We start from the raw sequence: 57,671 nt of genomic DNA, 5'->3' as shown, positions 1-57,671 counted from the left end.
CCTCGCCGGCGTTTGAGGCGCGGGGTCCGGGGCGGAGCCCCGGTGCGGGATGGGGGTACCTCCCAGGCGAAGCTCTGGGGGAGGGCGGGGTGGGGGAAAGTCCCCTCTCCGACGACGCCGCCGCCGGGATCGTCGCCGCGCTCGCGTTTCCCGAGCGGGTGGCCAAAGCCCGTGGCGAAGGCGCGTTCCTGATGGTCTCCGGGACCGGCGGCGAGCTCGCCGCCGGATCGGGGCTGCGCAGCGCGCCCTGGCTGGCCGTCGCCGTCGCGGACCGGCCCGCGCACGCCGCCTCCGCGCGGGTGCGGCTGGCCGCCGTCGTCGACGAGGAGACTGCCCGTACGGCCGCCGCGCATCTGCTCGTCACCGGCAAGGAGGTCCACTGGGAGAACGGCGACGTCGTCGCACGGGAGGTGGAGCGGCTGGGGGCCGTGGAGCTCTCCGTACGCGCCCTCAAGAACCCGGATCCCGCTCTCGTACGCGAGGCTCTGCTGGACGGGCTGCGGCGCGAGGGGCTCGGGCTGCTGCGCTGGACGCGCGAGTCGGAGGACCTGCGCGAGCGGCTCGCCTTTCTGCACCGGGAACTGGGCGCGCCCTGGCCCGATGTGTCGGACGCCGCGCTGCTGGAGCGTACCGACGAGTGGCTGGAGCCGGAGCTGTCCCGGGCCCGGCGGCGGGCCGATCTCGGGCGCGTCCAGGCCGGGCAGGCGCTCCAGCGGCTGCTGCCCTGGGCGAGCGGCGACGCGGCCCGGCTCGACGAACTGGCGCCGGAGCGGATCGAGGTGCCGAGCGGCTCGCGGATCCGGGTCGAGTACGGCGGGGCGCAGCCCGTCCTGGCGGTGAAGCTCCAGGAGTTGTTCGGACTGCGCGAGACGCCCACGGTCGCGGGCGTGCCGGTGCTGGTGCATCTGCTCTCGCCCGCCGGACGGCCCGCCGCCGTCACCGCGGACCTGGCGTCCTTCTGGAAGGACGGATACCGCTCCGTACGAGCGGAATTGCGCGGCCGTTATCCCAAGCACCCCTGGCCCGAGGATCCTTCGACGGCGGAGCCGACCCGGCACACCAAGGCGCGCCTCAGCAGGGAGAGCGGCAGCTGATCCGACGGGTCAGACAGGGACGGGCTGGGGCTCCGGCTCCGCCGCGGGCGTCCGCGGCCTGCGGCTGCGCGCCTCCAGGACCAGCGCGAGCGCCAGCAGCGCGCCGCCCAGAACGAGGAAGCCCCAGGGCAGATACGAGGTCATCAGCAGCACCAACTGCCGTTGGGACTTGACCAGTTCGACGGTCGAGTCGACGTAGTCGGGGCGCATCTTCACATGCCCGGCGAACGCGGTGACCTTGTCGCGGCCACCCAGCAGCGTGCCGCCGCGCAGCTCTTCCTTGTGGATCTCCTCGCCGTTGACGGGCGCGCCGGTGACCGGGTCTACCCAGAACATCCGCTTGGTGCTGTACCAGCGGGTGGTTCCGGTCTGCTTCTCCAGCGTGGTCGCGTCGATCCCCGGGATGGGCATCTTCTTCGGGTACGGCACTTTGGTCCACGGGATGGTCTGCTCGAAGTAGTAGACGTCGAGCCCGCGGAACTTCTGCGTCCCCTTGTAGTGGATGGGCGCGGACGTACGGGCCTGGGCGTCGAAGTACTCGTAGGCCCGCTTCTCGGTGAGGAACGGCCACTTGAACTCGATGCCCTCGCGCCGTACCGCGTCGCCGTCGACGGTCTCGCCGGTTGCGTGCACGGGCGCCTGGCTGTGGGCGTCGAAAATGTAGCGCTCGGGGATCTGGGAGACCATCTTGCCGTCGGGGCCCTGGACGTACGAGAGGGAGTCCCAGACGACGACGTCGCGGCCGGCGCTGCGCTCGATTTTCTCGGACTCCTCCACATTGCCCTTGAGCGTCTGCACGATGGTGACCTTCTCCACCTCCTTCGCCGTGAGCGAGCCGTAGTCGAGGAGGGTGGCGGGCTTCGCCTCCAGCACCATCTCCTGGTACTGGCCGGCCGGGATCTTCGCGAGCCGCGGGAAGGCGTACCACCGCAGCAGCGGGGCGAGCGCGGCGAAGAAGACGGCGAATGCGAGGAGTACGAGGCTCGCTCTGCGGCGCATGGTCCGGCCCTCCTACTTCTTGGGGCCGGGGACGGTGGTCAGCAGCGGCTTGGGGGAGGTCTCGCCGGGCGGCGCACCGATCGCCGAGATGGTCAGAACGAGGGCGAGGGCGGCGGCCAGCCCGATGGCGGCGGCGACGAGGGCGCGCATGCTCGGCCTCCCGGTGGCTCGGATCCGATGCGGATCTGATACGGCGTCAGGGCGGAGGCACCGTAGCAATGGAGCCGCAAGATGAGAACACGTTGCACCGCCCCTGTGCCGGCCGGCGACACAGGGGCGGGTGCGGGAGTGCTGCGCTGCGGGTCAGGCCGCAGGTGTGGCGACCTTGAGCTGGATGGTCACGATTCCGCCGCCCGGCGTGGTGAGGCGGAGAAGGAAGGTGCCCGTCTGATCGTCCGCGAAGATCTTCGGGAGCTTCAGGACGCCATTGGCGTCGGTCTTCAGGTCCGTGAGGGTGCGGATGGGCTTGCCCTCGGCGTCCTTGAAGTAGGGGCCCTTGTCGTTCACGGCCGGGTCGTCCGCCGAGGTGATCATGGTGGCGGTGACCGCGACACCCGACGCGATGGCGCCCTTGTAGGTGGCCTTGACCTCGACGGAGTCCGCAAACTCCGTGCCGGGGGCGGCCGTCAGGACCTTCTCGTCGGTCCTGACGATCACGTCCGCCGCCCGGACGGTGACGGTCGCGGCGAAGTCGACGGCGGGCAGGACACGGCCCACCACTGTGGCCCGGACCCGGAAGCCGCCGGTCTTCTCGCCCGCCTGGAGCGCGGGTGAGGCGACTGTGCCGTCGGCGCCGGTGCTGAGGGTGACGCTCGCCTTCCCGTCGGTGAAGCGGGTGTCGGTGTCGCCGACGACGTCGAAGCGGACGGCCTGGTTCGGGACGGTCCGGCCTTCGGTGTTCTTCACCCGCACGATGGCCCGCCCGGTGAACGTGTGGCCCGCCATGGCGGTCAGCTCGCCGGTGCCCGCGTCCTCGATACGGGAGACGGACGGCGGCGTCGGAGTGGGGGGCGGCGTCGGAGTGGGGGGCGTGGGCGTCGGCGTGGTGGTGCCGCCGCCGGGCTTCGGCGCGTTGGGCGTCGGCTTGGGGCTGGGGGTGGAGGGGGGCGTCGGAGTCGGCGTGGGCGTGCCGCTCTCCGCGGAGTCGGAGCTGTCGGGCCCGTTGGAGACCGGCAGCACACCGGTGCCGTCCGGGACCTCGTGGGTGCCGCGCTTGTAGTACTCGAACCAGGACAGAACCGTACGCAAGTACTCCCGCGAGTGGTTGTAGCCGAGGATCGCCCGGTCGAGGTCGGACTTGACCGCCAGGTCGCGGCCGTCGGCGCAGAGATAACGTCCGGCGGCGAGTGCGGCGTCGTAGATGTTGTTGGGGTCCCGGCGGCCGTCGGCGTTGGCGTCCTGACCCCACGTCTCCCAGGTGGAAGGGATGAACTGCATCGGGCCGACCGCGCGGTCGTGCGTCGAGTCGCCGTCGTACGCACCGTTGTCGGTGTCCGAAATGTTCGCGAAGCCGACGCCGTTGAGGACCGGGCCGAGGATCGGCGAGAGCGTGGTGCCCTCGGCGTCGACACGGCCCCCGCGCGCCTGGCCGGACTCCACCTTGCCGATCGCGGCGAGCAGTTGCCACGGCACATGGCAGCCGGGGTCCGAGCCCGCGATGGTCTGCTCGGCCTGCTTGTACGCCGCGAGGACGGTGGCGGGTATGCCCGCTGCCGTCGTGCCCGTCGCGGGCAGATCGATTGAAGTGCCCGGTTTGTCCGGGCTGTTCAGCGGCGGAAGGTCCGTGTAGTACGGGGAGTTGCCGGTGACCGGGGTGCCGGACGGCGGGGTGGCGTCGGAGGCCCCCTGGCTGTCGCCCGTGGTGGCATGCGTGATGCCGGGCGCCTGTGAGGCGGAGAGTGCGGCCACAGCGGCCGCCGCCACAGCGGTCGTGGTCGCTCCCCTGCGCAGTCGGCGGCCGAATTGCGCTGCCATACGTCTGTTCCCTCCCCGTAAGCGGCTGCCCGCGCTCCCCAGCGCAAGGACTCAGGTGACCCTACGGCAACTCCGCGCCCTGGAACACCGGCCCCTGACCGCTTTTCACCAGTCCGCCACCTCTCGGTCGCCCGGAATCCGGAGTCGGAGAATCACGCATACTGGGCGCCATTGATCAACAGCGGTCACCAGGGGGCACGACCATGCCGTTCACACTGAGCCATGCCGCGGCGGTGCTGCCGGGCATCCGCAGGGACGGGGTGGCGCGCGGTCCGCTGCTCACCTCGGCGCTCGTGATGGGCTCGTTCGCCCCCGACATGACGTACTTCGCGGCCACCGCCGTTCCGGGCGCGATGGAGTTCGGCAATGTCACCCACGCCCCGCTCGGGGTGCTGACGGTCGATGTGGCGATCACGGGGGCGCTGGCAGCGGTGTGGCTGATGGTGCGTGAACCGCTGCTGGCTCTGCTGCCCGCCGCCTGGCAGGGGCGTGTTCACGCCTTCGTACGAGGGCGTGGGTCGCGCGCGGACCGGCCTCCGGCGCTCGCGCTCCGGTTCTATGCGTCTGCCGTCATCGGCGCGAGCACGCATGTCGTGTGGGACGCCTTCACCCACCACGACCGGTGGGGCACGGAGTTGCTGCCGGTGCTCAACGAGACGGCGGCGGGGCTGCCGGTGTATTCGTACGCGCAGTACGGCACTTCGGCGCTGGCCATGGTGGCGCTGGTGTGGTTCACGGTGTCGGCGCTGCGGCGGCAGCCCGCGGTCGCCGCGCCCGCGTCGGTGCCGGTGCTGGACGGGCGGGGGCGGTGGCTCGCCGGATCGCTGCTGGCGGTGTGCGTGCTGCTCGGCGTCGTACAGCGGTGTGCGCGCTGGTACGCGTACTACGGGTGGGGGGACTCGCCCCTCGACATCATCCCGACGGCCTGCTTCGGGGCGGGCGCGGGGCTCGCGGTGGGCCTTGTGGTGTACGGGGCGGGGATGCGGCTGCGGGGGAACGCGGTGCGGGTCTGAGGCGTGAGCCGTGTGCGGCGGATCTTTCCCCCGCCCGCCCGTTCCCGAACTGGGGCAAGCCCCCAGACCTCGTACCCCGCCCACGCCCTCCGGGCGTAGGGGAAGTGTCCTCAAACGCCGGACGGGCTGAACCTTCAGCCCTCCGGCGTTTGAGGTGGGGGTCCCCCAACCCGCCAGGGCGTAGGGGTGGGGGCACCTCATGCCCGAAGGGCTATGGGGGAGGGTCCGGGGCGGAGCCCCGGTGGAGGGCCCGTGCTCCGGGGCGGAGCCCGGTGGGCCCGCGCGGGTGCCACGGTCAGTGCGCCGCCGACTCCCAGTCCGTGCCCACGCCCACCGAGACGTCCAGCGGCGCGCGCAAGGACACGGCCGCGGACATCTCCTTGCGGACCAGCGACTCGACCCGGTCGCGCTCACCCGGAGCGATCTCCAGGACGATTTCGTCGTGGACCTGGAGCAGCAGCCGGGAGGAGAGCTTCGCCTTCACCAGCGCACGGTCGACATGGAGCATGGCGACCTTGACGATGTCCGCGGCGGTGCCCTGGATCGGGGCGTTGAGCGCCATTCGCTCGGCCGTCTCGCGGCGCTGGCGGTTGTCGCTGCTGAGGTCGGGCAGATAGCGGCGGCGGCCGAGCATCGTCTCGGTGTAGCCGGTGGCCCTGGCCTCGTCGACGACGCGCCGGAGATAGTCCCGGACGCCGCCGAACCGCTCGAAGTAGGTGTCCATCAGCCCGCGCGCCTCGGCCGCCTCGATGTTCAGCTGCTGGGAGAGGCCGAACGCCGAAAGGCCGTAAGCCAGTCCGTACGACATGGCCTTGATCTTGCGGCGCATCTCCGCGTCGACGGCGGACTTCGCCACGCCGAACACCTGGGAGGCGACGGTGGTGTGCAGGTCCTCGCCGGAGGTGAAGGCCTCGATCAGGCCCTCGTCCTCGGAGAGATGCGCCATCACACGCAGCTCGATCTGGCTGTAGTCGGCGGTCATCAGCGACTCGAAGCCCTCGCCGACGACGAAGCCGCGGCGGATCGCCCGGCCTTCGTCGGTGCGCACCGGCACATTCTGAAGGTTCGGGTCGGTGGAGGAGAGCCGGCCGGTCGCCGCCACGATCTGGCTGAAGCTGGTGTGGACCCGGCCGTCGGCCGCGACCGTCTTGATCAGGCCCTCGACCGTGGACCGCAGACGGGCCTGCTCGCGGTGGCGCAGCATGATCACCGGCAGCTCGTGCTCGGTCTGGGCTGCCAGCCAGGCCAGCGCGTCCGCGTCCGTGGTGTAACCGGTCTTGGTCTTCTTGGTCTTCGGGAGGTTCAGCTCGCCGAAGAAGACTTCCTGGAGCTGCTTGGGCGAGCCGAGGTTGAACTCGTGCCCGACGGCGGCGTGCGCCTCCTTCACGGCCTGCTGCACTGCGCCCGCGAACTGCTGCTCCATGGCCTCCAGATGGGGGCGGTCGGCGGCGATGCCGTGCCGCTCCATGCGGGCCAGCAGGGCGGAGGTGGGCAGTTCGACGTCGTGCAGCAGCTCTGCCGCGCCGACCTCGCGCAGCCGCTCGGTGAAGGCCTCGCCGAGGTCGAGGACCGCGCGGGCCTGCGCCATCAGGGCTTCCGCCTCGGCCTGTTCGTCCGTGCCGAAGGCAAGCTGGCCGTCGGCCGGGGCCGGGGCGAGCTCACGGCCCAGGTACTCGATGGCGAGCGCGTCCAGCGCGAAGGAACGGCGTCCCGGCTTGACGAGGTAGGCGGCGAGGGCGGTGTCCATGGTGACGCCGTCCACGCTCCACCCGTGCTCGGGGAAGACCCGCATCGCACCCTTGGCGTTGTGCATGACCTTGGGCCGGCCGGCGTCCGCGATCCAGGCGGCGAAGGCCCTCTCGTCGGACTCGTCGAGCTGGGTGGTGTCGAACCAGGCGGCCGCTCCGGAGGCCGCGGCGAGCGCGATCTCGGTGACGTTGCCGGTGCCCAGTGCCCAGGTGTCGACGGTGGCCACGCCGAGCGGCTGTGTGCCGTGCTCCTCCAGCCACGGCGCGAGCTCGCCGGAGCCCAGGACCGCGCCGTCCAGCTCGATGCCGGCGGCCGGGGCGACGGGCTCCTCGGCCTCGGCGCCCGGGTCGACGGCGAGGAGGCGCTCGCGCAGGCTCGGGTTGCGGATCTCCAGCACGTCCAGCACGCCCTTGACGGCGGCCCGGTCGTACGGAACGCGCTCCAGGTCCTGCGGAGCCTTGGGCAGCTCCACGTCGCGCACCAGCTGTGTGAGGTGGCGGTTGAGCTTGACCGCCTCCAGATGGTCGCGGAGGTTCTGCCCGGCCTTGCCCTTGACCTCCTCCACACGCTCGACCAGATCGGCGAAGGAACCGAATTGGTTGATCCACTTCGCGGCCGTCTTCTCGCCGACGCCGGGAATGCCCGGAAGGTTGTCGGACGGGTCGCCGCGCAGCGCCGCGAAGTCGGGGTACTGCTGCGGCGAGAGTCCGTACTTCTCGAAGACCTTCTCCGGGGTGAAGCGGGTGAGCTCCGAGACGCCCTTGGTCGGGTACAGCACGGTCACATGGTCGGAGACCAGCTGGAAGGAGTCGCGGTCGCCGGTGACGATCAGCACTTCGAAACCTGCCGCCTCTGCCTGCGTGGCGAGGGTGGCGATCACGTCGTCCGCCTCGAAGCCGTCGAGCGCGAAACGGTCGGCGTGCATCGCGTCGAGCAGCTCCCCGATCAGCTCGACCTGGCCCTTGAACTCGTCAGGGGTCTTGGAGCGGTTCGCCTTGTACTCCGGGAACTCCTGCGAGCGCCACGTCTTGCGGGACACGTCGAAGGCCACCGCGAAATGCGTGGGCGACTCGTCGCGCAGCGTGTTCGCCAGCATCGACGCGAAGCCGTAGATGGCATTGGTCGGCTGGCCGGTCGCGGTCGTGAAATTCTCCGCGGGAAGCGCGAAGAACGCGCGGTACGCCAGGGAGTGCCCGTCCATGAGGAGCAGGCGCGGTCGGTTGTCTGCGGTCTTCTTCGATGCCGTCTCAGCCACGTCCACGATCCTGCCACGTACCACTGACAATCCCGACCCTCGGGCATTCCCGACCGTGACCGGAACCGTGGCAGGATCGAAGACGTACCGCAGATGCATGCTCGAGGGAGAGCGCGATGTCCAGAAAGCCGCCCGCAGGTGACCCGGTCCAGGACGCGCCGCAGGTCTCGGACCCGCAGCACGCGGCTGCCGGCCTCGCCGCCATCGGGCACACGCTGCGCGTCGCCCAGCAGCAGATGGGCGTGCGCCGCTCCGCGCAGACGCTCCTCAAGGTCAACCAGAAGGACGGCTTCGACTGTCCGGGCTGCGCCTGGCCGGAGGGCGACAAGCGGCACACGGCGGAGTTCTGTGAGAACGGCGCGAAGGCCGTCGCCGAGGAGGCGACGCTGCGCCGCGTCACACCCGACTTCTTCGCCGCGCACCCCCTCGCGGATCTCGCCTCACGCAGTGGCTACTGGCTGGGGCAGCAGGGCCGTATCACGCAGCCGATGTATCTGCCTCAGGGTGCTGACCGGTACGAGGCGGTGACCTGGGAGCGCGCCTTCGCGATCATCGCGGAGGAGCTCACGGCGCTGGCCTCCCCCGACGAGGCGCTCTTCTACACCTCGGGCCGCACCAGCAACGAAGCCGCCTTCCTGTTCCAGCTCTTCGCCCGCGAATTCGGCACCAACAATCTCCCCGACTGCTCCAACATGTGCCATGAGTCCTCCGGATCGGCGCTGAACGAGACGATCGGCATCGGCAAGGGCAGCGTCTCGCTGGAGGATCTCCACCAGGCGGACCTGATCATCGTCGCCGGGCAGAACCCTGGCACCAATCACCCCCGGATGCTCAGCGCTCTGGAGAAGGCCAAGAACGCGGGCGCGAAGATCATTTCGGTGAATCCGCTGCCCGAGGCGGGTCTGGAGCGGTTCAAGAATCCGCAGACGCCGCGCGGCATGATCAAGGGTGTCGCCCTGAACGACCTGTTCCTGCAGATCCGCATCGGCGGCGACCAGGCCCTGTTCCGGCTGCTGAACAAACTGATCCTTGAGACCGCGGGCGCGGTCGACGAGGAGTTCGTACGCGAACACACGCATGGGTACGAGGAGTTCGCGGCCGCGGCCCGCGCGGCCGACTGGGACGAGACGCTCGCCGCGACCGGGCTCGACCGTGCCGCCATCGAGCGGGCACTGGAGATGATCCTCGCCTCGAAGCGCACCATCGTCTGCTGGGCGATGGGCCTGACCCAGCACAAGCACGCCGTGCCGACCATCCGCGAGGTGGTCAACTTCCTGCTGCTGCGCGGCAACATCGGCCGCCCCGGCGCCGGCGTGTGTCCGGTGCGCGGGCACTCCAACGTCCAGGGCGACCGCACCATGGGCATCTTCGAGCGGCCGGCCCCCGCCTTCCTGGACGCGTTGGAGAAGGAGTTCGGCTTCGCGCCGCCGCGCCACCACGGTTTCGACGTCGTACGGTCCATCCAGGCGCTGCGCGACGGTGAGGCGAAGGTCTTCTTCGCCATGGGCGGCAACTTCGTGAGCGCCAGCCCCGACACCGAGGTCACAGAGGCCGCGATGCGCCGGGCCCGCCTCACCGTCCATGTGTCGACCAAGCTGAACCGCTCGCACGCCGTGACCGGCGCCCGGGCGCTGATCCTGCCCACCCTCGGCCGCAGTGACAAGGACATACAGGCGGGCCGCAGGCAGGTGGTGACCGTCGAGGACTCAATGGGAATGGTGCACGCCTCCCGCGGCAATCTGACACCGGCGAGCCCTCATCTGCTGTCAGAGCCGGCGATCGTGGCCCGGCTGGCGCGCGCGGTGCTCGGCCCCGGCTCACTGACGCCATGGGAGGACTTCGAGAAGGACTACGGGACGATCCGCGACCGCATCGCGCGCGTGGTGCCCGGTTTCGAGGACTTCAACGCGAAGATCGCCCACCCCGGCGGCTTCACGCTCCCGCATGCCCCGCGCGACGAGCGCCGCTTCCCCACCGCCACCGGCAAGGCCAATTTCACCGCGGCGCCGGTCGAGTTCCCGAAGGTTCCGGCGGGCCGGCTGCTGTTGCAGACGCTGCGCTCGCACGACCAGTACAACACCACGATCTACGGCCTCGACGACCGCTACCGCGGCATCAAGGGCGGCCGCCGGGTGGTCCTGGTGAACCCCGACGACGCGCGTGAACTGGGCCTGGCGGACGGCTCGTACACCGATCTGGTCAGCGAGTGGAAGGACGGCGTGGAGCGCCGGGCCGCCGGTTTCCGCGTGGTGCACTACCCCACCGCCCGGGGCTGCGCCGCCGCGTACTACCCGGAGACCAACGTGCTGGTCCCGCTGGACTCCACCGCCGACATCAGCAACACCCCGGTGAGTAAGTCCGTGATCGTCCGGTTCGAGAACAGGGAATGAGACCACCGGGCTAAGCGTTCGCTCAGGCATCTGATAAGACGGTGCACACCGCACGCAACGTACTGAGATCGGAGCCGGGCCGCATGGGCGAGCAGAGAACCGTGAAGTTCCCGCAAGAGGTCATCGACGAATACGCCGCGCTCGGGGTTGATCTGCCCGCGCTCTTCTCCGCCGGGCATCTCGGCAACCGCATGGGCGTGCAGATCGTCGAGGCGGCAGCGGAGCGGGTCGTCGGCACGATGCCGGTCGAGGGCAACACCCAGCCGTACGGACTGCTGCACGGTGGCGCGTCCGCCGTGCTCGCCGAGACGCTCGGCTCGGTCGGCTCGATGCTGCACGGCGGGGTCACCAAGATCGCCGTCGGCGTGGATCTCAACTGCACGCACCACCGGGGCGTCCGCTCCGGCCTGGTCACCGGCGTCGCGACGCCGGTACACCGTGGTCGCACCACGGCGACGTACGAGATCGTCATCACCGACGAGCGGGACAAGCGGGTCTGCACGGCGCGGCTGACCTGTCTGCTGCGGGATGCGAACCCGGACGGCACGACGGGCTGACGCCCGCGGCCGCGGCCGGCACAGCGGTCCGGCGTCCCACACCGGCACCGGACCGCAAATCCTTGCCAACTCCGCCTCGGCCACAGGAATCAGTCAAGCAACAGCCAAGTAATCCCGTCACTCTTGCCGCAGGGCCCACACGCGCGCTTCACTGTCGACCACCCCACAGGAGAACCCCCGCCCCACGACATCGAAGGGTCTCCCCTTGACTGCCGTTCCCGTACGCCTGAGTGCCGCCACCGCCGCGGCCTGCGCCCTCGTCCTCAGTGCGGCACTCCCGTCCTCAGCGATCAACTCGTACAACGCCACGCCCGCGCCGGAGCGCACCGAGGTCGGCGCCCTCGTCGCCACTTGGGACAACGACGACAACCCCGCCACCCCCGACCGGGTCGACTGGGTCTGCTCCGGCACCATGATCGACGCGGACACCTTTCTGACCGCCGCGCACTGCACCACCGACTGGCCGGCGAACGTGAAGTTCTACGTCTCCCTCGATCAGGACGTGCAAGCCGGCCTCGACAAGGCCGCCGCCGAACACCCCGGCGACCCGGCGACCGTGGCGAGGGCCGTCGCCGTCCAGGGCACCGCCCACAGCCACCCCGACTACCCGGGCCCCGCCTCGGACAATCACGACATATCGGTCATTGAACTGACCGCCGCCCAGGTCAAGGCTCGCTGGACCTTCACCCCGGCCACTCTCCCCAAGGCCGGAGCGCTCGACGCACTGGGCCCGCAAGGACTGCAGGACACCTCGTTCTTCGTCGCGGGGTACGGAACCCAGGAGGCCGCCCGCGGCCCCGGCGGCCACACCCACCCCGGCGGCGGCGTCCGAATGAAGGCCCCCGTCACCTTCGACGCCCTCAACCAAGCCTGGGTGCGCCTGGCCATGACCGCACCCCAGGGCAACGGCGGGGCCTGCTACGGCGACTCCGGCGGCCCCAATTTCGCCACCGTGGACGGCAAGCGCACCCTGGTGGCCACCACCATCACGGGCGACGGCCCGTGCTACGCCACGAACGTCTCCTACCGCCTGGACACCCCCGGCGCCCGCGCGTTCCTCTCCCCCTTCACCAAGCTGCCGTAGCCCGCCCTTCGCCAAGCTGCCGTAGCCCGCGCCACCTCCCCACGGCGGGTGCCGCCGGACCGCACGTCCGGCGGCACCAGGCGCACCATTGCCCTCTCCCGCCACCCCCGCTAGCGTCGCGGCATGGGGCCAGGACCGCCACGCCGAGCAAGGCACCTTGCGGTGTGCGCCGTCGCGCTGCTGGTCGTCCTCACCGGCTGCGGGGACGGCGGTCCCACCAGCTCCGCCTCACCGGCTCCGCGCAGTACCCCACCGCAGGAACTGTGCGAACGGCTGATCTCCCACTGGGCGCGGGTCGTCCTCGACGGCGGCGAGCAGGCCAACCTCGACTACCAGGCCATGGGCCTGTCCGGCGGGCAGAACGAGATTCTGCTGGACGTGGTGACTGCCGCCCGCGCCGAGCAGAAGCGCCAAGGGACCGACGCCGCACGGAAGTTGATCGACCGTCAGGCCGCGGACCGCTGCACCGAGCGCCATCGCGGCGGGACCCCGACCGGGGGACCCTGGCAATGAGCGGAGTCGGCCCGGTCGAGCCGGGCGAGGGCACGTACGCGCCGGACGACGCCCACGCTCACCTCCCGGCCGGGCCCCGGCTCAGCCGGCCGGGCGCGTTCGCCGGGCGGCATCGCCCCATGGTCATCGCCGCCGCATCCGCGGCCATCCTCGCCGCAGGCGGGTCGTATCTCTATCTGACCCGGCCGACGCCGCCCCCGGCGCCATGGCCGGCGCAGGCGGTCGCCTTGGCCTACGAGGCACCCGCCCGGCCGGTCGCCGGACACGACTCGTTCGATTTCACCGTCCTGGTCACCACCGTCTCCGGACCGCCGGTCACGGTCGAGCGGATCACCCAGAACTCCGCAGGTCTGAGGGTCTCCACCACCCCCGCGGCGCCCTTCACTGTGAGTGCTGGAAAACCACGCAAAGTACTCATCGTGGTCCATGTGTCGGAATGCGGAAAAGTGGCACGGAATGCCGCGCTCCCTTTCCTCGACGTAACACTGCGTAATGCGCGCGCAATGCAAGAACATAGTTACATTCTGGGCGACCGGTACGCCCGAGACCTGGCCGAAGCAGTTGGCACTGCGTGCCACCAAGATCGAACGTCAGGACTCAAACCGCCGAACGGTCCTGCACGTTCTCAGCATGCGGACAAGACGAACCGGCCGGAATTCCCCCGTTCCCCCCACGAAAATCCGCTATGCATTACGCCGCGGCATAACAAGAGCGTCACATCCTTGGCCAGACCACTCCACCTCCCCCAATACCGCGCTTAGAGTCACGCCCAGTCACCGCGCCGCCGGATTACCTTCAGTTCGGTTCCAGCGCTCGACTCGGTACGCCCCGTGGGGGGCGGCCGTGCCAGGTGAAAGGACTGATCGTGCGTCAACGTTCGCTCGTAGCCATGACGGCTGCACTCACTGCGGGAGCCCTTGCGCTCACCGCCTGTGGCTCTCGCGACGACAGCAGTGGTGGGGCCGAGGGCGGCGGTACCACGGTCGTCATCGGCGTCGATGCCCCGCTGACCGGTGAGCTCTCCGCGCTGGGTCTCGGCATCAAGAACTCTGTCGACCTCGCGGCCAAGCAGGCCAACGCGAAGAAGTACGTCGAGGGCATCACCTTCAAGGTCGAGGCATTCGACGACCAGGCCCAGCCGTCCTCCGGACAGCAGAACGCCACCAAGTTCGTCGCCAACAAGGACGTCCTCGGTGTCGTCGGCCCCCTGAACTCCTCGGTGGCCGAGTCCATGCAGAAGGTCTTCGACGACGCCAAGCTGGCCCAGGTCTCGCCCGCCAACACCAACCCGGCCCTGACCCAGGGACCGAAGTGGAACAGCGGCGAGAAGGCCCGCCCGTACAAGTCGTACTTCCGCACCGCGACCACGGACGCCATCCAGGGCCCGTTCGCCGCGCAGTACCTGTTCAACGACGCCAAGAAGAAGAACGTCTTCATCATCGATGACAAGAAGACGTACGGCGCCGGTCTCGCCGCCACCTTCAAGGCGGAGTTCGAGAAGCTCGGCGGCAAGGTCGCCGGCACCGAGCACGTGAACCCTGACACCAAGGACTTCGCGGCCGTCGTCACCCAGATCAAGAGCTCCAAGGCCGACGTCGTCTACTACGGCGGCGAGTACCCGGTCGCGGGCCCGCTCAGCAAGCAGATCAAGAAGTCCGGTGCCGCGATCCCGCTCGTCGGTGGCGACGGCATCTACAGCGCCGACTTCATCAAGCTCTCCGGCAAGGAGGGCGTGGGTGACCTCGCCACCTCCGTCGGTGCGCCGGTCGAGACGCTCCCCTCGGCCAAGGACTTCGTGGCCAACTACAAGGCCGGCGGCTACAAGGAGGCCTACGAGGCCTACGGCGGCTACTCGTACGACTCCGCCTGGGCGGTCATCGAGGCTGTGAAGAAGGTCGTCGAGGGCAACGACGGCAAGCTTCCCTCCGACGCCCGCGCCAAGGTCATCGAGTCCCTGCAGGGTGTCTCCTTCGACGGTGTGACCGGCAAGGTCTCCTTCGACGAGTACGGCGACGCCACCAACAAGCAGCTCACGGTCTACAAGTACGAGGGCACCGCCTGGAAGGCCGTCAAGTCCGGCACGTTCGCCGGCTGATCCTCAGTCCGCAACACCTCATATGCCGCGCGGGGCGCGCCGCAGAACCAGCGCCCCGCGCGGTGTCATATCCGTCGAAAGACTCGGAGGACCTGCGGTGCACGAACTGCCGCAACAGCTGGTCAACGGCCTGCTACTGGGATCCATGTACGGGCTCGTCGCCATCGGCTACACGATGGTTTATGGCATTGTCCAGCTCATCAACTTCGCCCATGGCGAGATCTTCATGACCGGAGGGTTCGGGGCCCTCACGGTCTGGCTCATCCTTCCCACCGGCACCACCATGTGGCTGGCCCTGCCACTCATGCTGGTCGGCGCGATCATCGTCGCCACCACCATCGCGGTCGGCGCGGAACGCTTCGCGTACCGGCCACTGCGCACCGCACCCCGCCTCGCCCCACTCATCACCGCCATCGGCCTCTCCCTGGCCCTGCAGCAGGCGGTGTGGGCCTGGTACCCCGAGGCGAAGTCCTCCCGCACCTTCCCCGAAATCCCCGGTGGCCCCTTCCACCTCGGCAGCGTCACCATCCAGACCGGTGACATCTTCCTGCTGATCGCCGCTCCCATCTGTATGGCGATCCTCGCGTTCTTCGTCATGAAGACCCGCACCGGACGCGGTATGCAGGCCACCGCCCAGGACCCGGACACGGCCAAGCTCATGGGCATCAACACCGACCGCATCATCGTGGTCGCGTTCGCCCTCGGCGCCGCGTTCGCCGCCGTCGGAGCCGTCGCATACGGCCTCAAGTACGGCGAAGTGAACTTCCGCATGGGCTTCATCCTCGGCCTCAAGGCGTTCACCGCAGCCGTCCTCGGCGGCATCGGCAACATCTACGGCGCCATGCTGGGCGGTCTCGCCCTGGGCATCGCCGAAACCATGGCCACGGCCTACATCAACGACATCCCCGGCATGCAGCAGCTCGGCGGCCAGTCCTGGGCCGACGTCTGGGCCTTCGTACTTCTCATCGTCGTGCTCCTCGTCAGGCCACAGGGCCTCCTCGGCGAGCGCGTCGCGGACAGGGCGTGACACCGATGACGACACAGACTCCCACCGCGGAAACCCCGCGGACCTCGGCCGACAGCGCTCAGACGGGCCTCATTTCCCTCCCGCCGAACATCGCGCGCGCCGTCGCGACCGGAGGCGGCGCACTCACCGTCATCTCCGCGTTCCTCGCCTGGACCTGGACGGCCGCCTTCCCCGGCGACCTCACCGTCTACGGCTACCCCGGCGGGCTCCAGTGGCTCGTCCTCATCGCGGGCGTCCTGACCACCCTGTTCGGACTCTCCTCGTACGGCGTCAAGGGCCTCAGGTGGCTCGCTCCCGCCGGTGCCGACAGCTCCATCAGGCTCTCCGCGCTCGGCGCCTTCGCCACCACCTGGTTCACCCTGATCGCCATCAGCTACGAGCTCGGCGGCCTCGCCAACCTCGAGCCCGGTGGGTACGTCGCGGGAATCGCCACCCTGGTCGCCCTCGTCGGCGCCCTCGGACTGCCCTTCGAGCGCCCCGCGCCCGACCCGGCAGACCCCGAGGACACCGGCTGGGACCAGTTCAAGCACAACGCCCGCGGCTCCTTCACCACGTTCAAGGCGGCCTTCGCCAGCGGCACCGCGGCACCCGCCCGCAAGCTGCCCTCCTACGTCGAGATCCTGATCATCGTCGCGGCGCTCAGCTTCGGCCTGGTCGTCTTCACGTACGGCATCGGCACCGAGTACGACGAGCTCTTCATCGGCTTCCTCATCACCGCCGGTTTCGGGTTCGCCGCGCTCTTCAAGTCCGGCCTGGTCGGACGGGTGTCGGCGATCACCGCCAAGCACCGCAATGTGACGATGGCCGGCGCGTTCGCCGCCGCCGCGGCCTTCCCCTTCACCCAGTCCGACGACCAGTACGCGACCATCGGCGTCTACATCCTGATCTTCGCCACCGTCGCCCTCGGTCTGAACATCGTCGTCGGCCTCGCCGGACTCCTCGACCTCGGTTACGTCGCCTTCCTCGGCGTCGGCGCGTACGCCGCGGCCATGGTCTCCGGATCGCCGTCCTCGCCGTTCGACATCCACCTCCCCTTCTGGGGGGCGGTCCTCGTCGGCGCCACCGCGTCCATGGTCTTCGGCGTCCTGATCGGCGCCCCGACCCTGCGACTGCGCGGCGACTACCTCGCGATCGTGACGCTCGGCTTCGGTGAGATCTTCCGGATCACCGTCAACAACCTTGACGGCACCTCCGGCCCCGACATCACCAACGGGTCCAACGGCATCTCGTCGATCCCGAACCTGCAGATGTTCGGCTTCGACTTCGGACTCGAGCACAGCATCTTCGGCATCACCATCGGCCGGTTCGCGAACTACTTCTTCCTGATGCTGCTGATCACCCTGATCGTCGTGGTGGTCTTCCGCCGCAGCGGAGACTCCCGCATCGGCCGCGCCTGGATCGCGATCCGCGAGGACGAGACCGCGGCGCTCGCCATGGGCATCAACGGCTTCCGGGTCAAGCTCATCGCGTTCGCTCTCGGTGCGACCCTGGCCGGCCTCGCCGGTACGGTCCAGGCCCACGTCACCTACACCGTGACGCCGGAGCAGTACCAGTTCGCCCACGTCGTCCCGCCGAACTCGGCCTTCCTGCTGGCCGCGGTCGTCCTCGGCGGCATGGGCACCATCAGCGGACCGCTCGTCGGCGCCGCGCTGCTCTACCTGATCCCGGCCAAGCTGCAGTTCCTCGGCGACTACCAGCTCCTCGCCTTCGGCCTCGCGCTCGTACTGCTGATGCGCTTCAGGCCCGAGGGACTCATCCCCAACCGGCGCCGCCAGCTCGAGTTCCACGAATCCGCGGAAGCGCCCGCAGTCCTCAGCAAGACAGGGGCCTGATCCATGACCACCGACACCACCACGAAGGGCACCGCCCCGGCCACCGCGCCCGGCGAGACGGTCCTCGACGCCCGCGGCGTCACCATGCGGTTCGGCGGCCTCACCGCCGTACGCTCGGTCGACCTCACCGTCAACAGCGGCGAGATCGTCGGCCTCATCGGCCCCAACGGTGCGGGGAAGACCACCTTCTTCAACTGCCTCACCGGTCTCTACATCCCCACCGAGGGCGAGGTCCGCTACAAGGGCACCGTCCTCCCCGCCAAGTCCTTCAAGGTCACGGCGGCGGGCGTCGCGCGAACCTTCCAGAACATCCGCCTCTTCGGCAACATGACTGTCCTGGAAAATGTGCTCGTCGGCCGCCACACCCGTACCAACGAAGGCCTCTGGTCCGCCCTCCTGCGCGGCCCCGGCTTCCACAAGGCCGAAGCCAAATCCCGGGCACGGGCCATGGAACTCCTCGAGTTCATCGGCCTCGCGGACAAGGCGGAACACCTCTCCCGCAACCTCCCCTACGGCGAGCAGCGCAAGCTCGAAATCGCGCGCGCACTGGCCAGCGACCCCGGCCTGCTCCTCCTCGACGAGCCGACGGCCGGAATGAACCCGCAGGAGACGCGGGCCACTGAAGAGCTCGTCTTCGCCATCCGGGACATGGGCATCGCCGTCCTCGTCATCGAGCACGACATGCGCTTCATCTTCAACCTGTGCGACCGCGTGGCGGTTCTCGTCCAGGGCGAGAAGCTCGTCGAAGGCGACAGCGAGACCGTCCAGGGCGACGAGCGCGTCATCGCCGCCTACCTCGGCGAGCCCTTCGAAGGCGCCCCCGGCGACCAAGAAGTGGCCGAAGTGGAAGCGGCCGAAACCGGCGCAGCGGGGTCCACCGGACCCGCCGAGTCCGCCAGCAAGGAGAACGACTGATGACCGCACTTCTCGAAGTCGAGGACCTGCGCGTCGCCTACGGCAAGATCGAGGCCGTCAAGGGCATCTCGTTCAGCGTCGAAGCCGGCGAGGTCGTCACCCTCATCGGCACCAACGGCGCCGGCAAGACGACCACGCTGCGCACCCTCTCAGGCCTTCTCAAGCCTGTCGGCGGCCAGATCAAGTTCAACGGCAAGTCGTTGAAGAAGACCCCGGCCCACCAGATCGTCTCGCTCGGTCTCGCCCACTCCCCCGAGGGGCGGCACATCTTCCCGCGCATGACGATCGAGGACAACCTGCGGCTCGGCGCCTTCCTCCGCAGCGACAAGGCCGGAATCGAGAGGGACATCCAGCGCGCCTACGACCTCTTCCCCATCCTGGGTGAGCGGCGCAAGCAGGCCGCAGGCACGCTCTCCGGTGGCGAGCAGCAGATGCTCGCCATGGGCCGTGCGCTGATGTCCCAGCCCAAGCTGCTCATGCTCGACGAGCCCTCCATGGGTCTCTCCCCGATCATGATGCAGAAGATCATGGCGACGATCGTCGAGCTCAAGGCCCAGGGCACCACCATTCTGCTCGTCGAGCAGAACGCCCAGGCCGCGCTGTCGCTCGCTGACCAGGGCCATGTCATGGAGATCGGCAATATCGTGCTCTCCGGCACGGGCCAGGACCTGCTCCACGACGACTCGGTCCGCAAGGCCTACCTCGGCGAGGACTGAGCCGTACGCATACGGAGAGGCCCGCACCCCGAGCTCGGGGTGCGGGCCTCTCCGTATGCCCTACTGGTCCTTCGCGGCCTTCTTCTCCTCGGCGTCCTCGATGACCGCCTCGGCGACCTGCTGCATCGACAGCCGCCGGTCCATCGACGTCTTCTGGATCCAGCGGAACGCGGCCGGCTCCGTCAGCCCGTACTGCGTCTGCAGAACGCTCTTGGCACGGTCCACGAGCTTGCGCGTCTCCAGCCGCTGCGAAAGGTCGGCGACCTCCTGCTCCAGCGCCTTCAGCTCGGTGAACCGGGACACCGCCATCTCGATGGCGGGCACCACATCACTCTTGCTGAACGGCTTCACCAGATACGCCATGGCCCCGGCGTCCCGGGCCCGCTCGACGAGATCGCGCTGCGAGAACGCGGTGAGCATCAGGACGGGGGCGATGGACTCCTCGGCGATCTTCTCGGCCGCGGAGATCCCGTCCAGGACGGGCATCTTCACATCCAGAATCACCAGATCGGGCCGGTGCTCCCGGGCCAGCTCGATGGCCCGCTGCCCGTCTCCGGCCTCGCCGACGACCGCGTAGCCCTCTTCCTCCAGCATCTCTTTGAGGTCGAGACGGATGAGGGCCTCGTCCTCGGCGATCACGACGCGGGTCGTCAGCGGAGGGACATGCGACTTGTTGTCGTCGTCGACGGGCTGGGGCGAGTCGGGGGCGGTCACGGGAGCTCCTCGTTCAGGGCAGGCACAGCTCCCAAGAGCCTACCCAGCTGCGGTAAGGTGGTGCTGCAGCAGGTCGGGGGCAACCTTTGATTCTGCGAGCCCCGGTAGCCCAATTGGCAGCAGGCAATGGATTCAAAACCCATACAGTGTCGGTTCGAGTCCGACCCGGGGCACTTTTCCTTCTGTTCCAAGGTCACGTCGGATTAGTTGAAGTTCACGTGAACGTGTGATCGTGTCACCGTTCCGCCCCGGGGCCCTGAAGATCCAGCAAGGCTCGTTCGCATGTACGACCTGGATACGCGCAAGCGAGCCCTGGCGCTCGTCGCCCATGGGCGCAGCCTGAACTCGGTAAGCAGGCAGACCGGCATATCGCGCGCCGCGATCCGCGAGTGGCGGACGCGAATCGATCCCCTGCCGCGCATGCTCAGCCAATCCGCCCCCTGCCCGAGATGCCTTCCCGCTCCAGGAGTCCCCGCTGATGCCGCCGCATACTCCTACCTCCTGGGCCTCTACCTCGGAGACGGCTGCATCAGCGCGCAGCCGCGCGGCGGCTACCAGTTGCGCATCGCGTGCGCCGAAGCATGGCCTGGACTGATCGACCGTTGCCGCGCCGCGATCTCGGCCGTCCGCCCCGAGGACCGCGTCTACGCCCTGCAGCGACAGGGCTGCGTGACGGTCACCAGCTACGGCCGCCATTGGCCGTGGCTCTTTCCCCAACACGGGCCCGGCAAGAAACACGAGCGGCATATCGCCCTCGAAAGCTGGCAGCAACAGATCATCGACGCTCACCAATGGGATTTCATCCGGGGACTGATCCACTCCGACGGCTGTCGGATCACCAACTGGACCGAGAAGACCATCGGCGGGGAACGAAAGCGCTATGAGTACCCGCGATACTTCTTCACCAATACGTCCATCGACATCATCAAGCTCTTCACCAACGCGCTCGACATCGTGGGCGTCGAGTGGAAGTCGGCCCGCACGGGCCGAGCAGCCCAGAACATCTCCGTCGCCAGGCGCGCGTCCGTCGCCCTCATGGACCTGCACGTCGGGCCGAAGTACTGACCACCCCGGCCGGACAGGCGTACCCGACGCCTACTTGGGGCAGTCGTCCTCGCCGATGTGGTGGACGCGCACCAGGTTCGTCGAGCCCGGGACGCCGGGCGGCGAGCCCGCTGTGATCACGACGATGTCACCCTTCTCGCAGCGGCCGATCTTCAGCAGCTCCTCGTCGACCTGAGCGACCATCGCGTCCGTGGAGTCGACACGCGGGCCGAGGAAGGTCTCCACGCCCCAGGTGAGATTGAGCTGGGAGCGGGTGGCCGCGTCCGGGGTGAAGGCAAGCAGCGGGATCGGTGAGCGGTAGCGGGAGAGGCGCCTGACCGTGTCGCCGGACTGGGTGAAGGCGACCAGGAACTTCGCGCCCAGGAAGTCGCCCATCTCCGCGGCCGCGCGGGCCACGGCGCCCCCCTGGGTGCGGGGCTTGTTGCGCTCGGTCAGCGGGGGCAGGCCCTTGGCGAGGACGTCTTCCTCGGCCGCCTCGACGATGCGGCTCATCGTCCTCACCGTCTCGACGGGGTACTTGCCGACGCTGGTCTCGCCGGAGAGCATCACGGCGTCGGTGCCGTCGATGACGGCGTTGGCGACGTCGGACGCCTCGGCGCGCGTGGGGCGGGAGTTGTCGATCATCGAGTCGAGCATCTGGGTGGCGACGATGACCGGCTTGGCGTTGCGCTTGGCGAGCTTGATCGCGCGCTTCTGGACGATCGGTACCTGCTCCAGTGGCATTTCGACGCCGAGGTCGCCGCGGGCGACCATGATGCCGTCGAAGGCGGCCACGATGTCGTCGATGTTCTCGACGGCCTGCGGCTTCTCCACCTTTGCGATGACGGGGAGGCGGCGGCCCTCCTCCTCCATGATCCGGTGGACGTCGTCGATGTCGCGTCCGCTGCGTACGAAGGAGAGCGCGATGATGTCGGCCCCGATGCGCAGCGCCCAGCGGAGGTCCTCGATGTCCTTCTCCGAGAGGGCGGGGACGGAGACCGCGACACCGGGGAGGTTGAGGCCCTTGTGGTCGGAGACCATGCCGCCTTCGACGACGGTGGTGTGGACCCGGGGGCCGTCCACCGCGGTCACTTCGAGGGCGACCTTGCCGTCGTCGACGAGGATGCGCTCACCGGTGGTGACATCGCCCGCGAGGCCCTGGTAGGTGGTGCCGCAGGTGTGTCGGTCGCCTTCCGTCTCCTCGACGGTGATGGTGAATTCATCGCCGCGTTCAAGCAGTACGGGGCCTTCACGGAAGCGTCCGAGGCGAATCTTCGGACCTTGAAGGTCGGTGAGGACGCCGACGCTGCGGCCTGTTTCGTCGGATGCTTTGCGTACGCGCTGATAGCGCTCCTCGTGCTCGGCGTAGGTGCCGTGGCTGAGGTTGAAGCGGGCGACGTCCATTCCGGCTTCGACCAGTGCCTTGATCTGGTCGTATGAGTCGGTGGCGGGCCCCAGGGTGCAGACGATCTTTGCTCGGCGCATGCTTCGAGCCTAGGGCTTACCGGCGGGTAGAGAATTGGTCGCGCATGACTACTCAACAACCTTTACATGAAGGGTTATTGACAAGTGTTGAATTGTGCGCAGCGGTGCTCTGATGAGCATTCATGACAAGTATGCGCGCAGCACCCAGAGCCGGTCCGTAACCCAGTGTGATCACGGGGACCTCGGTCGCTAAAGCTGCGGGGGCGTCATCGTGAAGCGCGCGTTCACCTGCGCGTAGACCGTCTGGCGTTGCGGCTCCAGATCGAGGGCCGGGGCCGTCTCGGCGCCCTCGGCGGAGCCGTACGCGGCCATGCGCATGCCGCCGGTAGCGGGCGGCATGCCGTAGGGGACGGCGTTCTCCGCGCCCAGGTCGGCCAGCTCGACCAGGGCGGACAGCCGCGCCCCCAGTGCCTCGGCGTACTCACGGGCGCGCTGGACCGCCTCCCGCACCGCCTGGCGGCGGGCCTCGCCATGGGCCGGGGAGTCGGGGCGCAGTGACCACCAGGGACCGTCGACCCGGGTCAGCTCCAGGTCCGCGAGCCGGGTGGTGAGCTCTCCGAGCGCTGTGAAGTCGGCGAGCTCGGCGGTGATGTGGACCCGGCCGTGGTAGGCGCGGACCCGTTCGCCCCTGCCGTGGCGGCCCAGTTCGGGGCTGATGGAGAACGCGCCGGTCTCCAGCTTCTCCACCGATTCGCCGTACGACTTGATCAGGTCCAGGACCGCGGAGTTGCGGCGGGTGAGGTCTTCCAGCGCGCTGCGCCGGTCCGTGCCGCGTGCGCTGACCGCGACGCCGATCCTGGCGATCTCCGGGTCGAACTCCAGGCGCGCCTCGCCGCGCACGGCGACGCGCGGCGTCTCGGGGGTGCCGTACGGCGCGGCGGTGTTGGGTGCGTCGGTGGTCACGGGAAGCTCCCTCGTACGTCCTCAAACAGTCGTCATGGACACTCTCGCACCCGCCGACGACAACTGGCAGACACCAGATCGAAACCCGCGAGGGGTGTTGCCGCGCGATGCTTCTGAGCCAGAATCTACGCGCGTTGTGCAGCTGACCGATGGACATCGAGGGAGACGAAATGCCGCTGAACCGAAGGACGTTCCTGGAGCGTTCGGCCGCCGCGGGGGCGGGGGTGGCCGTCGCCGGCGCCGCCGCGCCCGCCGCGGCGGCACAGGGCCAGAGCCACGGACGTCCGCCGAAGCGGTACTCCTTCACCGTCATGGGCACCACCGATCTGCACGGCAATGTCTTCAACTGGGACTACTTCACGGACAAGGAGTTCGACGACAAGGCACACAACGACGTGGGCCTGGCGAAGATCTCGACGCTTGTCGATCAGGTGCGGAAGGAGAAGGGGCGGCGCAACACCCTTCTCATCGACGCTGGTGACACCATCCAGGGCACCCAGCTGTCGTACTACTACGCGAAGGTCGACCCGATCACGGCCAAGCGCGGCCCCGTGCACCCCATGGCGCAGGCCATGAACGCCATGGGCTACGACGCGGCGGCGCTCGGCAACCACGAGTTCAACTACGGCATCCCGGTGCTGCGGAAGTTCGAGGAGCAGTGCGACTTCCCGCTGCTCGGCGCGAACGCGCTGGACGCCAAGACGCTCCGTCCGGCCTTCCCGCCGTACAGCATCCACCGCCTGTGCACCCCGCACGGCCGTGACGTCAAGGTCGCGGTCCTCGGCCTGACCAACCCCGGCATCGCCATCTGGGACAAGGCCAATGTCCAGGGCAGGATGGTCTTCCCGGGTCTGGAGGAGCAGGCCGCGAAGTGGGTGCCGAAGCTGCGCTCCATGGGCGCGGACGTCGTGATCGTCTCCGCCCACTCGGGCTCCAGCGGCACTTCCTCGTACGGCGACCAGCTCCCGTACATCGAGAACGCCGCCGGTCTCGTCGCCGAGCAGGTGCCCGGCATCGACGCGATACTCGTCGGTCACGCGCACACCGAGATCGCCGAGTACTTCGTCGCCAACAAGGAGACCGGCGAGAAGGTCGTGCTCTCCGAGCCGCTCAAGTGGGGCCAGCGGCTCACCCTCTTCGACTTCGACCTGGTCTGGAACAAGGGCCGCTGGACGGTCGAGAAGGTCGGCGCGCAGGTCCTCAACTCCAACACGGCCGCCGAGGACCCGAAGATCACCCGGCTCCTTGACGACGAGCACAAGAAGGTCGTCGCGTACGTCAACCAGGTCATCGGCACCTCCGCCGCCGCGATGGCCGCGACCGAGGGCCCGTACAAGGACGTCCCGATCATCGATCTGATCAACCACGTCCAGGCGGAGACGGTGAAGGCTGCCCTGGCCGGCGGCGAGTACGCGGCGCTGCCCGTCGTCTCCCAGGCCTCCTGTTTCTCCCGGACGGCGGCGATCCCGGCCGGCCAGGTGACGATCCGCGAAGCGGCCGGCCTGTACGTCTTCGAGAACACCCTGGAGGCGCGGCTGCTGACCGGCGCCCAGCTGAAGGACTATCTGGAGTTCTCCGCGAGGTACTTCGTCCAGACGGCCCCCGGTGCTCCGGTGGACCCGGCGAAGCTCACCAACGCCGACAGCATTCCGGACTACAACTACGACGCTCTGTACGGCCTGACGTACGAGATCGACATCGCGAAGCCGGCCGGTTCGCGGATCGTGAACCTGTCCTTCGCGGGCAAGCCGATCGATCCGGCCGCTCAGTTCGTGCTGGCGGTCAACAACTACCGGGCCGGCGGCGGCGGGAACTTCCCGCACGTCGCACAGGCCAGGCAGTTGTGGGCCAATTCCGACGAGATCCGCAACACGATCATCACGTGGGCGAAGGCCAAGGGCACGATCGATCCCGCGCAGTTCGCTTCGGTGGACTGGAAGCTGACGCGGGACGGCACGCCCGTCTTCTGATCAGGAGTGTTCCATGAGCGGGCGCAGGCCCTCCGGCGTGTGTGCCGGCAGGGCCCGTTCGCGGTCCAGGCCGAAGCTGGTGAAGGCGGTGCGACGCGGAAGCGGGTAGGGCTCCTTGCCGGTGAGGGAGTTGAGGATGCTCGCGCTGCGCCAGGCGGCCAGGCCCAGGTCGGGCGCGCCGACCCCGTGCGTGTGCCGCTCCGCGTTCTGTACGTACACCGAGCCGGTCACCGAGCTGTCCAGAAGCAGCCGGAACTGGTCGTCGATGCGCGGGCGGCCGGCCGCGTCACGGGTCATGTGCGGGTCGAGGCCGGCCAGCGTCCGGTCGAGCGAGCGCTCGCGGTAGCCGGTGGCGAGGACCACGGCGTCGGTGGTGAGGCGGGAGCGGGTGCCCTGCTGGGTGTGCTCGATGTGGAGTTCGACCTTGGTGGTGGCGAGCCGGCCGGCGGTGCGGACCGAGACGCCGGGGGTGAGGACTGCGTCGGGCCAGCCGCCGTTGAGGGTGCGGCGGTAGAGCTCGTCGTGGATGGCGGCGATGGTGTCGGCGTCGATGCCCTTGTGGAGCTGCCACTGGCGTGGGACGAGGGCGTCGCGGGTCTGCTCGGGCAGCGCGTGGAAGTAGCGGGTGTAGTCGGGGGTGAAGTGCTCCAGGCCGAGCTTGGAGTACTCCATCGGCGCGAAGGCTTCGGTACGGGCCAGCCAGTGGATCTTCTCGGCGCCCGCCGGCCGGGCCCGCAGCAGGTCGAGGAAGACCTCGGCGCCCGACTGTCCGGAGCCGATGATCGTGATGTGCTCGGCGGCCAGCAGCCGTTCGCGGTTGTCGAGGTAGTCGGCGGAGTGGATGACCGGGACGGTCGGGGCGTCGGCGAGCGGCCTGAGCGGCTCGGGCATGTACGGCTCGGTGCCGATCCCGAGCGCGATGTGCCGCGTGTACGCACGCCCCAGGGCCTCCGCCTCGCCCTCGGCGTCGAGTTGCGTGAAGTCGACCTCGAACAGGGAGCGTTCGGGGTTCCAGCGCACGGCGTCGACCTGGTGGCCGAAGTGCAGGCCGGTGAGGCTGTCGCTGACCCAGCGGCAGTAGGCGTCGTACTCGGCACGCTGGATGTGGAACCGCTCGGCGAAGTAGAAGGGGAAGAGCCGGTCCCGGGAGCGCAGATAGTTGAGGAAGGACCAGGGGCTGGCGGGGTCGGCGAGCGTCACCAGGTCGGCGAGGAACGGGACTTGGAGGGTTGCGCCCTCGATCAGCAGGCCGGGGTGCCAGTGGAAGGCGGGCCGCTGCTCGTAGAAGGCGGTGGCGAGACCGCCGTGGACGCCGTCGGCGAGCGCGGCGAGGGAGAGGTTGAACGGGCCGATGCCGATACCCACGAGGTCGTGGGGCTGGGGGTCCCCCCACGCCCCCTGGGGGGAGTGTTGGGTTGCGGGCATGCCGGTCATCGTGGGGTGCCGCCTTTCACGAGTTCGGTCAGGACTTCCTGGATCAGAGCTGCCAGGTCGCCGGGGGTGGCGTGCGGGTTGAGCAGGGTCGCCTTGAGCCAGAGGCGGCCGTCGGCGCGGGCCCGGCCGAGTACGGCGCGGCCGTCGGCGAGGAGCGTGCGGCGGACGCCGGCGGTCTGCTCGTCGGTGGCCCCGGTGGGCCGGAACAGGACGGTGGAGAGTACGGGCCGCTCGTACAGGTCGAGGCGGGGGTGCTCCTCGACGAGGTCGGCGAGTTGCTGGGCGGCGGCGCAGGTGCGGTCGACGAGCGCGCCGAGGCCGGTACGGCCGAGCGCCCGGAGGGTGACGGCGATTTTGAGGATGTCGGGGCGTCGTGTCGTACGCAGGGAGCGGCCCAGCAGGTCGGGCAGGCCGGCCTCGGTGTCGTCGTCGGCGTTGAGGTAGTCGGCGGTGATGGCGAGGGGGGCGATCAGGGCCCGGTCGGGGACGGTGAGCAGGCCCGCCGCGATCGGCTGCCAGCCCAGTTTGTGCAGGTCGAGGGTTACGGATTGGGCGCGCTCCAGGCCGGCCAGCTTGCCGCGGTGCTCCGCGCTGAACAGCAGCGGTCCGCCGTAGGCGGCGTCGATGTGGAGCTCGGCGCCATGGCGCCCGCACAGGTCGGCGATCTCGGGAAGCGGGTCGATTCGCCCTGTGCCGGTTGTGCCCGCGGTGGCGGCGACGAGGAGCGGGCCGGGCAGATCCGCGAGGGCCTTGTCGAGTGCGGCGAGGTCGAGGACTCCGGAGGGGGTGGGGACGGTCACCGGCTCGGGCAGACCGAGGAGCCAGGCGGCGCGGTGTACGGAGTGATGGGCGGCGGCGCCGCAGATCACCTGGACCGCGCCGTGGCGTTCGCGGGCAAGCAGCAGGCCGAGCTGGTTGGACTCGGTGCCGCCGGTGGTGACGAGGGCGTCGGGGTCGGCCTGGTGCGGATAGACCTCGGCGGCCAGGGCGCGGCAGACCACGGCCTCCAGCTCGGACGCGGCCGGTGCCTGGTCCCAGGAGTCCATGGAGGGGTTGAGCGCGGAGGCGGCGAGATCGGCGGCGACGGCGAGCGCGAGTGGCGAGGTGTGCAGATGGGCCACGCACAGGGGGTCCGCGGGGTCGGCGGCGCCGTGCGAGAGAGTGCGGACGAGGCCGCGCAGTGCGTCTTCGGCGCCGGTGCCTCGGTCGGGGAGCACGGGCTCGGCGGCCTCGCGGACCCGCGCGGCGACGGCGTCGGGGCCGCCGGCGGGGAACGGCCCGCCGCGCGCCACCGCGCCCTCGTGGAGCGCGTCGAGCACAACGGCGAGCAGCGGCCGCAGGGCGTCGGGGCCTGCGATTCCTCCGGCGAGGGGCGGACCGGGGGGCGGGCCGGGCGGCGGCGTACTCATGCGGGGTCCTCCGGTGAGCGCGGGGTGTCACACCAGGGTGTACGGGGGACCCGGCGGGGTGCCCGCAGAGCTCAACGATCCGGACCCGAAAGTGGTACTGCGGTGGGGAAGGGGGGAGTTGGGGGGCGGGTTGTTGATATGGCGGGGCGGGTGAGCGGGGTGCGGGGCCGCTGCGCGGGGCCTGTTCCCCACCGTGACTGGGGCTCCGCCCCAGACCCCGCGCCTCAAACGCCGGCGAGGCTGAAAGTCGGGGCTCCGCCCCGGGCCCAGCGCCTCAATCGCCGGCGGGGCTGAATTTCGGGGCGGAGCCCCCGGGGGCGGCTAGCCTCCGCGGACCGTCAACGCGCGGCGCAGGTCGTCGAGTTGGTCGACCAGCTTGCGGCGCAGCGCCGGGATCAGGTCCGCGTCGCGCAGGCACTCCTCGCCCAGTCGCAGCGCCTCCGCGTCCACCGCGTGGAGCGGGAAGGCGTAGCGGCCCGCCGCCTCCGCGATGGCGGGGCCGCGGCGGGTGGCCAGGGACACCGAGTCGGAGTAGTAGCGGGGCACGTACTCCCTTACCAGATCGGCCTGTTCGGGCTGCCAGAAACCCTGGGCCGTTGCCGTGAACAGGTAGTTGGACAGCGAGTCGGTGGCGAACAGCCGCTGCCAGGCCGCCGCCTTCGCCTCCGGCGTGGGCAGGGCTGCACGGCAGCGAGCCGCGCCCTCCTGGCCGGTGGCGCTGGGGTCGCGGTGCAGTTCCGAGGCGATCGCCGCGTCGTCGATCGCGCCGAGGACTGCGAGGCGGTACAGGATGCGCCAGCGCAGTTCCGGGTCGAGCTCCGGGCCGCCGGGCACGCTGCCGTCGCCGAGCCACTCCTGGAGCGTCTCCGGCTGGGCGGCGGCGTCGATGAAGTGGCGTACGGCGGTCAGGCGCAGGCCGGGGTCGTTGCCGTCCTCGGTGCGGCGCAGCAGGTCGCGGCAGATGCCCCTGATCGCGCCGAGGGCGGCGGGCCGCTCGTCGGCGGGGAGGTAGCGGTCGGCGATCTGGCCGGCGGCGAAGGCGAGGACGCCCTGGACGACGGCGAGGTCCGACTCGCGCGGGAGGTGTGCGCGGGCGGCCTCCAGATAGGCGGTGGGGGTCATGGTCAGGGGGCCGGAGTTCGCCCCGCGGGAGACGCTGCCGCCGTCGCGGACCATGTCGCGGGCGGCGTTCCACACGACGGCGCGGGTCAGCGGGTCCGGGATGCTGGAAAGGGAGCGTACGGCCGTGTCCCAGGAGGCGGCGTCCAGGCGGACCTTGGCGTAGCTGGCGTCGCCGTCGTTGAGGACGACGAGGGCCGGGCGGCGGCCCGGGTGGGTGTCGCCGTTCCCGTTCTGCGGGACGTCCAGTTCGAGCCTGTCTCGCAGCACGAGCCGGCCGGGGTCCACCGGGTCGGCGTCGTACGCGCCGACCGCGATGCGATGCGGACGGCTGCCGTCGCGGGCGATCTGCAGCGCCCAGCTGCCGTTGGACTCGGTGATCGTCGGCGTGAGGGTGTCGACGCCGGTCGTACGCAGCCAGGACGCCGCCCAGCCGTGCACATCGCGGTCAGTGGCGTGCGCGAGGGAGTCGATGAAGTCGGCCAGTGTCGCGTTGGCGAACTTGTGCCGGGCGAAGTGGGTGTTGATCCCGGCGAGGAAGTCCTTCTCGCCCAGCCAGGTCACCAGCTGGCGCAGGGCGGACGCGCCCTTGGCGTACGAGATGCCGTCGAAGTTGAGCATCGCCGACGCGGTGTCGGGCACGGCGTCCGGGTCCGGTGCGACGGGGTGGGTGGAGGGCCGCTGGTCGGCGTCGTAGCCCCAGGACTTGCGGCCGATCGCGAAGTCCACCCAGGTGTCGGTGAAGCGGGTGGCCTCGGTGAGGGTCTGGTAGCCCATGTACTCGGCGAAGGACTCGTTCAGCCAGATGTCGTCCCACCACTTGAGCGTGACGAGGTCGCCGAACCACATGTGGGCCATCTCGTGGGCGATGACCATGGCGCGGGTCTGCCGCTCGGTGTCGGTGACCGCGGAGCGGTAGATGAACTCGTCGCGGAAAGTGACCAGGCCCGGGTTCTCCATCGCCCCGGCGTTGAACTCGGGCACGAATGCCTGGTCGTAGGAGTCGAAGGGATACGGCTCCTCGAACTTCTCGTGGTACCGGTCGTAGCACTGGCGCGTGATCTCGAGGATCTCGTCGGCGTCCGCGTCGAGGTGGGGCGCGAGCGAGCGGCGGCAGTGGATGCCGAAGGGCAGTCCGGCGTGCTCGGTTGTCACGGAGTGCCAGGGGCCCGCGGCGACGGCCACGAAGTAGGTGGCGAGCGGTGGGGTCTCCGCGCAGGTCCAGCGGCCGTCGCCGTCGGGGGTGGCGACGCCGTTGCCAAGGACGGTCCAGCCCTCGGGCGCTGTGACGGAAATTTCGAAGACGGCCTTGAGGTCGGGCTGGTCGAAGGCGGCGAAGACGCGCTGGACGTCCTCCATGAAGAGCTGGGTGTAGACGTACGTCTCGCCGTCTGTGGGGTCGGTGAAGCGGTGCATGCCTTCACCGGTGCGGGAGTAGCGCATGTCCGCCTCGACGCGCAGCTCGTGCTCCCCGGTGCTCAGGCCGGTGAGCGCGAGCCGGTTCTCGGCGAGTGACTCCGGGTCGATGGGCTGCCCGTCGAGAGTGACGGAGCGCAGCACGGCCGGCTTGAGCTCGACGAAGGTGTCCCCGGCCGCGCGCGCGGTGAACTGGATGACGGTTCGGGAGTCGAAGGTCTCTTCGCCGCCGGTGAGATCGAGCTCGACCGTGTACCGGTGGACGTCGAGGAGCTGGGCTCGGGTCTGCGCTTCGTCGCGCGTCAGTACGGACATGGGGGCCATGCTGCCCGATGGCCCCTGTCCTGCACACGGGGTATCGATTGTGCTCTCGGCGCACAGACCTGCGGCGGGGGCCTCAGACGTCGGTTATGCCTTCTGGCCGTTGTCCGGGGCGGTGTTCTGGGCCGTGTTCGGGGCCGTGTTCGGGGCCGTGTTCTGGGCCGTGTTCTGGGCCGTGTTCGGGGCCGTGTTCCGGTCGGCTGCCGGATCGGCCTTCGGGCCGGCCGCGATTGTCTCGTGGTGGCGGATGACCTCGGCGATGATGAAGTTCAGCAGCTTCTCCGCGAAGGCGGGGTCCAGCTTCGCGCTCTCCGCGAGCTGCCGCAGCCGGTCGATCTGGCGGGACTCACGGTCCGGGTCGGCGGGCGGCAGATGGTGCTGCGCCTTGAGGTGGCCGACCTGCTGTGTGCACTTGAAACGCTCGGCGAGCATATGGACGACTGCCGCGTCGATGTTGTCGATGCTCTCGCGCAGACGGTTCAGTTCGGCGCGCACGTTCTCGTCGATGTCCCTCGTGGTCATGGTCATCGAGCTTACGTCGATCAGGTTGCCCGCCGGTCACGAGGTGATCGTCGGCGGGTGTTCGGGGTCCGGGATCTGGTTGCTCCAGCCGCCCGGGACGGCGCGGCCCTGCTGCTCGCGGGAGCGGATGGGGGCCCAAAGGAGGGGCGGGTGCTGGACGGACGCGTCCAACACACCTGCCCCTCCCCCGCTCAGGTTCTAGAGGCCTGCCGCGGCGGACTTGATGGCGGCGGCGAAGGTGGACACCTCGGTGTAGACACCCGGGAGGTTGGGCCGTGCGCAGCCCTCGCCCCAGCTGACGATGCCGACCTGGATCCACGCGTTGTTGTTGTCCTTGCGGAACATCGGGCCACCCGAGTCACCCTGGCAGGTGTCGACACCGCCCTGCGGGAGACCGGCGCAGATCTCCTCGCGGGAGACGAGCTCGGGGTAGGCCTGCTTACAGCTGGCGTCGGAGACGAAGGGCACCTTGGCCTTGAGGAGGTAGCGCTGCTGAGCGCCGCCCTCGCGGGCCGCGCCCCAGCCGGCGACGTCGAACGTGCCGTTGTCGAACGCCTTCGTCTCGGCGATCTTCAGGGTGGGCAGGTTGATCGGCTTGGCGAGCTTGATCAGCGCCCAGTCCTTGCCCGTGCCGTTGTAGCCGGGGGCCTGGAGGACCTTGGTCGACTTGACCTTTATGGCGCTGGAGCTCTGCAGGTCGACGACGCCCGCGGTCGCGGTGATGCTGGTGTTGTTGCCGGAGCCGTTCACACAGTGGGCGGCGGTCAGCACGATGTCCTTGGCGTACAGCGCGCCGCCACAGCCCATGGAGAGCCGGACCATGAACGGGAATTCGCCCTGGGCGGCGCGGGTTCCGCCGACGACGGGCGGCGCGGCGGCGGAGGCCGATGTGGGCTGGAGGCTGATCGCGGCGAGGACGACGGCGCCGGCCGCCGCGCATCTCTGGAGCACACGCATAAGCTTCAACGGACTGCCTTTCGTGGGGGGTTGAGCCTTTCGCTCGCGCCGGATCCACGCAGCATCGTCCGCGCTGACATGGGCCCGACAAAGCGTGATCCGGATTATGGAGAGTGGATCACCCGTGCCACAAGGAGCAGTTTTCGGCCAGCGTCACGGCGGGATTCGCCCACCGTCACCAGCAGGGATTCGCCGCCGCTTCGCCGTAGAGTTGAGTCGGGCCGACCGTCGTGCATGGGGGTACGGGGACGTGGTGGCGAAGGACAGTGAGGTCGTACACGGCTATCCGCACCTCGACACCGTGCGGGCGGCAATCACCGCGCTGCACAGACGGCTCTCGCCCGAAGGCGTGCTCTCCTACGCGCCCAGCGTCCTGCCCGCCGATGTGGCCTTCGCCGACCATGACGATCTGCACCTGGGCGCACAGCGCGTCGCCCACGCCCTGGTCCAGCATCTGCATCTGCCCGAGGCCCGGGTGATCGTGAGCTTCCGCGAGATGCACCACGCCGCCAGCGTCGAACTCACGGCGGGCCCCGAGTACTTCATCGAGCTGAACGACCGCTTCCGCACCCACCGCAGGGACATCGGCGCCGCCCTCGCCCACGAGATCATGCATGTGCTTCTGCACAGGCTCGACCTGTCCTTCCCCGGCACCCGCGCCAACGAGATCCTCACCGACACCGCGACCACCTATCTCGGCGCGGGCTGGCTGCTGCTCGACGCGTTCCGGGAGGACAGCCTCTCCAGCCAGAAACTGGGCTACCTCACGCCCGAGGAGTTCGGTTACGTCCTCGCCAAGCGGGCGATCGCCTTCGACGAGGACCCTTCGTCCTGGTTCACCAGCCCGCAGGGCTACACCGCGTACGCAAAGGGCCGCGACCAGGCGCTGCGCGACGCCCAGCGGCCGCCGCTGACCACCGCGGGCTGGACGGGCCGCCACCGCTATGCCAAGGAACGGCGCTACGCCATGGAGAACCCGGGCCGGGCCGCCGCCCACCACCAGGACGCCGGCTCCTCCGCGTACGCCTTCGAGCACGGCCCGGACGGGCTGCGCGTCTCCTTCCCCTGCCCCACCTGTCACCAGCGCATCCGGGTGCCCGTGCGCGGACGGGTGCGGGCCCGCTGCGGGCTGTGCCGGACGATTCTCGAATGCGACACCTGATCTCGAATGCGACACCTGACCGATCTTCCGTACGCTCGAAACATGACGAAAGAGCCGGCGGCGGACGTCCGCGCGCTGTTCGAGGCGGTGCACAGCGGCGCGGACGACGCCGTCGTGGGACTGCTCCGGGCCGGGGTCCCCGCAGATGTGACCGATGAGGACGGGCAGACCCCGCTCTATCTGGCGGCGGTGAGCGACGAAGTCGGGATCGTCCGGGTGCTGCTGGCGGCGGGCGCCGATCCCGGGCACGCGAGCGGCCCCGAGGGCGGGGACCTGCCGCTGTGCGGGGCCTCGGTCGGCGGGCACACCCAGGTGGTACGGGCGCTGCTCGCCGCGGGCGCACCGCCCGACCAGCAGGAGGCATACGGCTTCACGGCGCTGCGGTGGGCGGTGACGCAGGGCCGCGCCGCGACCGCCTGGGCGCTGCTCGAGTACGGCGCCGACCCCGACCTGCCGGGCCCCGGCGGCGAGCAGCCGCTGGTGCTGGCCGCCCGCCGCGGCTCCCCGTCGACCGTACGGGCCCTGCTGCGGCACGGCGCCGCCGCGAAGGAGGCGGCACTCGCGGAGGCCCGGCAGTGGCTCGTACGGGATGTGGAGCGGGAACTGCGCGAGGGGCTGTTCCGTGCGTTCGCGAAGGACGAGGGGTGCGAGGCAGTGGCGCACCGGATCGAGGAGGACGGCGGGGTGACCGTCGTCGTCGAGCTGCTGCGGGACGGCACGCTGTTCGCGGGCAATGAGCAGCAGACCGGCCACGCGGCGATCGTGACGCTACTCGAAGGGGAGTTGGGGGTCCGGACACCGTACGCGGAGCTCGCCGAGCGGGCCCTGCGCTGCGGGGACCCTGAGCAGGACGACTGGATCGAGTCGGTGCTGGCGCTGTGGGGCCGCGGCGACGAGGAGACCTTCCAGGCGGCGTCCGCGTGGTGCGCGAGCGACGACCCGATGAGGCAGGCGTTCGCGGCGGATGTGCTGGCGCAACTGGGCTTCGCGAGCCCGGGTTCCGGTTCCGGTTCGGGGTCGGGGTCGCGTTCACGTTCGGGCTCGAAGGCTCCGGGCGAGGCGGCCGGACAGGACACCCGGCGGCCTTTCGCCGCCCGCGCGCTGCCCCTGCTGCGCGAGCTGTCCCGCGAGGCGCGGGAGCCCGAGCTGATCCAGGCGGTCGTCCTCGGGCTCGGGCACCACGGGGACGCGGCCGCGCTGCCGGAGATATTGCGGCATGCCGGCCACCCGGACGCGGAAGTGCGCAACCAGGTGGCGCTCTCGCTGTTCGGGCTTGTGCCGGGCGACCATGCGGAGGGCATCGAGGCGCTGATCGCGCTGAGCCGGGACGCGGACGCCCATGTCAGGGACTGGGCGACCACGGCGCTCGCGGGCGTGGACGCGGATACGGCCGAGATACGCGAGGCGCTGGCGGCGCGGCTCGGCGACCGCGACGCGGAGACCGCGGCGGAGGCCGCCCGGGGCCTGGCGATACGTCAGGATCCGCGGGCCGCACCGGCGTTGGCCCGGATTCTCGCGAACGAGGACCCCGACGGGTACGCCCGCGACACGGCAGCCGACGCCGTACGCCACGTACACGACGAGAAGCTCAGGCGGCGGCTCGAACAGACCGCGCCGCGCCACCGCTGACCCGACGGCGCAGCATCAGCCACCAGGGCCGGGCGCGAACAGACCTCGCCGCCGCCGACGAGGCTCAGAGGAGCCGGAGCGCGCCGGGCGCCCGCTCCTCCATGATCTCCACCAGCCAGTCGAAGACGGTCGTGCCGAGTCCGGCCTTCGCCTGTTCCAACTGCTCTTCGACGGCGGCCCTGTTCTGCGGATGGACCCGTCCGAGCCGCAGCTCCAGCTGTCGCACGGTCTCCTCCCGCCCCAGCGTCCGGCGGGAGGCTTCGTGGTCGCGCCACTCGATGGCGAAGTCGGCGTCGTCCGGCGTCCCGAAGCCGCCGCTGAGGCAGTCGGCGAAGGAGTCGAGATTGCGGCCGAAGTATCCGCCCGGCCCGTTCACGGCTTCGCCGATCACCCGCCAGAAGCTGTCCAGGCCGGTGACCTCCGCCCCGTCGATCACATAGGTCCTGGTCACGGGGCGGAGGATACCGGCTCAGCAGCCGTGGTCGACGAGGTCGAACGAGGCGTAGTGATCGGCGGTGTAGTAGTCCTCCTGGGCCGTGTCACCCGTGACGATGCGGCGGGCGCCGCGGTTGGGGGAGCCCGGAGTCTTGACGGTGTACTCGTGGTAGTACCCGGTCGAGTGCGACGGCAGGATGCCCTCGCGGTTCTGGAAGACCGTGCCGTCCTGGGGGTACGGGAACGGCCCGCCCGACTCGATCAGATCGAGCGTGTCGTGCGCCTGGGAGGGGAGGTCGGAGTAGCAGATGTCACCGACTGCGGCCGCGGTTGTGGGGGTGGCCGTGGCCTGACCGCCGATGAGGAGAGTCGAGACGAGGGCGGCGATGCCACCGAGGGTGGCGATTCGTGGGGGGATTCGCATACGCAGCATTGATGCGCGTAGAACTTGACGGGTCAATGTCAACCGAGCCGAATTTCCCGGAAGTTAACCGGGTCGCGGGCGGGCGGTGTACGACCTTCACCTGTTGTCCGCGCGGCTATCGCACCCCGTACACAGGCTGCGGCGGCTCCGCCTCGGTCAGCAGCTTCAGCGCCGCGACGCCCGCATCGGCGGGGGTCCAGCGCGCGCCCTTGTCGGCGGTGGGGCCCGGCCGCCAGCCCTCCATGACGGTGATGCGGCCGCCCTCGGCCTCGAAGACGCGACCGGTCACGCCGGCGCTGTCGGCCGAGCCGAGCCAGACGACGAGCGGCGACACGTCCTCGGGCAGGGCGGCAAGCCCGGCGAAGGCCGCCTCGGTCATACGCGTACGGGCCGCGGGCGCGATGGCGTTGACCTGGACTCCGTACCTGCTCATCTCGGCCGATGCGACCAGCGTGAGGCCGATGATCCCGGCCTTGGCGGCGGCGTAGTTGCCCTGCCCGACGCTGCCCAACAGCCCTGCGCCCGAGGTGGTGTTGACGACCCGGGCCGCCACCGGCCGTCCCGCCTTGGCCTCGGCACGCCAGTGCGCGGCGGCATGTTTGAGGGGCAGGAAGTGGCCCTTCACATGCACCCTCATCACGGCGTCCCAGTCGTCCTCGTCGAGGTTGACGAGCATGCGGTCGCGCAGAAAGCCCGCGTTGTTGACCAGGGTGTCGAGCCGTCCGTACGTCTCCAGCGCGGCGGCGACGAGAGTCGAAGCGCCATCGGTCGTGGCGATGTCGCCGCCGTGCGCCACGGCTTCGCCGCCCGCCGCTCTGATCTCGTCGACGACCCGCTGAGCGGGTCCGCCCGATCCGCCGGTCCGGTCCAGGCCCCTGTCCAGGCTCCCGCCCAAGCCCCCTTCCACGCCCCCGTCCAGGCCGACGTCCAGGTCGTTGACGACGACCTTCGCTCCCTCGGCGGCGAAGGCGAGCGCGTGGGCCCGCCCGAGACCGCGTCCGGCGCCGGTGACGATGACGACACGTCCCTCGCATATGTTCCTGCCGGGGGTCCTGGGGTTGTCCCCCGTGACAGCACTGCCGGTCATCTCACTTCTCCTTGTTGACAGTTGCGGCATCGAGGAAGACGGGGCGCTCCCCGCCCCCGTGCACGAGCAGCGAGGCTCCGCTCACATAGGCCGCGCGCCGCGAGGCGAGGAAGACGGCCGCTTCGCCGATCTCCGAGGGCTCGGCGAGCCGCCCCAGCGGCACCGTGCGGCCGACCGCCGCGATGCCCTCCTCGTCGCCGTAGTGAAGATGGGACAGTTCGGTGCGGACCATGCCGAGGACGAGCGTGTTCACGCGGACTTCCGGTGCCCACTCCACGGCCATGGAGCGGGCCAGGCTCTCAAGACCGGCCTTGGCCGCCCCGTACGCCGCCGTACCCGGCGAAGGGCGGCCGCCGCTGACGCTGCCGATCATCACGATGGACCCGCCAGACGCCCTGAGGTACTCGTGGGCGGCGAGCGAGGCGGTCAGCGGCGCGGTGAGGTTGAGCTCGATCACGCGGGCATGGCGGGCGGCGGCGTCTGCGCATTCGCCTTCGGCGAGCAGCCGGTAGGACGTCCCGCCGGCGTTGTTGACGAGGGCGTCCAGCCTCTCGTACCGCTCCACGACTCCGGCGAAGAACTCCCCCACCGCGGCCGGATCACGCAGGTCAAGCGGTACGAACTCAGCTCCGGCGACCGGGACTTCGGGCGGCCTTCGCGCACAGACCACCACCTGGGCGCCCGCCCGCAGGAACGCCCGGGCGATGCCGGCGCCGACGCCTCGCGTGCCGCCGGTGACGACGGCGACCCTCCCGTCCAGCTCCATCGGCTGCTACCTTCCTCACCTAACAAATGTTTGGTGGAAAGGTAGCTGATCCGCTCATGGGTGTCTCCACCGCAAGCCCCGAGAAAGGCATCTGTGTCGTCACGGTCGACTTCCCACCCGTCAACGCCCTTCCCGTACAAGGCTGGTACGACCTCGCCGACGCGGTACGGACAGCAGGCCGCGACCCCGGGATCCGCTGCGTCGTACTCACCGCGGAGGGCCGGGGCTTCAACGCGGGCGTCGACATCAAGGAGCTGCAGCAGGATGCCGGCCACCGGGCCCTGGTGGGAGCGAACCGCGGCTGCTACGAGGCCTTCGCCGCCGTGTACGAGTGCGAAGTGCCCGTCGTCGCCGCCGTGAATGGCTTCTGCCTGGGCGGCGGCATCGGACTCGTCGGCAACGCGGACGCGATCGTCGCCTCCGACGACGCCACCTTCGGGCTGCCGGAGCTGGACCGCGGCGCACTCGGCGCGGCCACCCACCTCGCCCGGCTCGTCCCCCAGCATCTGATGCGCGCGCTGTACTACACCTCGCGCACCGCGACCGCGCAGGAGCTGCACGCCCACGGCTCGGTCTGGAAGATCGTCCCCCGCGCCGAACTGGCCAGCACAGCCAGGGAGTTGGCGCGGGAGATCGCCCGGAAGGACGGGTATCTCATCCGGTTGGCCAAGGCCGCCATCAATGGCATCGACCCCGTCGACGTACGCCGGAGCTACCGCTTCGAACAGGGCTTCACCTTCGAAGCCAACCTCAGCGGGGTCGCCGACCGCGTCCGCGACACCTTCGGCAAGGACCCCTTCGGCAAGGAGGGCCAGCAGTCGTGACCGACAAGACGATGACACCCGAAGAGGTCGTGAGCCGCCTCCGCAGCGGGATGACGATCGGCATCGGCGGCTGGGGTTCGCGCCGTAAGCCCATGGCTCTGGTGAGGGCGATGCTCCGCTCCGAGATCACTGATCTCACCGTGGTCTCGTACGGCGGCCCCGACATCGGCCTCCTCACCGCCGCCGGCCGGATCCGCAAGCTTGTCACGGCCTTCGTCACCCTCGACTCGATCCCGCTCGAACCGCACTACCGCGCAGCCCGCGAGCGCGGTGACTTCGCCCTCACCGAGATCGACGAGGCGATGTTCATGTGGGGGCTGCACGCCGCCGCCAACCGGCTGCCGTTCCTCCCGGTACGGGCGGGCATCGGCTCCGACGTGATGCGGGTCAACCCCGGGCTGCGCATGGTGACTTCGCCGTACGAGGAGGAGGGCGCCCGCGAGGAGTTCGTCGCCGTACCGGCCCTGCGGATGGACGCGGCGCTGGTCCACCTGAATCGCGCGGACCGGCTCGGCAACGGCCAGTATCTGGGACCCGACCCGTACTTCGACGATCTGTTCTGCGAGGCCGCCGACGCCGCATACGTCTGCTGCGAGCAGCTGGTGGAGACCGCCGAGCTCACCAAGGACGCCGCCCCGCAGACCCTGCTCGTGAGCCGCCACTGCGTCACCGGCGTGGTCGAGACCCCGAACGGCGCGCACTTCACCTCCTGCGCCCCCGACTACGACCGGGACGAGGTCTTCCAGAAGCTGTACGCGACCACCCCCTGGCCCGAGTTCGCCGAGCGCTTCCTGTCCGGCGCCGACGAGCACCACTACCAGTCCGCCGTCCGGACCTGGCACGAGGAGCAGCGGTGACTGTCAGCCGATCCGAGTACTGCGTGATCGCGTGCGCCGAGGCGTGGCGCGACAACGGCGAGGTGCTGGCCAGCCCCATGGGCCTGATCCCCTCCATCGGGGCCCGGCTGGCCAAGCGCACCTTCTCGCCCGACCTGCTGCTGACCGACGGCGAGGCGATGCTGGTCGGACTCGACGGGACGGTCGAGGGGTGGCTTCCGTACCGCCGGCATCTGACCATGGTCACCGGCGGCAGGCGGCACGTGATGATGGGTGCCAGCCAGATCGACCGCTTCGGCAACCAGAACATCTCCTGCGTCGGCGACTGGGAGCGGCCGAAGCGGCAGCTGCTGGGGGTGCGCGGTGCGCCCGTCAACACCCTGAACAATCCGGTCAGTTACTGGGTGCCGAAGCACTCCGCACGGGTCTTCGTCGGACGCGTCGACATGGTGTGCGGTGTCGGCTACGACCGAGCGGCCGGGGCGCGCTATCACCGTATCCCTCGCGTGGTGTCCGACCTCGGCGTCTTCGACTTCGCGACCCCCGACCGCTCGATGCGCCTGGCGTCCCTGCATCCCGGCGTCACCGTCGATCAGGTCCGGGAGGCGACCGGCTTCTGCCTGGTGATCGGCGACGACGTCCCCTGCACACGCGAACCGAGCGCCGATGAGCTGCGTCTGATCCGCGACGTCATCGACCCGAAGGGCCTGCGCGAGCGCGAGGTCAAGGGCTGATGGAGACCGCCCTCACCAGGCTGACCGGCGTCAGGCACCCGGTCGTGCAGACCGGCATGGGATGGGTGGCCGGACCCCGGCTGGTCTCCGCCTCCGCCAACGCCGGCGCGCTGGGCATCCTCGCCTCCGCCACCATGACCGCCGACCAGCTGCGGCAGGCTGTCCGCGAGGTCAAGTCCCGTACGGACGCGCCCTTCGGGGTCAATCTCCGCGCCGACGCCGGCGATGCCGGGGACAGGGTCCGGATCATCATCGACGAAGGCGTACGGGTCGCGTCCTTCGCCCTGGCACCCTCCCGCGAGCTGATCGCCGAGCTGAAGGAGGCGGGCGTGATCGTCATCCCCTCGGTCGGGGCCCGCAGGCACGCCGAGAAGGTGGCTGCCTGGGGCGCGGACGCGTTGATCGTCCAGGGCGGCGAGGGCGGCGGCCACACCGGCGATGTGGCAACGACCGTGCTGCTTCCGCAGGTTGTGGACGCGGTCGACATTCCGGTGATCGCGGCCGGGGGCTTCCATGACGGGCGGGGGCTGGTCGCGGCGCTCGCCTTCGGCGCGGCGGGCATCGCGATGGGGACCCGATTTCTGCTCACGTCGGACTCGACCGTGCCGGACGCGGTCAAGGCCCGGTATCTGGCGGCGAGCGTCAAGGACATCACGGTCACCACCGCCGTCGACGGGCTCCCGCACCGGATGCTCCGTACGGATCTCGTCGACTCCCTTGAACGGGCGGGCCGTACGAGAGCACTGGTGCAGGCCGTCCGCCGGGCTGCCGGCTTCAAGAGAATCTCGGGCCTGTCCTGGTCTCAGATGATCCGCGACGGTCTGGCCATGAAACACGGCAAGGAGCTGAGCTGGAGCCAGGTCCTGCTCGCCGCCAACACCCCCATGCTGCTCAAGGCATCCATGGTCGGGGGCCGCACCGACCTGGGCGTGATGGCCTCGGGGCAGGTCGCCGGGCTGATCGAGGACCTCCCCAGCTGTGCGGAGCTCGTCGGCCGGGTGATGTCCGAGGCCCGGCACGTGCTCGGCGCCCTGCCCGTCGCAGAGTGATCCGGGCTTCGAGGTCAGGCTTCGCGGTTGAGCTCTACGACAACGTCCTCGAGGCGGTTCATCGAGATCTGCATGCCGTCTTCCATGCCCGAGGCGATATGGCCGTCACGGTGCTCCTGACTGGTGTGCAGGACGGTGATGGACATCGTCGTCACGCCGTCACGCTCGTCGAACACGATGGTGTCGAGCGCCGCGGCGTCGGGAAAGCCCTCGAACACCTCGGTCGAGACGATGCGGCGCGGCGCCTCGACCGTGCGGTACTCCCCGTGGAAGCCGACTTCGACGCCGCCCTCCTCGCGGGTGACGTAACGCCAGCTGCCGCCCTCGCGCAGGTCGTTTTCGCAGACGAGCCACTCCGAGGTGTCGAAGCCCCGTAATTGAGCCTCGTCGGCGCTTGAGGCGCGAGGTCCGGGCAGGGCCCCGGTCAGGGCCGAATGTTCAGCCCCGTGGGGGTCCCCCCGGACGAAGTCCGGGGGGGAGATTGAGGCGCGGGGTCCGGGGCGGAGCCCCAGAAGGACGCCCGCGGCCGCGACCCCGCTCCGCGCTAAACCGCCGTGCGGCGGCCCCCCTGCGCCCCGCCCTGCGCGCCGCGGCCAGGGCGGCCGCCCTGGCCACCGCGGCGGCCGCGGGTGCGGGCGCCGGACGCGGTGCCCGACTGGGCGCCGCCGCGGCCGCCCTGGCCCGGGACCTGGGCGCGGCGGCGCTGCGGCCGCTGCTGGACCACCTGCTGCGGCACCTCTATCGTGATCGCGACCCCTGACGGCTCGCGCGCCCCTGTGAGGCGGCTGAGCTCGTCGTCGCTCGACTTGATCCTCGCCGTGCGCGGGGCGATACCCGCGTCCGACATCAGCCGGGTCATCTCACGCCGCTGCTCGGGCAGCACCAGCGTCACGACGCTGCCGGACTCGCCCGCCCGCGCGGTGCGCCCACCGCGGTGCAGATAGTCCTTGTGGTCGACGGGCGGATCGACGTTCACGACCAGGTCGAGATCGTCGACGTGGATCCCACGGGCCGCCACATTCGTCGCGACCAGCGCGGTGACCTGCCCGTTCTTGAACTGGTCGAGCGTGCGGTTGCGCTGCGGCTGCGAGCGGCCGCCGTGCAGGGCCGCCGCCCGTACGCCGCTGGCGAGCAGCCGCTTGGCGAACCGGTCGGCGCCGCGCTTGGTGTCCACGAAGAGGATCACCCGGCCGTCGCGGGCCGCGATACGCATGGCCACGGCCTTTTTGTCCGTCTCGTCCGCCACGTGCAGCACATGGTGCTCCATCGTGGTGACCGCGCCCGCGGACGGGTCGACGGAGTGCACGACGGGATCGGTGAGAAACATCCGTACGAGCCGGTCGATGTTCTTGTCCAGCGTCGCCGAGAACAGCATCCGCTGACCGTCCGCCTCTACCTGCTTGAGCAGCGCCGTGACCTGCGGCATGAAGCCCATGTCGGCCATCTGGTCGGCCTCGTCGAGGACGGTGATCGCCACCCGGTCGAGCACGCAGTCGCCGCGCTCGATCAGGTCCTTGAGCCGCCCGGGCGTGGCCACGAGCACCTCTGCGCCGCGCCGCAGCGCGCCCGACTGCTTGCTGATCGACAGCCCGCCGACGACCGTCGTCAGCCGCAGCTGCACGGAGGTCGCGTACGGCGAAAGGGCGTCGGTGACCTGCTGTGCGAGCTCACGCGTCGGTACGAGGACGAGCGCGAGCGGCGCCCGCGGCTCGGCGCGCCGACCCGCGATGCGGGCGAGCAGCGCGAGCCCGAACGCGAGGGTCTTGCCGGATCCGGTGCGCCCGCGGCCGAGTATGTCGCGGCCGGCGAGGGAGTTCGGCAGTGTCGCTGCCTGGATCGGGAAGGGCTCGGTCACGCCCTGCGCCGCGAGGGTCTTCAGCAGGGCGGCCGGCATGTCCAGCTCGTCGAACGCCTCGACGGCAGGCAGCGCGGGTGTGATGGTTTCCGGCAGCGTGAATTCCTGCGGGGGCGCCACCTTGCGGGCGGGAGCCTTGCCGGAACCCTTCACTGGGCCCTGGGCGCGGGAATTGACCGGGCGCTTTCGGGTCGGGCGGGCCGGGCGTTCGGAGCGAGTCATGCGGATATTGCCCTCCTGGGCATGTGAGACAGCACAAGCCGGGGCCCGCACCTTCACGGTGCGGGCCCCGGCTGCGAGGTTCGCGTCCAGCTATTAGGCCGGGACGATGTTCTCCGCCTGCGGGCCCTTCTGGCCCTGCGTGACGTCGAAGGAAACCTTCTGGCCCTCCTGGAGCTCGCGGAAGCCCGAGGTGGCGATGTTCGAGTAGTGGGCGAAGACGTCGGCGCCGCCGCCGTCCTGCTCAATGAAGCCGAAGCCCTTTTCCGAGTTGAACCACTTCACGGTTCCAGTAGCCATGTCATTCTCCTAAAACAGGGGCAAGCCGGAAACCCACACCTCGTGAGTTTCCCGTCGCGATATTGAGCCCCATCCGGAGAAGCCGGAAACAATAATGTGCGCCTGAGGAAGCATTCCCGTCAGGCGCACACAAAGTTCATGGGTACCAAAACTGCAACGCCCTCACCGTAGCACGCCCGCGCCGAAAAGGCTCGTGTTCACAGCCGTTCGATGATCGTGACGTTGGCCTGACCTCCCCCTTCACACATCGTTTGCAGTCCGTACCGGCCTCCCGTGCGCTCCAGTTCATGCAGGAGCGTCGTCATCAGCTTCACGCCCGTGGCGCCCAGAGGATGGCCCAGTGCGATCGCGCCGCCGTTCACGTTGATCTTGTCCGGGTCCGCGCCGGTTTCCTTCAGCCAGGCGAGCACTACGGGCGCGAAGGCCTCGTTGATCTCGACCAAGTCGATGTCGTCGATCGACATGCCGGTCTTCTTCAGCGCGTACGCCGTCGCCGGGATCGGTGCCGACAGCATCCGGATCGGGTCCTCGCCCCGTACGGAGAGATGGTGGATCCGGGCCCGCGGGGTGAGGCCGTGCTCGGCCACGGCCCGCTCGCTCGCGATCAGCATCGCCGCCGCGCCGTCCGAGACCTGCGAGGAACACGCGGCCGTGATGGTGCCGCCCTCCAGGACCGGCTGCAGGGCCGCCATCTTCTCCAGCGTCGTGTCGCGCCGCGGACCCTCGTCGACCGTCACGTCTCCGTACGCCACGAGCTCCCGCTCGAAGCGGCCCTCGTCGATCGCGCGAACCGCACGCCGGTGGGAGGTGAGCGCGAACACCTCCATGTCGCGCCGCGAGATCCCCCACTTCTCCGCGATCAGCTGCGCGCCGTGGAACTGGTTGACCGGCTGGTCGCCGTACCTGGCCCGCCAGCCCTCGCTGCCCGCGAACGGGCCTTCGGTCAGTCCGAGCGGCTCGGCGGCCTGGCGGGACGCGAACGCGATCGGGATCTGCGTCATGTTCTGGGTACCGCCGGCGACGACCAGGTCCTGGGTGCCCGAGAGCACGCCCTGCGCCGCGAAGTGCACGGCCTGCTGCGACGAGCCGCACTGGCGGTCGATCGTCACGCCCGGGACCTCTTCGGGCAGTCCCGCCGTCAGCCATGCCGTACGGGCGATGTCACCGGCCTGCGGGCCCACCGTGTCCAGGCAGCCGAAGACGACGTCCTCGACGGCGGACGGGTCGACTCCGGAGCGTGCGACCAAGGCCTTCAGTACATGCGCGCCCAGGTCCGCCGGGTGGACCTGGGCAAGGCCGCCCTTGCGCCTGCCCACCGGGGTGCGTACCGCTTCGACTATGTAGGCCTCGGCCATGACAACTCCTCGATCGGTTACGTACGTACGGCGATTCCGTCCAGCACCATCGACAGGTACTGCCGGGCGATCTCCTCGGGGCTGTGCTGCCCGCCCGGCCGGTACCAGGAGGCGGCCACCCACACGGTGTCGCGCACGAACCGGTAGGTGAGCCGGATGTCCAGGTCGGCACGGAAGACCCGGTCCGCGACGCCGCGCTCCAGCGTCCCGAGCCACGCCTTCTCGAATTTCTGCTGCGAGTCGGTGAGGTAGTGGAAGCGGGGCTGGGCCGCCAGGTGCCTGGACTCCTTCTGGTAGATCGCGACGGCGGCGCGGTGCCGGTCGATCTCCCGGAAGGACTCGGTGACGAGGGCCTCGATGGTCTCCCTGGGCCCGAGCCCGGCGGCGAGCACGGCGTCGTACCCCTGCCAGAGCTCGTCGAGGAAGGTGGAGAGGATCTCGTCGAGCATCGATTCCTTGGAATCGAAGTGGTAGTAGAGGCTGCCGGCGAGCATCCCCGCCTCGTCCGCGATCTTGCGGACGGTGGTGGCGTTGTACCCCTGGGCGGCGAACACCTCGGCGGCGGTGTCGAGGAGCTCGCGGCGGCGCTCGGGCGAGGCGGTCACCTGGGTCTTCTTCTTGCTGTTGGTCGGCACCCGACCATTCTCGTCCTATGCATGCTGGCTGCTGACGGAGAGGACCTCGCCGGTCAGGTACGAGGAGTAGCCGCTGGCCAGGAAGACGATGGCGTTGGCGATCTCCCACGGTTCGGCGTACCGCCCGAAGGCCTCCTTGGCGGTCAGCTCCTGAAGCAGTTCGGCCGATGTGACCTTCACCAGGTGCGGATGCATGGCGAGGCTGGGGGCTACGGCGTTGACGCGTACGCCGTACTCCGCGGCTTCGATCGCCGCGCAGCGGGTGAGCGCCATGACTCCGGCCTTGGCGGCGGCGTAGTGGGCCTGGCCGGCCTGGGCGCGCCAGCCGACGACGGAGGAGTTGTTGACGATCACCCCGCCGCGGCCGGTCGCCCGGAATGAGCGCAGGGCGGCCCGGGTGCAGCGGAACGTGCCGTTGAGGGTGACGTCGAGGACCTTGTCCCACTGCTCGTCAGTCATGTCGACGAGTGGGGCGGTGCCACCGAGGCCGGCGTTGTTGACCACGATGTCGAGGCGGCCGTGGGCCCGTACCGCTTTCTCGAACAGCGCCTGGACCTGGGCCTCGTCGGTGACGTCGCAGGGCAGTGACGTCACGGCGGACGTGCCGAACTCCTCTGCGAGCGCGGCCTCGGTCTCCTTGAGGCGGCGTGCGTGGGCGTCCGAGACGAGGATGCGCGCCCCCTCCTGAAGGAATTTCCGGGCGGTCGCGCCGCCGATCCCGGCGCCGGCCGCGGCGGTGATCACGGCCGTACGGCCTTTCAGCAGGTCGTGACCCGGTACGTACTGCGCCCTGTTGTCCGTCACGGCGGCAGGTTAACCTACCAAACACTTGTTAGGGAAGGATGCGCGAATGGACCTGCACCACTCCGCCGACGAGGAGGCCTTCCGGGCCGAGGCCCGCGCCTGGCTCACCGCGCATGTGCCCGCCGGGCCACTGCCGTCCCTGGAGACGCGGGAAGGCTTCGCGGCGCACCGCGCGTGGGAGGCGCGGCTCTACGCGGACCGCTGGTCGGTCGTCTCCTGGCCGCGGGAGTACGGCGGCCGGGGCGTCGACATCTTCCAGTGGCTGATCTTCGAGGAGGAGTACTACGCGGCGGGTGCACCGGGCCGGGTCTCGCAGAACGGCATCAACCTCCTCGCCCCCACGCTCTTCGACCACGCCACGCGGGAACAGCGGGCCCGCGTGCTGCCCGCGATGGCGAGCGGCGAGGTGATCTGGGCGCAGGCCTGGTCGGAGCCCGAGTCGGGCTCCGACCTCGCGTCGCTGAAGTCCCGCGCGGTGCGGACGGACGGCGGCTGGCTGCTGAGCGGGCAGAAGACCTGGTCCTCGCGGGCGGCCTTCGCGGACCGGGCGTTCGGCATCTTCCGCACCGACCCCGATGCGCCGAAGCCGCATCACGGCCTCACCTACCTGATGTTCGGCCTGTCGGCGCCGGGTGTGACGGTGCGTCCCATCGGCCGCCTCGACGGCAAGCCCGCCTTCGCCGAGCTCTTCCTCGACGAGGTCTTCGTCCCCGACGAGGACGTGATCGGCGAGCCGGGTCAGGGCTGGCGGATCGCGATGTCCACGACGGGCAACGAGCGGGGGCTGACGCTGCGCTCCCCCGGCCGTTTCCTCGCCGCGGCGGACCGTCTCGTACGACAGTGGCGCGCGAGCGCCGATCCCGCCGACACGGCGCTGCGCGACCGGGTCGCGGACGCGTTGATCGGCGCGCGTGCGTATCAGCTTTTCACCTACGCGAACGCCTCGCGCTTCGCGGCGGGGGCGAACATCGGCGCGGAGTCGAGCCTGAACAAGGTCTTCTGGTCGCAGTACGACATCGCGCTGCACGAGACCGCGCTCGATCTGCTGGGCCCGGTCGGGGAGTTGGCGGAGGGCGAGTGGGCGGAGGGATACGTCTTCTCGCTCGCCGGGCCCATCTACGCCGGTACGAACGAGATCCAGCGCGACATCATCGCCGAGCGTCTGCTCGGCCTTCCGAAGGGCCGCCGCTGATGCGTTTTCTGCTTGACGACGAACAGGCGGCGTTCGCCCGCTCGCTGGACGGGCTGCTGACGGCGTCGGACACACCGTCGACCATCCGCGCCTGGTCCACCGGGAACCACGCGCCTGGCCTGGCGCTGTGGGCACGCCTGGCCGAGGCGGGGGTCTTCGCGCTCGCGATCCCGGAACCGTACGAGGGATTGGGCCCGCTCCCGGTCGAACTGACGGTGGCCTTCGTGGAGTTGGGCCGCCACGCGGTGCCGGGCCCGTTGGTGGAAACGGTGGCTGCGGCGGCGCTGCTGTCGCGGCTGGCCGAGCTGGGCGACGCGTCCTTCGCCAAGCGGCTGCTGCCGGGGCTCGCGTCGGGCGAGTCGACGGCGACGCTCGCGATGGCAGACGGCGGACCGTACGCGCTGGACGCGGACGCGGCGACGGTGACGCTGGTGGTGTCGGCCGCGGCTGCTCCTGGCGCCGAGCTGCGTATCGCGGCCGGGCACGGCGTGGCGCGGGCGTCCGCCGATCCCGCGCGGCGGCTGTCCGTGCCCGCCGACGCGGGCGAGGTGCTGGCCGCCGGGCCGCACGTGGACGCCGCCGCCGCGTATGCCACGGACGTCGCGCGTCTCGTCACCGCCGCGCAAGCCCTCGGCGTCGGGCTCGCTCTCCTCGACCGGACCGTTGCGTACGTCAAACAGCGCACCCAGTTCGGGACCGCCATCGGGTCCTTCCAGGCGGTCAAGCACCGGCTGGCGGACACCCTCATCGGGCTCGAGTTCGCCCGGCCGCTGCTCTACGGGGCCGCGCTGTCGATGGCCCCCGCCGATATCGCCGCGGCGAAGGTGACCGCGGGCGAGGCCGCGTACGCCGCGGCCCGCACCGCGCTCCAGCTGCATGGAGCGGTGGGCTACACCGACGAGCTCGACCTCTCGCTCTGGCTGCGCAAGGCGCGTCCGCTGCGCGACGCCTGGGGCACCCCCGCCCAGTGCCGGGCGCGGGTGCTGGGCGTATGACTCAGCGGCGCCGCTGCGTGCGGACGGCCGCGCCCGGCTGCCAGGTCCGTACGACCAGTTCCTCCCCGTCGACGTACGTCTGCACCACCTCGCCCAGCTCGACGCGGAAGAGATGGAACGGCTCCGGCGGCTTGACCTCCGCCACGAACCGGGCCATCTCGGCGGCATCGGTGACCTCCACCGCGCGCCCGGCGATCCGGACGTCACCGCCGCCCATGGAGTCGTCCGCGCCGGGGTTCGTGTGGATCGCGAAGCGCGGATCGCGCTGGAGGTCCTGCGCCTTACGGGAGCCCGGCATCATGCCGAGCCACAACTCACCGAAGCGGAACGTCACCTCAAGACCGGTCACCCGCGGCGAACCGTCCTTGCGCAGCGTGGCCAGCACATGGTGCTTGTACTGCTCGAATCGCTTCTGCACGGTCTCCGCGAAGCCCGGCTCCGCCGCCTGGAAGTCTGCCCATGAATTCGATGTCATGGAGCCATGAAACCGGGAAAGCAGGACATCTCCTGTCGGGATTGGCCCACCCGCGGCCCCGCCCCCGACCCTCGCCCCGTGACCCGCCCCCGCTCACCGGCTCTGCAGCGTGACGACCGCCGCGTGTCCCTCCGTACGCAGCGAGCCGGGCGAGTCGTCCAGCACCGCCGCGTCGTACTGCCCGAGCGTCACGCGCGCATCCTCGAGGACGGTGGGCCCGTCCAGCGCGACGATGACGACCGTCGAGCCGGGCTCCACCACAACCCGAAGTCCGCCGCGCACCACCGAGGTCAGGCACGCCGTACGGCCCCTGCGGTGCATGACGTTGAAGTTGACGACGGGCCCGCCGAGGAGGCGTCCGTCGGTGTCCGCATCACCGGGGAAGTCGTAGGGCCGGTACCGCTCGTCGGCCAGTGTGCGCTGCCCGCCGACCGTGAGGTCCATCCCGGCACCCTCGACCACGGTCAGGGTCCGGCCGATCCCGGAGAACGCGGAGAACGGTCCGTCCGCGCCGACGTCCGCGAGGCTGATCCGCCAGTCGAAGGCGTCCATCCCGGCGCCCTCGGGCGAGACGGCGATCTCACGGGTGACGCCGCCGCCGTTCTTCCACGGCACGGCCGCCCGGTCGGCTGCCCTGAACACCCGTACCGTCATCGCACGATGCCCTGCGCACGGGCCGCCGCCAGCCAGCTGGGAAACTCGGCGACCAGCCGGTCGTAGAGCTCCACGTCCGGGACCTGCCGCGGGTCGAGTCCGGCGTGGAAGAAGCCCGCGTTGTCGACGGCGCGCTTGGCGGGCACGGCGAGTTCGTCGAGCTTGTGCAGGAAGTCGAACTGCGAGCTGCGCTTGTTGCCGAAGCCGATGAACTGCCAGAACAACGGCAGCTTCGCGGCCTTGCACAGATAGCGTTCCGCCGCGTGCTTGCTGATCGGGCCGCCATCCGTCTGGAAGACGACCAGCGCGGGCGCGGTCGAGCCGCTGTCGATGTAGTGGTCGATGACCGCGTCCATGGCCAGGTGGTAGCTGGTCTTGCCCATGTGCCCGAGGCCCGCCACGATCTCGTCGACCCGGCCGCGGTGGTTCTCCAGGGAGATCTCCGTGACCGCGTCGATGTCGGTGGAGAAGAAGACGACGGGCACGGATCCGTCGTCGTCGAAGTGGGCCGACAGACCGAGCACCCGGTCGGCCAGCGCCTGGACGCTGCCGTCCTTGTAGTAGTCCTTCATGGAGCCGGAGTAGTCGAGCACCAGATAGACGGCCGCGCGCTCCCCGCTCAGCCGGTGCTTCTCCAGACAGACACCGGCGCTCTTGTAGAGGCTGACCAGTGCGGGAGCGGTCTCCTCGATCTTGCGGAGACTGATGGCCGTCATGCGGGGCTCCGTTCGTTCCATATGACGGGAGAGACAGGAGAGACGAGACTACGTCCAGAACGCAGCGCGGCGCCCACCCAGTCCGGTCGGGGACAGGGGCAGGCGCCGCGTTACCGGTTCCGGGGGTGAGCCCCGGTTCAACCAGCCCGTACGTCGTTGTACGGGACGTCCATTGGAGGTGGAGCTCAGACTGTCAGTGCACGGTCCGTCGGGCGGATCGGAGCCGGCAGTTCGCTCGCCCCCGTCAGGTAGCGGTCCACACCGCGCGCCGCCGAGCGGCCCTCGGCGATCGCCCACACGATCAGCGACTGACCACGGCCCGCGTCACCCGCGACGTACACGCCGTCGACGTTCGTCGCGAAGTCCGCGTCCCGCGCGATGTTGCCCCGCTCGTCCAGCTCCAGGCCGAACTGCTGGACCAGACCGTTCTCCTGGTCCGTGCCGGTGAAGCCCATCGCGAGGGTGACCAGCTGCGCGGGCAGCTTGCGCTCCGTGCCCGGCTTCTGGGTGAGCTTGCCGTCGACGAACTCCACCTCGACCAGGTGCAGGAACTGCACGTTCCCCTCGTCGTCGCCCTCGAAGTGCGTCGTCGAGACGGAGTAGACCCGCTCGCCGCCCTCCTCGTGCGCCGAGGTGACCTTGTAGAGCATGGGGAACGTGGGCCACGGCTGGCCCGACGGCCGCTCCTCGCCGGGACGCGGCATGATCTCCAGCTGGGTGACGGAGGCCGCCCCCTGGCGGTGGGCCGTGCCCACGCAGTCCGCGCCGGTGTCGCCGCCGCCGATGACGACGACGTGCTTGCCCTCCGCGGTGATCGGGGGAGCGACGAAGTCACCCTCCTGCACCTTGTTGGAGAGCGGCAGGTACTCCATCGCGAAGTGGATGCCGTTCAGCTCACGGCCGGGGACCGGCAGGTCGCGGGAGACGGTCGCGCCCGCCGCGATGACCACCCCGTCGTAGCGCCGGCGCAGCTTCGCGGCGTCGATGTCACGGCCGATCTCCACCTCGGTACGGAACTTGGTGCCCTCCGCGCGCATCTGCTCGATACGGCGGTTGATGTGCACCTTCTCCATCTTGAACTCGGGGATGCCGTACCGCAGCAGCCCTCCGATGCGGTCCGCGCGCTCGTACACCACGACCGTGTGACCCGCCCGCGTCAGCTGCTGCGCCGCGGCCAGACCCGCAGGGCCCGAGCCGATGACCGCGACCGTCTTGCCGGAAAGCCGCTCCGGCGCCTGGGGCCGTACGTCATTGCTGTCCCAGGCCTTGTCGATGATCGAGACTTCGACGTTCTTGATGGTGACGGCCGGCTGGTTGATGCCGAGGACGCAGGCCGACTCGCACGGAGCGGGGCACAGACGGCCGGTGAACTCCGGGAAGTTGTTGGTCGCGTGCAGCCGCTCGCTCGCGGCCGCCCAGTCCTCGCGGTAGGCGTAGTCGTTCCACTCGGGGATGAGGTTCCCCAGCGGACAGCCGTTGTGGCAGAACGGAATGCCGCAGTCCATGCAGCGCCCGGCCTGCTTGCTGATGATCGGCAGCAGCGAGCCGGGAACGTAGACCTCGTTCCAGTCCTTCACGCGCTCCGCGACGGGGCGGGTCTTGGCGACCTCGCGCCCGGTGGTCAGGAAGCCCTTGGGGTCAGCCATTGGTCGCCGCCTCCATCATCTTCTCGGTGGTCTCCTGCTCGGAGAGACCGGCGAGCTCAGCGGCGTCCTTGGCGGCGAGCACTGCCTTGTACGTGGTCGGGATGATCTTGCTGAATCGGTCCACCGCGACGGACCACTCGGCCAGCAGCTTCGCTGCGACGGTGGAACCCGTCTCCTCCTGGTGGCGGCGCACGACATCGTGCAGCCACTCCCTGTCGGCGTCCGAGGGGGCCTCGATGGCACCTACATTGCCGGCGTTGACGTTGTCGCGGTCGAGATCGATGACGTACGCGACACCGCCGGACATGCCGGCCGCGAAGTTACGTCCGGTCTCGCCCAGCACCACCGCGTGGCCGCCGGTCATGTACTCGCAGCCGTGGTCGCCCACGCCCTCCGAGACGACCGTGGCGCCGGAGTTACGGACGCAGAACCGCTCGCCGGTGCGGCCGCGCAGGAACAGCTCGCCACCGGTCGCACCGTAGGCGATGGTGTTGCCCGCGATGGTGGAGTACTCGGCGAGGTGGTCGGCGCCCCGGTCCGGGCGGACGATGACGCGGCCGCCGGAGAGTCCCTTGCCGACGTAGTCGTTGGCGTCGCCCTCCAGTCGCAGCGTGACGCCCCGCGGGACGAACGCTCCGAAGGACTGGCCCGCCGAGCCGGTGAAGGTGATGTCGATGGTGTCGTCGGGCAGTCCCGCGCCGCCGAACTTCTTCGTCACCTCGTAACCGAGCATCGTGCCGACGGTCCGGTTGATGTTGCGGATCGCGACCTGCGCGCGGACCGGCTGGGCTTCCTCGGCGGTGGCGGCGTTCAGCGCTTCGGCGGCGAGCTCGATCAGCTCGTTGTCGAGCGCCTTCTCCAGGCCGTGGTCCTGCTCGACCAGCGCGTAGCGCACCGCGCCGTCCGGCAGCTCGGGGACGTGGAAGAGCGGAGCCAGGTTGAGACCCTGCGCCTTCCAGTGGTCCACGGCCCGCTCGGTCTCGAGGAGTTCGGCGTGGCCGACGGCCTCCTCGATCGTACGGAACCCCAGCTCGGCGAGGAGCTCACGGACCTCCTGGGCAATGAACTCGAAGAAGTTGACGACGTACTCGGCCTTGCCGGAGAACCGGTCCCGGAGGGTCGGGTTCTGCGTGGCGATGCCGACCGGGCAGGTGTCCAGGTGGCAGACGCGCATCATGATGCAGCCGGAGACGACGAGCGGCGCGGTCGCGAAGCCGAACTCCTCGGCGCCGAGCAGCGCGGCGATGACGACGTCACGGCCGGTCTTCAGCTGGCCGTCGGTCTGGACGACGATGCGGTCGCGCAGGCCGTTGAGCAGCAGGGTCTGCTGGGTCTCGGCGAGGCCGAGCTCCCAGGGGCCGCCCGCGTGCTTCAGCGACGTAAGGGGAGAAGCGCCGGTGCCGCCGTCGTGGCCGGAGATCAGGACGACGTCCGCGTGCGCCTTGGAGACACCCGCGGCGACCGTGCCGACACCGACCTCGGAGACCAGCTTCACATGGATGCGGGCGGCCGGGTTGGCGTTCTTGAGGTCGTGGATCAGCTGAGCCAGGTCCTCGATGGAGTAGATGTCGTGGTGCGGCGGCGGCGAGATCAGACCGACGCCCGGGGTCGAGTGCCGGGTCTTGGCGACCCAGGGGTAGACCTTGTGGCCGGGCAGCTGGCCGCCCTCGCCGGGCTTGGCGCCCTGCGCCATCTTGATCTGGATGTCATCCGCGTTGACCAGGTACTCGGAGGTCACACCGAAGCGGCCGGAGGCGACCTGCTTGATGGACGAGCGGCGCTCCGGGTCGTACAGACGGTCCGCGTCCTCGCCGCCCTCACCGGTGTTGGACTTGCCGCCCAGCTGGTTCATGGCGATGGCGAGGGTCTCGTGCGCCTCGCGGGAGATCGATCCGTACGACATCGCGCCGGTGGAGAAGCGCTTGACGATCTCGGAGACCGGCTCGACCTCGTCGACGGAGATCGGCCCACGGTCCGACTTGAAGCCAAACAGGCCGCGCAGCGTCATCAGCCGCTCGGACTGCTCGTTCACACGGTCCGTGTACTTCTTGAAGATGTCGTACCGCTTGGTGCGCGTGGCGTGCTGGAGGCGGAAGACCGTCTCCGGGTCGAACAGGTGCGGCTCGCCCTCACGCCGCCACTGGTACTCGCCGCCGATCTCCAGCGCGCGGTGCGAGGCGGCGATGCCGGAGGCCGGGTACGCCTTGGCGTGCCGGGCGGCAACCTCCTTGGCGATCACGTCGAGTCCGGCTCCGCCGATCTTCGTGGCGGTGCCGTTGAAGTACTTCTCCACGAACGCCTCGTCGAGGCCGACGGCCTCGAAGACCTGCGCGCCGCGGTAGGAGGCGACCGTCGAGATGCCCATCTTCGACATGACCTTCAAAACGCCCTTGCCCAGCGCGTAGATCAGGCTGCGGATGGCCTGCTCGGGCTCCAGGCCCTCTATGAAGGTGCCGGCGCGGACCAGGTCCTCGACGGACTCCATCGCCAGGTACGGGTTGACGGCGGCCGCGCCGTAACCGATGAGGAGCGCGACATGGTGCACCTCGCGTACATCACCGGCCTCGACCAGCAGGCCCACCTGGGTGCGCTGCTTGGTGCGGATGAGGTGGTGGTGCACGGCGGAGGTCAGCAGCAGCGACGGGATCGGCGCGTGCTCGGCGTCCGAGTGCCGGTCGGAGAGAACGATCAGGCGGGCGCCGTCCTCTATGGCGGCGTCGACCTCGGCGCAGATCTCCTCGATACGGGTCGCGAGGGCGTCGCCGCCGCCGCTGACGCGGTAGAGACCGGAGAGGGTCGCGGCGGTCATGCCGGGCATGTCGCCGTCGGCGTTGACGTGGATGAGCTTGGCCAGCTCGTCGTTGTCGATCACCGGGAAGGGCAGCGTGACCGACCGGCAGGAGGCCGCGGTCGGCTCGAGCAGGTTGCCCTGCGGGCCCAGCGAGGAGTGCAGCGAGGTGACGAGCTCCTCGCGGATGGCGTCCAGCGGCGGGTTGGTGACCTGCGCGAACAGCTGGGTGAAGTAGTCGAAGAGCAGCCGGGGGCGCTCGGACAGGGCCGCGATAGGGGAGTCCGTACCCATGGAGCCGAGCGGCTCGCCGCCGGTCCTGGCCATGGGCGCGAGAATGACGCGCAGCTCCTCCTCGGTGTACCCGAAGGTCTGCTGGCGGCGGGTGACCGAGGCGTGGGTGTGGACGATGTGCTCGCGCTCGGGGAGGTCCTCGAGCTCGATCTCGCCGGCCTCCAGCCACTCCCGGTACGGCTGCTCGGCGGCGAGGGCCGACTTGATCTCGTCGTCCTCGATGATGCGGTGCTCGGCGGTGTCGACGAGGAACATCTTGCCGGGCTGGAGGCGGCCCTTGCGGACGACCTTGGCCGGGTCGATGTCGAGGACGCCGACCTCGGAGGAGAGGACGACGAGTCCGTCGTCCGTGACCCAGTAGCGGCCGGGGCGCAGGCCGTTGCGGTCGAGGACCGCGCCGACCTGGGTGCCGTCGGTGAAGGTGACGCAGGCCGGGCCGTCCCAGGGCTCCATCATCGTGGAGTGGTACTGGTAGAAGGCGCGCCGGGCCGGGTCCATGGAGTCGTGGTTCTCCCACGCCTCGGGGACCATCATCAGCACGGAGTGCGGCAGGGAGCGGCCGCCGAGGTGCAGGAGCTCCAGGACCTCGTCGAAGGACGCGGAGTCGGAGGCGTCCGGCGTACAGACCGGGAAGATCCGCTCCAGCTTCTCCGCCCCGAAGAGCTCGGAGGCGAGCTGCGACTCGCGGGCGCGCATCCAGTTGCGGTTGCCCTTGACCGTGTTGATCTCGCCGTTGTGCGCGACGAAGCGGTACGGGTGGGCGAGCGGCCAGCTCGGGAAGGTGTTGGTCGAGAAACGCGAGTGCACGAGCGCGACAGCGGTCGTCAGGCGGCGGTCGGAGAGGTCCGGGAAGAAGGGCTCCAGCTGGCCGGTGGTCAGCATGCCCTTGTAGACGATGGTGCGGGCGGAGAGCGAGGGGAAGTAGACGCCGGCCTCGCGCTCGGCGCGCTTGCGCAGCACGAACGCCTTGCGGTCCAGTGCGATGCCCTTGCTGGCCCCGTCCGGTCCGTCCGACACGAAGAGCTGGGAGAAGGCCGGCATGGTGGCGCGTGCGCCGTTGCCGAGCAGATCCGGGGAAACCGGGACCTCGCGCCAGCCGAGGACCGTCAGGCCCTCTTCGGCGGCGATCTTCTCGATGCGTGAGACGGCTCCCGTGGAGTCGTCGGCCGGCAGGAAGGCGATGCCGACGGCGTAGGAACCGGCCTCGGGAAGTTCGAAGTCGCTGGCCTCACGCAAAAACGCGTCCGGGACCTGAAGCAGGATGCCGGCGCCGTCACCCGAGTCGGGCTCGGAGCCGGTGGCACCGCGGTGCTCGAGATTACGCAGTACGGTCAGCGCCTGCTCGACCAGCTCATGGCTGGCAACACCGGTGAGGGTGGCCACGAACCCGACGCCGCATGCGTCGTGTTCGTTACGGGGGTCGTACATCCCCTGGGGGGCGGGGCGACCGTCCATGGGCGACCAGGCGTCGGAACGCATCGGCACTCCCGTCGTCGTCGTGGCATATGCAACTGCCGAGGGACGACGTTGGCCCTCCGCGAAATTTCGTGCAGGTTACATGATGGAGTGCTTCTCGGAAAGTGGATAGCTCGTTCCAGCATGCGGACACCGCACAAAGCGGTGAAGGTGGGTCACAGTCGGACAGATCGATATCCGCCGGCCCATCGCAGAGCAGGCTCCATTGCCCACAGCGTCTACGGCTCATGCCCAGTGGTTAAGGACTCGAAACCGCGGAGTAACGGCTACATATGTAGCTCCAGGCATAGTGTCTCACCTGAGGCGGTTTTCTCAGAGAGGGCGTACGTCACAACCTTCGGGGGCGACCGGCCCGGACCGCAAGAGCCGCGGGTCAGAGAGCCGCGCCGAACAGCGCCCCGAGCCCGTAGGTGACGGCCGCAGCCACGCCGCCGAGGACCAGCTGGCGCAGTCCGCTGTACCACCAGCTGCGCGCGGTCACCCGGGCGACGAGCGCACCGCAGGCGAAGAGCCCGACCAGAGCGAGCAGCACCGCGGGCCACAGGGAGCTCGCGCCGAGGAGATAGGGCAGTACGGGCAGCAGCGCGCCCAGCGCGAACGAGCCGAAGGACGAGACGGCGGCGACGGTCGGCGACGGCAGGTCGTCCGGGTCGATGCCGAGCTCCTCGCGGGCGTGGATCTCCAGCGCCTGCTCGGGGTCCTTGGAGAGCTGCATCGCCACCTCGCGGGCGAGCGCGGGCTCGACGCCGCGGGCCACGTACAGCGCGGCGAGCTCCTCCATCTCGTCGACCGGGTGCCCCAGCAACTCCCGCCG

The 57,671-nt window shown here is 69.9% G+C and carries 49 protein-coding genes, 1 tRNA gene and 1 pseudogene (2 of these 51 cut by a window edge); 22 read left to right on the top strand and 29 right to left on the bottom strand.

Annotated features, from left to right (window positions below):
- A protein-coding gene (locus tag ACH492_RS19135) for an ATP-dependent RNA helicase (RefSeq protein ID WP_398988001.1) crosses the window boundary here: on the top strand, positions 1–1,094 show its end. Its footprint begins 1,534 nt before the window's first position; only the last 1,094 of its 2,628 coding nucleotides appear in the window; the start codon falls outside the window, past its left edge; the stop codon is at positions 1,092–1,094.
- 9 nt (positions 1,095–1,103) lie between these two features.
- Here ACH492_RS19135 and ACH492_RS19130 read toward each other — a convergent pair whose 3' ends face one another.
- From ACH492_RS19130 to ACH492_RS19120, 3 genes are all read right to left on the bottom strand, one after another.
- Positions 1,104–2,093: a DUF3068 domain-containing protein gene (locus ACH492_RS19130; protein WP_398987999.1), complete on the bottom strand. Its 990-nt coding sequence runs from the start codon at positions 2,091–2,093 to the stop codon at positions 1,104–1,106.
- A 12-nt stretch (positions 2,094–2,105) separates the two neighbouring features.
- The gene (locus ACH492_RS19125) at positions 2,106–2,243 is read right to left on the bottom strand and encodes an SPW_0924 family protein (protein ID WP_215093574.1); all 138 of its coding nucleotides are present in this window, start codon (positions 2,241–2,243) and stop codon (positions 2,106–2,108) included.
- 153 nt (positions 2,244–2,396) lie between these two features.
- Positions 2,397–4,067, bottom strand: coding sequence for a lytic murein transglycosylase (locus tag ACH492_RS19120; protein WP_398987997.1), 1,671 nt, complete (start codon positions 4,065–4,067; stop codon positions 2,397–2,399).
- A 203-nt stretch (positions 4,068–4,270) separates the two neighbouring features.
- Here ACH492_RS19120 and ACH492_RS19115 point away from each other — a divergent pair, with 203 nt between their 5' ends.
- Complete coding sequence (locus tag ACH492_RS19115) at positions 4,271–5,080, top strand: DUF4184 family protein (RefSeq protein ID WP_398987995.1); 810 nt, start codon at positions 4,271–4,273, stop codon at positions 5,078–5,080.
- A gap of 295 nt (positions 5,081–5,375) precedes the next feature.
- Here ACH492_RS19115 and polA read toward each other — a convergent pair whose 3' ends face one another.
- Positions 5,376–8,084, bottom strand: coding sequence for a DNA polymerase I (polA, locus tag ACH492_RS19110; protein WP_398987993.1), 2,709 nt, complete (start codon positions 8,082–8,084; stop codon positions 5,376–5,378).
- 116 nt (positions 8,085–8,200) lie between these two features.
- Between polA and ACH492_RS19105 the strand changes: the two genes are divergently transcribed.
- The 9 genes from ACH492_RS19105 (at position 8,201) to ACH492_RS19065 (ending at position 19,213) form a co-directional block, all read left to right on the top strand.
- A complete protein-coding gene (locus tag ACH492_RS19105) occupies positions 8,201–10,474 on the top strand; it encodes an FdhF/YdeP family oxidoreductase (protein ID WP_398987991.1) in 2,274 nt (757 codons plus the stop codon).
- Positions 10,475–10,557: 83 nt separating this feature from the next.
- A complete protein-coding gene (locus ACH492_RS19100; protein ID WP_398987989.1) occupies positions 10,558–11,031 on the top strand; it encodes a PaaI family thioesterase in 474 nt (157 codons plus the stop codon).
- Between the two features lie 205 nt (positions 11,032–11,236).
- Positions 11,237–12,115, top strand: a complete 879-nt coding sequence (locus ACH492_RS19095) for a trypsin-like serine protease (protein ID WP_398987987.1) — start codon at positions 11,237–11,239, stop codon at positions 12,113–12,115.
- A gap of 162 nt (positions 12,116–12,277) precedes the next feature.
- Positions 12,278–12,628, top strand: coding sequence for a hypothetical protein (locus ACH492_RS19090; RefSeq protein WP_398987985.1), 351 nt, complete (start codon positions 12,278–12,280; stop codon positions 12,626–12,628).
- Positions 12,629–13,493: 865 nt separating this feature from the next.
- Positions 13,494–14,723 (top strand): branched-chain amino acid ABC transporter substrate-binding protein, encoded by a 1,230-nt coding sequence (locus ACH492_RS19085; RefSeq protein WP_398987984.1) that lies wholly within the window; start codon positions 13,494–13,496, stop codon positions 14,721–14,723.
- A gap of 97 nt (positions 14,724–14,820) precedes the next feature.
- On the top strand, positions 14,821–15,750 hold the full coding sequence (locus ACH492_RS19080) for a branched-chain amino acid ABC transporter permease (protein WP_307664129.1): 930 nt from the start codon (positions 14,821–14,823) through the stop codon (positions 15,748–15,750).
- 5 nt (positions 15,751–15,755) lie between these two features.
- Complete coding sequence (locus tag ACH492_RS19075) at positions 15,756–17,582, top strand: branched-chain amino acid ABC transporter permease (RefSeq protein WP_398987982.1); 1,827 nt, start codon at positions 15,756–15,758, stop codon at positions 17,580–17,582.
- Between the two features lie 3 nt (positions 17,583–17,585).
- The gene (locus ACH492_RS19070; protein WP_398987980.1) at positions 17,586–18,497 is read left to right on the top strand and encodes an ABC transporter ATP-binding protein; all 912 of its coding nucleotides are present in this window, start codon (positions 17,586–17,588) and stop codon (positions 18,495–18,497) included.
- Entirely contained in the window at positions 18,497–19,213 is a 717-nt protein-coding gene (locus ACH492_RS19065) for an ABC transporter ATP-binding protein (protein WP_398987978.1), read from the top strand. The genes ACH492_RS19070 and ACH492_RS19065 overlap by 1 nt, the downstream gene beginning before the upstream one ends.
- A gap of 60 nt (positions 19,214–19,273) precedes the next feature.
- Here ACH492_RS19065 and ACH492_RS19060 read toward each other — a convergent pair whose 3' ends face one another.
- Positions 19,274–19,927, bottom strand: coding sequence for an ANTAR domain-containing response regulator (locus tag ACH492_RS19060; protein WP_398987976.1), 654 nt, complete (start codon positions 19,925–19,927; stop codon positions 19,274–19,276).
- A gap of 98 nt (positions 19,928–20,025) precedes the next feature.
- Here ACH492_RS19060 and ACH492_RS19055 point away from each other — a divergent pair.
- Positions 20,026–20,100: transfer RNA gene (locus ACH492_RS19055), tRNA-Leu, on the top strand.
- A 109-nt stretch (positions 20,101–20,209) separates the two neighbouring features.
- Complete coding sequence (locus ACH492_RS19050; protein WP_398987974.1) at positions 20,210–20,992, top strand: transcriptional regulator; 783 nt, start codon at positions 20,210–20,212, stop codon at positions 20,990–20,992.
- A gap of 30 nt (positions 20,993–21,022) precedes the next feature.
- Here ACH492_RS19050 and pyk read toward each other — a convergent pair whose 3' ends face one another.
- Complete coding sequence (gene pyk, locus ACH492_RS19045; protein WP_398987972.1) at positions 21,023–22,456, bottom strand: pyruvate kinase; 1,434 nt, start codon at positions 22,454–22,456, stop codon at positions 21,023–21,025.
- Between the two features lie 189 nt (positions 22,457–22,645).
- Entirely contained in the window at positions 22,646–23,359 is a 714-nt protein-coding gene (locus ACH492_RS19040; RefSeq protein ID WP_398987970.1) for an SIMPL domain-containing protein, read from the bottom strand.
- A gap of 170 nt (positions 23,360–23,529) precedes the next feature.
- On the opposite strand from ACH492_RS19040, the gene ACH492_RS19035 reads away from it, so the two are divergent.
- The gene (locus tag ACH492_RS19035) at positions 23,530–25,329 is read left to right on the top strand and encodes a bifunctional metallophosphatase/5'-nucleotidase (protein ID WP_398987968.1); all 1,800 of its coding nucleotides are present in this window, start codon (positions 23,530–23,532) and stop codon (positions 25,327–25,329) included.
- Here ACH492_RS19035 and ACH492_RS19030 read toward each other — a convergent pair whose 3' ends face one another.
- The 6 genes and pseudogenes from ACH492_RS19030 to ACH492_RS19005 form a co-directional block, all read right to left on the bottom strand.
- Positions 25,330–26,763, bottom strand: coding sequence for a lysine N(6)-hydroxylase/L-ornithine N(5)-oxygenase family protein (locus ACH492_RS19030; RefSeq protein WP_398987966.1), 1,434 nt, complete (start codon positions 26,761–26,763; stop codon positions 25,330–25,332).
- Positions 26,760–28,172 (bottom strand): pyridoxal phosphate-dependent decarboxylase family protein, encoded by a 1,413-nt coding sequence (locus ACH492_RS19025; protein WP_398987964.1) that lies wholly within the window; start codon positions 28,170–28,172, stop codon positions 26,760–26,762. Before ACH492_RS19025 ends, ACH492_RS19030 begins: the two co-directional genes overlap by 4 nt.
- 321 nt (positions 28,173–28,493) lie before the next feature.
- Positions 28,494–31,022, bottom strand: coding sequence for an aminopeptidase N (gene pepN / locus ACH492_RS19020; RefSeq protein ID WP_398987962.1), 2,529 nt, complete (start codon positions 31,020–31,022; stop codon positions 28,494–28,496).
- 93 nt (positions 31,023–31,115) lie between these two features.
- The gene (locus tag ACH492_RS19015) at positions 31,116–31,550 is read right to left on the bottom strand and encodes a chorismate mutase (protein WP_398987960.1); all 435 of its coding nucleotides are present in this window, start codon (positions 31,548–31,550) and stop codon (positions 31,116–31,118) included.
- Between the two features lie 36 nt (positions 31,551–31,586).
- A pseudogene (locus ACH492_RS19010) lies at positions 31,587–31,685 on the bottom strand (AraC family transcriptional regulator); the annotation flags it as partial.
- Positions 31,686–31,748: 63 nt separating this feature from the next.
- The gene (locus ACH492_RS19005; RefSeq protein WP_307664115.1) at positions 31,749–32,507 is read right to left on the bottom strand and encodes a trypsin-like serine protease; all 759 of its coding nucleotides are present in this window, start codon (positions 32,505–32,507) and stop codon (positions 31,749–31,751) included.
- Positions 32,508–32,760: 253 nt separating this feature from the next.
- Here ACH492_RS19005 and ACH492_RS19000 point away from each other — a divergent pair, with 253 nt between their 5' ends.
- Positions 32,761–33,669, top strand: coding sequence for a hypothetical protein (locus ACH492_RS19000; protein WP_398987958.1), 909 nt, complete (start codon positions 32,761–32,763; stop codon positions 33,667–33,669).
- Positions 33,670–33,711: 42 nt separating this feature from the next.
- Complete coding sequence (locus tag ACH492_RS18995; protein WP_398987956.1) at positions 33,712–35,298, top strand: ankyrin repeat domain-containing protein; 1,587 nt, start codon at positions 33,712–33,714, stop codon at positions 35,296–35,298.
- 64 nt (positions 35,299–35,362) lie between these two features.
- Here ACH492_RS18995 and ACH492_RS18990 read toward each other — a convergent pair whose 3' ends face one another.
- The 4 genes from ACH492_RS18990 to ACH492_RS18975 all read right to left on the bottom strand — a co-directional run bounded on the left by ACH492_RS18990 (position 35,363) and on the right by ACH492_RS18975 (position 38,010).
- The gene (locus tag ACH492_RS18990; protein WP_398987954.1) at positions 35,363–35,749 is read right to left on the bottom strand and encodes a barstar family protein; all 387 of its coding nucleotides are present in this window, start codon (positions 35,747–35,749) and stop codon (positions 35,363–35,365) included.
- Between the two features lie 18 nt (positions 35,750–35,767).
- The gene (locus ACH492_RS18985; RefSeq protein WP_398987952.1) at positions 35,768–36,157 is read right to left on the bottom strand and encodes a ribonuclease domain-containing protein; all 390 of its coding nucleotides are present in this window, start codon (positions 36,155–36,157) and stop codon (positions 35,768–35,770) included.
- A 115-nt stretch (positions 36,158–36,272) separates the two neighbouring features.
- Entirely contained in the window at positions 36,273–37,244 is a 972-nt protein-coding gene (locus ACH492_RS18980; RefSeq protein ID WP_398987950.1) for an SDR family oxidoreductase, read from the bottom strand.
- Position 37,245: 1 nt separating this feature from the next.
- Positions 37,246–38,010 (bottom strand): SDR family oxidoreductase, encoded by a 765-nt coding sequence (locus ACH492_RS18975; RefSeq protein ID WP_398987948.1) that lies wholly within the window; start codon positions 38,008–38,010, stop codon positions 37,246–37,248.
- A 56-nt stretch (positions 38,011–38,066) separates the two neighbouring features.
- Here ACH492_RS18975 and ACH492_RS18970 point away from each other — a divergent pair, with 56 nt between their 5' ends.
- The 4 genes from ACH492_RS18970 to ACH492_RS18955 are packed head-to-tail and all read left to right on the top strand — an operon-like array spanning position 38,067 to position 41,453.
- The gene (locus tag ACH492_RS18970) at positions 38,067–38,834 is read left to right on the top strand and encodes an enoyl-CoA hydratase family protein (protein WP_398987946.1); all 768 of its coding nucleotides are present in this window, start codon (positions 38,067–38,069) and stop codon (positions 38,832–38,834) included.
- Positions 38,831–39,691, top strand: coding sequence for a CoA transferase subunit A (locus ACH492_RS18965; protein WP_398987944.1), 861 nt, complete (start codon positions 38,831–38,833; stop codon positions 39,689–39,691). The genes ACH492_RS18970 and ACH492_RS18965 overlap by 4 nt, the downstream gene beginning before the upstream one ends.
- Complete coding sequence (locus ACH492_RS18960) at positions 39,688–40,404, top strand: CoA-transferase subunit beta (RefSeq protein WP_398987942.1); 717 nt, start codon at positions 39,688–39,690, stop codon at positions 40,402–40,404. The genes ACH492_RS18965 and ACH492_RS18960 overlap by 4 nt, the downstream gene beginning before the upstream one ends.
- Entirely contained in the window at positions 40,404–41,453 is a 1,050-nt protein-coding gene (locus ACH492_RS18955) for an NAD(P)H-dependent flavin oxidoreductase (RefSeq protein ID WP_398987940.1), read from the top strand. Before ACH492_RS18960 ends, ACH492_RS18955 begins: the two co-directional genes overlap by 1 nt.
- A gap of 14 nt (positions 41,454–41,467) precedes the next feature.
- Here ACH492_RS18955 and ACH492_RS18950 read toward each other — a convergent pair whose 3' ends face one another.
- From ACH492_RS18950 to ACH492_RS18925, 6 genes are all read right to left on the bottom strand, one after another.
- Positions 41,468–41,869 (bottom strand): SRPBCC domain-containing protein, encoded by a 402-nt coding sequence (locus tag ACH492_RS18950; protein ID WP_398988374.1) that lies wholly within the window; start codon positions 41,867–41,869, stop codon positions 41,468–41,470.
- A gap of 128 nt (positions 41,870–41,997) precedes the next feature.
- Positions 41,998–43,530 carry a DEAD/DEAH box helicase gene (locus ACH492_RS18945; RefSeq protein WP_398987938.1) on the bottom strand — a complete coding sequence of 511 codons (1,533 nt, stop codon included), beginning with the start codon at positions 43,528–43,530 and terminating at the stop codon, positions 41,998–42,000.
- A 93-nt stretch (positions 43,531–43,623) separates the two neighbouring features.
- Positions 43,624–43,827 (bottom strand): cold-shock protein, encoded by a 204-nt coding sequence (locus ACH492_RS18940; RefSeq protein ID WP_003969786.1) that lies wholly within the window; start codon positions 43,825–43,827, stop codon positions 43,624–43,626.
- A gap of 197 nt (positions 43,828–44,024) precedes the next feature.
- A complete protein-coding gene (locus ACH492_RS18935; RefSeq protein ID WP_398987936.1) occupies positions 44,025–45,182 on the bottom strand; it encodes an acetyl-CoA C-acetyltransferase in 1,158 nt (385 codons plus the stop codon).
- A gap of 17 nt (positions 45,183–45,199) precedes the next feature.
- A complete protein-coding gene (locus tag ACH492_RS18930) occupies positions 45,200–45,817 on the bottom strand; it encodes a TetR/AcrR family transcriptional regulator (RefSeq protein WP_398987934.1) in 618 nt (205 codons plus the stop codon).
- Positions 45,818–45,832: 15 nt separating this feature from the next.
- On the bottom strand, positions 45,833–46,621 hold the full coding sequence (locus tag ACH492_RS18925) for an SDR family oxidoreductase (RefSeq protein ID WP_398987932.1): 789 nt from the start codon (positions 46,619–46,621) through the stop codon (positions 45,833–45,835).
- 46 nt (positions 46,622–46,667) lie between these two features.
- On the opposite strand from ACH492_RS18925, the gene ACH492_RS18920 reads away from it, so the two are divergent.
- Entirely contained in the window at positions 46,668–47,813 is a 1,146-nt protein-coding gene (locus ACH492_RS18920; RefSeq protein ID WP_398987930.1) for an acyl-CoA dehydrogenase family protein, read from the top strand.
- The gene (locus ACH492_RS18915; RefSeq protein ID WP_398987928.1) at positions 47,813–48,808 is read left to right on the top strand and encodes an acyl-CoA dehydrogenase family protein; all 996 of its coding nucleotides are present in this window, start codon (positions 47,813–47,815) and stop codon (positions 48,806–48,808) included. Before ACH492_RS18920 ends, ACH492_RS18915 begins: the two co-directional genes overlap by 1 nt.
- A gap of 1 nt (position 48,809) precedes the next feature.
- Here ACH492_RS18915 and ACH492_RS18910 read toward each other — a convergent pair whose 3' ends face one another.
- The 6 genes from ACH492_RS18910 to ACH492_RS18885 form a co-directional block, all read right to left on the bottom strand.
- Entirely contained in the window at positions 48,810–49,283 is a 474-nt protein-coding gene (locus ACH492_RS18910; protein WP_398987926.1) for a pyridoxamine 5'-phosphate oxidase family protein, read from the bottom strand.
- A 93-nt stretch (positions 49,284–49,376) separates the two neighbouring features.
- Entirely contained in the window at positions 49,377–49,937 is a 561-nt protein-coding gene (locus ACH492_RS18905) for a HutD family protein (RefSeq protein WP_398987924.1), read from the bottom strand.
- Complete coding sequence (locus ACH492_RS18900; protein ID WP_398987922.1) at positions 49,934–50,653, bottom strand: vWA domain-containing protein; 720 nt, start codon at positions 50,651–50,653, stop codon at positions 49,934–49,936. The genes ACH492_RS18905 and ACH492_RS18900 overlap by 4 nt, the downstream gene beginning before the upstream one ends.
- A 185-nt stretch (positions 50,654–50,838) precedes the next feature.
- Complete coding sequence (locus ACH492_RS18895) at positions 50,839–52,299, bottom strand: glutamate synthase subunit beta (RefSeq protein ID WP_398987920.1); 1,461 nt, start codon at positions 52,297–52,299, stop codon at positions 50,839–50,841.
- Positions 52,292–56,860, bottom strand: a complete 4,569-nt coding sequence (gltB, locus tag ACH492_RS18890; RefSeq protein WP_398987918.1) for a glutamate synthase large subunit — start codon at positions 56,858–56,860, stop codon at positions 52,292–52,294. Before gltB ends, ACH492_RS18895 begins: the two co-directional genes overlap by 8 nt.
- Positions 56,861–57,230: 370 nt before the next feature.
- Positions 57,231–57,671: the 3' portion of a VIT1/CCC1 transporter family protein gene (locus tag ACH492_RS18885; protein WP_398987916.1), read on the bottom strand. The gene runs 288 nt beyond the window's last position; 441 of the gene's 729 nt are visible here — the last part of the coding sequence; its start codon lies beyond the right edge, outside the window; the stop codon is at positions 57,231–57,233.

Origin of the sequence: Streptomyces sp. NPDC019443, assembly GCF_044389785.1 — a bacterium.
Lineage (GTDB): Bacteria > Actinomycetota > Actinomycetes > Streptomycetales > Streptomycetaceae > Streptomyces.
This window is presented reverse-complemented; position numbering and strand designations above follow the sequence as displayed.

Bases quoted from the DNA above. Each gene is read 5' to 3' on its own strand.
- ACH492_RS19130 (WP_398987999.1), bottom strand. From the start codon at position 2,093: ATGCGCCGCAGAGCGAGCCTCGTACTCCTCGCATTCGCCGTCTTCTTC.
- ACH492_RS19125 (WP_215093574.1), bottom strand. From the start codon at position 2,243: ATGCGCGCCCTCGTCGCCGCCGCCATCGGGCTGGCCGCCGCCCTCGCC.
- ACH492_RS19120 (WP_398987997.1), bottom strand. From the start codon at position 4,067: ATGGCAGCGCAATTCGGCCGCCGACTGCGCAGGGGAGCGACCACGACC.
- ACH492_RS19115 (WP_398987995.1), top strand. From the start codon at position 4,271: ATGCCGTTCACACTGAGCCATGCCGCGGCGGTGCTGCCGGGCATCCGC.
- ACH492_RS19105 (WP_398987991.1), top strand. From the start codon at position 8,201: ATGTCCAGAAAGCCGCCCGCAGGTGACCCGGTCCAGGACGCGCCGCAG.
- ACH492_RS19100 (WP_398987989.1), top strand. From the start codon at position 10,558: ATGGGCGAGCAGAGAACCGTGAAGTTCCCGCAAGAGGTCATCGACGAA.
- ACH492_RS19075 (WP_398987982.1), top strand. From the start codon at position 15,756: ATGACGACACAGACTCCCACCGCGGAAACCCCGCGGACCTCGGCCGAC.
- ACH492_RS19070 (WP_398987980.1), top strand. From the start codon at position 17,586: ATGACCACCGACACCACCACGAAGGGCACCGCCCCGGCCACCGCGCCC.
- ACH492_RS19065 (WP_398987978.1), top strand. From the start codon at position 18,497: ATGACCGCACTTCTCGAAGTCGAGGACCTGCGCGTCGCCTACGGCAAG.
- ACH492_RS19050 (WP_398987974.1), top strand. From the start codon at position 20,210: ATGTACGACCTGGATACGCGCAAGCGAGCCCTGGCGCTCGTCGCCCAT.
- pyk (WP_398987972.1), bottom strand. From the start codon at position 22,456: ATGCGCCGAGCAAAGATCGTCTGCACCCTGGGGCCCGCCACCGACTCA.
- ACH492_RS19035 (WP_398987968.1), top strand. From the start codon at position 23,530: ATGCCGCTGAACCGAAGGACGTTCCTGGAGCGTTCGGCCGCCGCGGGG.
- ACH492_RS19030 (WP_398987966.1), bottom strand. From the start codon at position 26,763: ATGACCGGCATGCCCGCAACCCAACACTCCCCCCAGGGGGCGTGGGGG.
- ACH492_RS19025 (WP_398987964.1), bottom strand. From the start codon at position 28,172: ATGAGTACGCCGCCGCCCGGCCCGCCCCCCGGTCCGCCCCTCGCCGGA.
- pepN (WP_398987962.1), bottom strand. From the start codon at position 31,022: ATGTCCGTACTGACGCGCGACGAAGCGCAGACCCGAGCCCAGCTCCTC.
- ACH492_RS19015 (WP_398987960.1), bottom strand. From the start codon at position 31,550: ATGACCACGAGGGACATCGACGAGAACGTGCGCGCCGAACTGAACCGT.
- ACH492_RS19005 (WP_307664115.1), bottom strand. From the start codon at position 32,507: ATGCGTGTGCTCCAGAGATGCGCGGCGGCCGGCGCCGTCGTCCTCGCC.
- ACH492_RS18995 (WP_398987956.1), top strand. From the start codon at position 33,712: ATGACGAAAGAGCCGGCGGCGGACGTCCGCGCGCTGTTCGAGGCGGTG.
- ACH492_RS18985 (WP_398987952.1), bottom strand. From the start codon at position 36,157: ATGCGAATCCCCCCACGAATCGCCACCCTCGGTGGCATCGCCGCCCTC.
- ACH492_RS18980 (WP_398987950.1), bottom strand. From the start codon at position 37,244: ATGACCGGCAGTGCTGTCACGGGGGACAACCCCAGGACCCCCGGCAGG.
- ACH492_RS18975 (WP_398987948.1), bottom strand. From the start codon at position 38,010: ATGGAGCTGGACGGGAGGGTCGCCGTCGTCACCGGCGGCACGCGAGGC.
- ACH492_RS18970 (WP_398987946.1), top strand. From the start codon at position 38,067: ATGGGTGTCTCCACCGCAAGCCCCGAGAAAGGCATCTGTGTCGTCACG.
- ACH492_RS18955 (WP_398987940.1), top strand. From the start codon at position 40,404: ATGGAGACCGCCCTCACCAGGCTGACCGGCGTCAGGCACCCGGTCGTG.
- ACH492_RS18945 (WP_398987938.1), bottom strand. From the start codon at position 43,530: ATGACTCGCTCCGAACGCCCGGCCCGCCCGACCCGAAAGCGCCCGGTC.
- ACH492_RS18940 (WP_003969786.1), bottom strand. From the start codon at position 43,827: ATGGCTACTGGAACCGTGAAGTGGTTCAACTCGGAAAAGGGCTTCGGC.
- ACH492_RS18935 (WP_398987936.1), bottom strand. From the start codon at position 45,182: ATGGCCGAGGCCTACATAGTCGAAGCGGTACGCACCCCGGTGGGCAGG.
- ACH492_RS18920 (WP_398987930.1), top strand. From the start codon at position 46,668: ATGGACCTGCACCACTCCGCCGACGAGGAGGCCTTCCGGGCCGAGGCC.
- ACH492_RS18915 (WP_398987928.1), top strand. From the start codon at position 47,813: ATGCGTTTTCTGCTTGACGACGAACAGGCGGCGTTCGCCCGCTCGCTG.
- ACH492_RS18910 (WP_398987926.1), bottom strand. From the start codon at position 49,283: ATGACATCGAATTCATGGGCAGACTTCCAGGCGGCGGAGCCGGGCTTC.
- ACH492_RS18905 (WP_398987924.1), bottom strand. From the start codon at position 49,937: ATGACGGTACGGGTGTTCAGGGCAGCCGACCGGGCGGCCGTGCCGTGG.
- ACH492_RS18900 (WP_398987922.1), bottom strand. From the start codon at position 50,653: ATGACGGCCATCAGTCTCCGCAAGATCGAGGAGACCGCTCCCGCACTG.
- ACH492_RS18895 (WP_398987920.1), bottom strand. From the start codon at position 52,299: ATGGCTGACCCCAAGGGCTTCCTGACCACCGGGCGCGAGGTCGCCAAG.
- gltB (WP_398987918.1), bottom strand. From the start codon at position 56,860: ATGCGTTCCGACGCCTGGTCGCCCATGGACGGTCGCCCCGCCCCCCAG.